Source organism: Kribbella speibonae (assembly GCF_004331375.1).
Lineage (GTDB): Bacteria > Actinomycetota > Actinomycetes > Propionibacteriales > Kribbellaceae > Kribbella > Kribbella sindirgiensis.
Window position 1 is genome coordinate 1 of the sequence record NZ_SJKC01000008.1, and the last position, 57,671, is coordinate 57,671.

At 69.0% G+C, this 57,671-nt stretch carries 48 protein-coding genes; 27 read left to right on the plus strand and 21 right to left on the minus strand.

Features of this window, described 5'->3' with window-relative positions; translation table 11 throughout:
* Nucleotides 1-130: 130 nt before the first annotated feature.
* Entirely contained in the window at nt 131-2,062 is a 1,932-nt protein-coding gene (locus E0H92_RS38970; protein WP_202874060.1) for a GMC family oxidoreductase, read from the minus strand.
* A 66-nt stretch (nt 2,063-2,128) separates the two neighbouring features.
* Here E0H92_RS38970 and E0H92_RS38975 point away from each other — a divergent pair, with 66 nt between their 5' ends.
* A complete protein-coding gene (locus E0H92_RS38975) occupies nt 2,129-3,226 on the plus strand; it encodes an aldo/keto reductase (protein WP_131499857.1) in 1,098 nt (365 codons plus the stop codon).
* On the opposite strand, the gene E0H92_RS38980 is transcribed toward E0H92_RS38975, so the two are convergent.
* On the minus strand, nt 3,213-3,797 hold the full coding sequence (locus E0H92_RS38980) for a TetR/AcrR family transcriptional regulator (RefSeq protein ID WP_131461020.1): 585 nt from the start codon (nt 3,795-3,797) through the stop codon (nt 3,213-3,215). The genes E0H92_RS38975 and E0H92_RS38980 overlap by 14 nt on opposite strands.
* 22 nt (nt 3,798-3,819) lie before the next feature.
* Nucleotides 3,820-4,830: a hypothetical protein gene (locus tag E0H92_RS38985; RefSeq protein WP_131499858.1), complete on the minus strand. Its 1,011-nt coding sequence runs from the start codon at nt 4,828-4,830 to the stop codon at nt 3,820-3,822.
* Nucleotides 4,831-4,893: 63 nt separating this feature from the next.
* Here E0H92_RS38985 and E0H92_RS38990 point away from each other — a divergent pair, with 63 nt between their 5' ends.
* Nucleotides 4,894-5,532 carry a TetR/AcrR family transcriptional regulator gene (locus E0H92_RS38990; RefSeq protein ID WP_165550237.1) on the plus strand — a complete coding sequence of 213 codons (639 nt, stop codon included), beginning with the start codon at nt 4,894-4,896 and terminating at the stop codon, nt 5,530-5,532.
* On the opposite strand, the gene E0H92_RS38995 is transcribed toward E0H92_RS38990, so the two are convergent.
* From E0H92_RS38995 to E0H92_RS39005, 3 genes are all read right to left on the minus strand, one after another.
* Entirely contained in the window at nt 5,481-5,855 is a 375-nt protein-coding gene (locus E0H92_RS38995; protein ID WP_131499860.1) for a DoxX family protein, read from the minus strand. The two genes, E0H92_RS38990 and E0H92_RS38995, sit on opposite strands and share 52 nt — an antisense overlap.
* An 85-nt stretch (nt 5,856-5,940) precedes the next feature.
* Nucleotides 5,941-6,468 (minus strand): chloramphenicol phosphotransferase CPT, encoded by a 528-nt coding sequence (gene cpt / locus E0H92_RS39000; RefSeq protein WP_131499861.1) that lies wholly within the window; start codon nt 6,466-6,468, stop codon nt 5,941-5,943.
* Nucleotides 6,465-7,712, minus strand: a complete 1,248-nt coding sequence (locus E0H92_RS39005; RefSeq protein WP_131499862.1) for an MFS transporter — start codon at nt 7,710-7,712, stop codon at nt 6,465-6,467. Before E0H92_RS39005 ends, cpt begins: the two co-directional genes overlap by 4 nt.
* Before the next feature lie 76 nt (nt 7,713-7,788).
* On the opposite strand from E0H92_RS39005, the gene E0H92_RS39010 reads away from it, so the two are divergent.
* The 4 genes from E0H92_RS39010 to E0H92_RS39025 are packed head-to-tail and all read left to right on the plus strand — an operon-like array spanning nt 7,789 to nt 12,366.
* Nucleotides 7,789-9,762 carry a potassium transporter Kup gene (locus E0H92_RS39010; RefSeq protein WP_131461016.1) on the plus strand — a complete coding sequence of 658 codons (1,974 nt, stop codon included), beginning with the start codon at nt 7,789-7,791 and terminating at the stop codon, nt 9,760-9,762.
* Between the two features lie 3 nt (nt 9,763-9,765).
* The gene (locus E0H92_RS39015; protein WP_131461015.1) at nt 9,766-10,614 is read left to right on the plus strand and encodes a helix-turn-helix domain-containing protein; all 849 of its coding nucleotides are present in this window, start codon (nt 9,766-9,768) and stop codon (nt 10,612-10,614) included.
* Entirely contained in the window at nt 10,595-11,815 is a 1,221-nt protein-coding gene (locus E0H92_RS39020; RefSeq protein WP_131499863.1) for an FAD-binding oxidoreductase, read from the plus strand. The genes E0H92_RS39015 and E0H92_RS39020 overlap by 20 nt, the downstream gene beginning before the upstream one ends.
* Nucleotides 11,812-12,366, plus strand: a complete 555-nt coding sequence (locus tag E0H92_RS39025) for a dihydrofolate reductase family protein (protein WP_131499864.1) — start codon at nt 11,812-11,814, stop codon at nt 12,364-12,366. The genes E0H92_RS39020 and E0H92_RS39025 overlap by 4 nt, the downstream gene beginning before the upstream one ends.
* Before the next feature lies 1 nt (nt 12,367).
* Here the strand turns inward: E0H92_RS39025 and E0H92_RS39030 are convergent, their stop codons facing one another.
* Nucleotides 12,368-12,982 carry a maleylpyruvate isomerase family mycothiol-dependent enzyme gene (locus E0H92_RS39030; RefSeq protein WP_131499865.1) on the minus strand — a complete coding sequence of 205 codons (615 nt, stop codon included), beginning with the start codon at nt 12,980-12,982 and terminating at the stop codon, nt 12,368-12,370.
* An 85-nt stretch (nt 12,983-13,067) separates the two neighbouring features.
* Here E0H92_RS39030 and E0H92_RS39035 point away from each other — a divergent pair, with 85 nt between their 5' ends.
* From E0H92_RS39035 to E0H92_RS39060, 6 genes are all read left to right on the plus strand, one after another.
* A complete protein-coding gene (locus E0H92_RS39035) occupies nt 13,068-14,282 on the plus strand; it encodes a helix-turn-helix domain-containing protein (protein WP_131499866.1) in 1,215 nt (404 codons plus the stop codon).
* 145 nt (nt 14,283-14,427) lie between these two features.
* On the plus strand, nt 14,428-16,308 hold the full coding sequence (locus tag E0H92_RS39040; RefSeq protein ID WP_131499867.1) for a YncE family protein: 1,881 nt from the start codon (nt 14,428-14,430) through the stop codon (nt 16,306-16,308).
* Entirely contained in the window at nt 16,305-18,251 is a 1,947-nt protein-coding gene (locus E0H92_RS39045) for an NHL repeat-containing protein (RefSeq protein WP_131461010.1), read from the plus strand. Before E0H92_RS39040 ends, E0H92_RS39045 begins: the two co-directional genes overlap by 4 nt.
* A 16-nt stretch (nt 18,252-18,267) precedes the next feature.
* On the plus strand, nt 18,268-19,500 hold the full coding sequence (locus tag E0H92_RS39050; protein ID WP_131499868.1) for a DegT/DnrJ/EryC1/StrS family aminotransferase: 1,233 nt from the start codon (nt 18,268-18,270) through the stop codon (nt 19,498-19,500).
* Nucleotides 19,497-20,225 (plus strand): amidohydrolase family protein, encoded by a 729-nt coding sequence (locus E0H92_RS39055; RefSeq protein ID WP_131499869.1) that lies wholly within the window; start codon nt 19,497-19,499, stop codon nt 20,223-20,225. Before E0H92_RS39050 ends, E0H92_RS39055 begins: the two co-directional genes overlap by 4 nt.
* Nucleotides 20,219-20,950 carry an amidohydrolase family protein gene (locus E0H92_RS39060; RefSeq protein ID WP_131499870.1) on the plus strand — a complete coding sequence of 244 codons (732 nt, stop codon included), beginning with the start codon at nt 20,219-20,221 and terminating at the stop codon, nt 20,948-20,950. Before E0H92_RS39055 ends, E0H92_RS39060 begins: the two co-directional genes overlap by 7 nt.
* Before the next feature lie 66 nt (nt 20,951-21,016).
* On the opposite strand, the gene E0H92_RS39065 is transcribed toward E0H92_RS39060, so the two are convergent.
* The 5 genes from E0H92_RS39065 to E0H92_RS39085 form a co-directional block, all read right to left on the minus strand.
* Entirely contained in the window at nt 21,017-21,538 is a 522-nt protein-coding gene (locus E0H92_RS39065; protein ID WP_131499871.1) for a GNAT family N-acetyltransferase, read from the minus strand.
* A gap of 47 nt (nt 21,539-21,585) precedes the next feature.
* Nucleotides 21,586-21,939 carry a hypothetical protein gene (locus E0H92_RS39070; protein ID WP_131461005.1) on the minus strand — a complete coding sequence of 118 codons (354 nt, stop codon included), beginning with the start codon at nt 21,937-21,939 and terminating at the stop codon, nt 21,586-21,588.
* A gap of 70 nt (nt 21,940-22,009) precedes the next feature.
* Entirely contained in the window at nt 22,010-22,798 is a 789-nt protein-coding gene (locus tag E0H92_RS39075; RefSeq protein ID WP_131499872.1) for a CPBP family intramembrane glutamic endopeptidase, read from the minus strand.
* A 23-nt stretch (nt 22,799-22,821) separates the two neighbouring features.
* Nucleotides 22,822-24,138: a DUF1266 domain-containing protein gene (locus E0H92_RS39080; protein ID WP_131499873.1), complete on the minus strand. Its 1,317-nt coding sequence runs from the start codon at nt 24,136-24,138 to the stop codon at nt 22,822-22,824.
* Nucleotides 24,139-24,164: 26 nt separating this feature from the next.
* Complete coding sequence (locus tag E0H92_RS39085; protein ID WP_131499874.1) at nt 24,165-24,743, minus strand: TetR/AcrR family transcriptional regulator; 579 nt, start codon at nt 24,741-24,743, stop codon at nt 24,165-24,167.
* A gap of 46 nt (nt 24,744-24,789) precedes the next feature.
* Here E0H92_RS39085 and E0H92_RS39090 point away from each other — a divergent pair, with 46 nt between their 5' ends.
* Nucleotides 24,790-27,195 (plus strand): glycoside hydrolase family 3 protein, encoded by a 2,406-nt coding sequence (locus tag E0H92_RS39090; RefSeq protein ID WP_131499875.1) that lies wholly within the window; start codon nt 24,790-24,792, stop codon nt 27,193-27,195.
* 18 nt (nt 27,196-27,213) lie between these two features.
* Here the strand turns inward: E0H92_RS39090 and E0H92_RS39095 are convergent, their stop codons facing one another.
* A complete protein-coding gene (locus E0H92_RS39095) occupies nt 27,214-28,185 on the minus strand; it encodes an ArsR/SmtB family transcription factor (RefSeq protein ID WP_131499876.1) in 972 nt (323 codons plus the stop codon).
* A gap of 59 nt (nt 28,186-28,244) precedes the next feature.
* On the opposite strand from E0H92_RS39095, the gene E0H92_RS39100 reads away from it, so the two are divergent.
* From E0H92_RS39100 to E0H92_RS39110, 3 genes are read left to right on the plus strand one after another with little or no spacing between them, the layout of a single operon-like run.
* Nucleotides 28,245-29,471, plus strand: a complete 1,227-nt coding sequence (locus E0H92_RS39100) for an MFS transporter (RefSeq protein WP_165550238.1) — start codon at nt 28,245-28,247, stop codon at nt 29,469-29,471.
* Complete coding sequence (locus E0H92_RS39105) at nt 29,410-30,225, plus strand: ABC transporter ATP-binding protein (protein ID WP_131460998.1); 816 nt, start codon at nt 29,410-29,412, stop codon at nt 30,223-30,225. The genes E0H92_RS39100 and E0H92_RS39105 overlap by 62 nt, the downstream gene beginning before the upstream one ends.
* Nucleotides 30,222-30,878, plus strand: a complete 657-nt coding sequence (locus E0H92_RS39110; RefSeq protein ID WP_131460997.1) for a hypothetical protein — start codon at nt 30,222-30,224, stop codon at nt 30,876-30,878. The genes E0H92_RS39105 and E0H92_RS39110 overlap by 4 nt, the downstream gene beginning before the upstream one ends.
* Here E0H92_RS39110 and E0H92_RS39115 read toward each other — a convergent pair whose 3' ends face one another.
* Both E0H92_RS39115 and E0H92_RS39120 read right to left on the minus strand, forming a co-directional pair.
* Nucleotides 30,879-31,934, minus strand: a complete 1,056-nt coding sequence (locus tag E0H92_RS39115; protein ID WP_131460996.1) for a LacI family DNA-binding transcriptional regulator — start codon at nt 31,932-31,934, stop codon at nt 30,879-30,881.
* Nucleotides 31,935-31,941: 7 nt separating this feature from the next.
* Nucleotides 31,942-34,299 (minus strand): glycoside hydrolase family 3 N-terminal domain-containing protein, encoded by a 2,358-nt coding sequence (locus tag E0H92_RS39120; RefSeq protein ID WP_238173792.1) that lies wholly within the window; start codon nt 34,297-34,299, stop codon nt 31,942-31,944.
* A 267-nt stretch (nt 34,300-34,566) separates the two neighbouring features.
* Here E0H92_RS39120 and E0H92_RS39125 point away from each other — a divergent pair, with 267 nt between their 5' ends.
* From E0H92_RS39125 to E0H92_RS39155, 7 genes are all read left to right on the plus strand, one after another.
* Nucleotides 34,567-35,928 (plus strand): extracellular solute-binding protein, encoded by a 1,362-nt coding sequence (locus tag E0H92_RS39125; protein WP_131460995.1) that lies wholly within the window; start codon nt 34,567-34,569, stop codon nt 35,926-35,928.
* Nucleotides 35,925-36,851 (plus strand): carbohydrate ABC transporter permease, encoded by a 927-nt coding sequence (locus tag E0H92_RS39130; RefSeq protein WP_238152591.1) that lies wholly within the window; start codon nt 35,925-35,927, stop codon nt 36,849-36,851. Before E0H92_RS39125 ends, E0H92_RS39130 begins: the two co-directional genes overlap by 4 nt.
* Nucleotide 36,852: 1 nt before the next feature.
* Nucleotides 36,853-37,755 (plus strand): carbohydrate ABC transporter permease, encoded by a 903-nt coding sequence (locus E0H92_RS39135; RefSeq protein WP_131460994.1) that lies wholly within the window; start codon nt 36,853-36,855, stop codon nt 37,753-37,755.
* Nucleotides 37,756-37,828: 73 nt separating this feature from the next.
* The gene (locus E0H92_RS39140; RefSeq protein WP_131499878.1) at nt 37,829-38,461 is read left to right on the plus strand and encodes a hypothetical protein; all 633 of its coding nucleotides are present in this window, start codon (nt 37,829-37,831) and stop codon (nt 38,459-38,461) included.
* 492 nt (nt 38,462-38,953) lie between these two features.
* A complete protein-coding gene (locus E0H92_RS39145; RefSeq protein ID WP_202874061.1) occupies nt 38,954-41,203 on the plus strand; it encodes a HelD family protein in 2,250 nt (749 codons plus the stop codon).
* 318 nt (nt 41,204-41,521) lie between these two features.
* Nucleotides 41,522-43,936 carry a transglycosylase domain-containing protein gene (locus E0H92_RS39150; RefSeq protein WP_131499879.1) on the plus strand — a complete coding sequence of 805 codons (2,415 nt, stop codon included), beginning with the start codon at nt 41,522-41,524 and terminating at the stop codon, nt 43,934-43,936.
* 77 nt (nt 43,937-44,013) lie between these two features.
* On the plus strand, nt 44,014-45,276 hold the full coding sequence (locus tag E0H92_RS39155) for an aspartate aminotransferase type Ic (protein ID WP_131463329.1): 1,263 nt from the start codon (nt 44,014-44,016) through the stop codon (nt 45,274-45,276).
* Here E0H92_RS39155 and E0H92_RS39160 read toward each other — a convergent pair.
* Complete coding sequence (locus tag E0H92_RS39160) at nt 45,267-45,779, minus strand: PaaI family thioesterase (protein ID WP_131463328.1); 513 nt, start codon at nt 45,777-45,779, stop codon at nt 45,267-45,269. The genes E0H92_RS39155 and E0H92_RS39160 overlap by 10 nt on opposite strands.
* 309 nt (nt 45,780-46,088) lie before the next feature.
* Between E0H92_RS39160 and E0H92_RS39170 the strand changes: the two genes are divergently transcribed.
* A complete protein-coding gene (locus E0H92_RS39170) occupies nt 46,089-46,727 on the plus strand; it encodes an excalibur calcium-binding domain-containing protein (protein ID WP_238173793.1) in 639 nt (212 codons plus the stop codon).
* A gap of 11 nt (nt 46,728-46,738) precedes the next feature.
* On the opposite strand, the gene E0H92_RS39175 is transcribed toward E0H92_RS39170, so the two are convergent.
* Together E0H92_RS39175 and E0H92_RS39180 are read right to left on the minus strand one after the other, a co-directional pair.
* Complete coding sequence (locus E0H92_RS39175) at nt 46,739-48,103, minus strand: hypothetical protein (RefSeq protein WP_131499880.1); 1,365 nt, start codon at nt 48,101-48,103, stop codon at nt 46,739-46,741.
* A 135-nt stretch (nt 48,104-48,238) separates the two neighbouring features.
* Nucleotides 48,239-49,600, minus strand: coding sequence for an NAD-dependent succinate-semialdehyde dehydrogenase (locus E0H92_RS39180; protein WP_131499881.1), 1,362 nt, complete (start codon nt 49,598-49,600; stop codon nt 48,239-48,241).
* A 193-nt stretch (nt 49,601-49,793) separates the two neighbouring features.
* Between E0H92_RS39180 and E0H92_RS39185 the strand changes: the two genes are divergently transcribed.
* Nucleotides 49,794-51,851 (plus strand): M6 family metalloprotease domain-containing protein, encoded by a 2,058-nt coding sequence (locus tag E0H92_RS39185; RefSeq protein ID WP_238173794.1) that lies wholly within the window; start codon nt 49,794-49,796, stop codon nt 51,849-51,851.
* On the opposite strand, the gene E0H92_RS39190 is transcribed toward E0H92_RS39185, so the two are convergent.
* Nucleotides 51,816-52,457: a histone deacetylase gene (locus E0H92_RS39190; protein WP_202874064.1), complete on the minus strand. Its 642-nt coding sequence runs from the start codon at nt 52,455-52,457 to the stop codon at nt 51,816-51,818. The two genes, E0H92_RS39185 and E0H92_RS39190, sit on opposite strands and share 36 nt — an antisense overlap.
* 655 nt (nt 52,458-53,112) lie before the next feature.
* Between E0H92_RS39190 and E0H92_RS39195 the strand changes: the two genes are divergently transcribed.
* Together E0H92_RS39195 and E0H92_RS39200 are read left to right on the plus strand one after the other, a co-directional pair.
* A complete protein-coding gene (locus tag E0H92_RS39195) occupies nt 53,113-53,778 on the plus strand; it encodes a response regulator transcription factor (RefSeq protein WP_131499882.1) in 666 nt (221 codons plus the stop codon).
* Nucleotides 53,779-53,865: 87 nt separating this feature from the next.
* A complete protein-coding gene (locus tag E0H92_RS39200) occupies nt 53,866-54,237 on the plus strand; it encodes a response regulator (RefSeq protein WP_131499883.1) in 372 nt (123 codons plus the stop codon).
* Here the strand turns inward: E0H92_RS39200 and E0H92_RS39205 are convergent.
* On the minus strand, nt 54,221-56,212 hold the full coding sequence (locus E0H92_RS39205) for a histidine kinase (protein WP_131499884.1): 1,992 nt from the start codon (nt 56,210-56,212) through the stop codon (nt 54,221-54,223). The genes E0H92_RS39200 and E0H92_RS39205 overlap by 17 nt on opposite strands.
* 1 nt (nt 56,213) lies before the next feature.
* Nucleotides 56,214-57,503 (minus strand): GAF domain-containing sensor histidine kinase, encoded by a 1,290-nt coding sequence (locus tag E0H92_RS39210; RefSeq protein WP_131499885.1) that lies wholly within the window; start codon nt 57,501-57,503, stop codon nt 56,214-56,216.
* Nucleotides 57,504-57,671: the final 168 nt, after the last annotated feature.

The window sequence follows — 57,671 nt, forward strand, 5'->3', positions numbered from 1 at the left end:
CCGCACCTGCACCACCTAGCAAGCCCCCGAGAGCCCCACCCTGCAACACCCCCGCCCAGCACCAGCCCCAAGCCAAACCCCATTCCGCAACAGGCTCTGTAGCGCGCCAGCGGTCACATAACGCGTCAGCTCAGCCGCGGGTGATGTGGTCCGCGATGCGGAGGGCTCCGGCCAGGACCGTGAGGACGGGGTTGACGCCTCCGTTGGTGACGTGGACGGAGGCGTCGGTGATCCAGACGTTGGTGTGGCCCCACACCTGACCGAAGGGGTTGGTAACCGATCGGGCCGGGTCGTCGCCCATCCGGCAGGTCCCAGCCTGGTGCTGGCCGGTGCTGGCGGATCCCACCGTGCCGATCTGGCCTACGGACGTGCGGATCGCGCCTGCTTCCTCGAGCCAGGCTTTGGCCTTGGCGCTCATGAAGCGGTGGGCCCGGAGGTCCTCGGGATGGATCGATCCGCTCGTCACCACCACCGGATTGCCGAACCGGTCGACGACGGACGGATCGACGCGGACGCGTGAGTCCGCCGACGTGACCTCCTGGATCGGGCCGACCACCCGCAGCATCCGCCGTACCTCGCGCCGCATCGCCCGCACGCTCTCCGCCCCGGCCGCCGGGATCAACCCGGCCCCGGTCAGGTAGTCGTACACCGACGCCGGCGTCGGCACGAACTCGTTCGCGAGCATGCCGCCGCCGACGATCCCGTCGTTCCCGTGCCGGAAGTCGCAGGTCGCGATCGAGACGCCGGGCCCGACGAGATCGACCACCTCGTCCTCGAACAGCCCGACCGCACCGGCGTACACATGCGCCTGCAGATGCCGGCCGACCTGATCCCGGTTGTTGCCGATCCCGTACGGCTCGCCGCCGTGTGCACTGTTCAGCAGCAGCCGCGGTGTCTCCGAGGCACCCGCGGCGACTACTACTTCCTCACAGAAGACCGTCCGTCGCCACCCACCGCCGGCGACCAGCGCGACGCCGACGACCCGGCCAGCTGAGGTGACCAAACGCTCGGCTGTCGTCTCGGTGACCAGCGTGCAGTTCCCGGTCGCGAGCGCGGCGGGCAGTGCGGTGTTGTGCGTACCGCCCTTCGCCTCCACCGGGCAGGCGAACCCGACGCACAGGCCGCACCGCACGCACCCCGAGCGCCCTTGATAGTCGACCGAGTTGATCAGCAGCGGTACGTCGAGCGTTCCCCAACCGAGCCGCTCGGCGGCTCCCGCCAACAGGTCGGCCGGACCGGTCCGCGGCAGCGGCGGCATCGGAAGCGGGATCGACCGCGGTCCGTGCCACGGGTCCACTCCACCGCCACTCACCCCGAATCGTTGTTCCGCCAGCGAGTAGTAGGGCTCCAGTTCGTCGTACGAGATCGGCCAGTCAGCGAGCGCGCTTCCCTCCGGTACGCCGTACGTCGTCGCCATCCGGAAGTCCTGCGGTACGAACCGCCACGCCTGCGCGCCGTACACCCGCGTGCCGCCGCCGACCGTGAACGCGTTGTTCCCCCAGCCACCGTCCGGAGGCAGCACCTCGCTCCGCGCACCGTCCACCACCGACACCCGCGGCCGCCCCGACGGGTCCGGGTCCGTCACCGCCGGCAGACCGGCCACCGACCGTGGATTCCGCAGGTGGTCGCGCGCGAGCGACTCCGTCGACGGGTAGCTGCCCAGCTCGACGACCAGCACCGACCGCCCCGACTCCGCCAGCACCTGAGCCGCCGCACCCCCACCGGCACCCGAGCCGACGACCACTACGTCGTACCGCTCCCGCAGCTCGTCCCGAGGCGTCACGCGCAACTCGGTGTGCACCGGCGCAAACTCCGCACTCCGCCACCCGACCGACGCCCAGCTCGCCGGCTCCGCGTAGTACCCCTGCGCGATCAACCGCACCAGCCAAGCCCGATCCGCATCTCCCGAACCCGCCAGGGCACGCTCGACCCGCCCGGCCCAGTCCGGCCGATCCTCCGTCAGCACCCGCTCGACAAACGCCGTCGCCGCCCATCCCTCCCCCGGCAGCACGTACTCCGCCAACCGCTCCAGCTCACTCCGCTGCTCCTCAGACAAGCGCACACCCAAATCCTTTCACGCCGATACTTTGTACTTGCCGGTCCATTTTTCCCGAGCAACGCTGTCGGCATGGCACTAGACGACTACTACCTACTCGGGCGGTCGGGGCTGCGGGTCAGCCGGCTCGCCCTGGGCACCATGAACTTCGGGCAAGCCGGGTTCCACGCGCCGTACGGCAAGAGCGAGGACGAGGCCCGGGCGATCTTCCGGACCTATGTCGAGGCCGGCGGCAACTTCATCGACACCGCCGACTTCTACACCGCGGGTGAGAGCGAACGGATCCTCGGCCGGCTGATCGCAGAGGCCGGTATCCGGGAGCGAATGGTGATCACCACGAAGGCCACCAACAGCGTCGACTCCGGCGACCCGAACGCGGGCGGCAACAGCCGCAAGCACCTGATCCGCGCGCTGGACGAGTCCCTGCGCCGGCTCGGCACGGACTACGTCGACCTGTTCCTGCTGCACACCTGGGACCGCATCACTCCCGTCGACGAGGTACTGCGAACCCTCGACGACCTGACCCGCGCCGGCAAGATCAGGTACGCCGGACTGTCCGACGTACCCGCCTGGTACGCCGCTCGCGCGCAGACTCTCGCTGACGCGCACTCGCTGACTCCGATGGTCAGCCTGCAACTGCCGTACTCGCTGATCGAGCGGACCATCGAGACCGAGCACGTACCGGTCGCGCAGCAACTCGGCCTGGGCGTCACCGCGTGGAGTCCGCTCGGCGGCGGGTTCCTGACCGGGAAGTACCAGCGGGACGACGCCCGGGAGTTGGCCGGCGAAGGTCGTCTGACCGGTGACGGCGCCACCGGGCGGACCTGGTCCGACCGGGACTGGAACCTGCTGACGACCGTTCGCGACGTGGCCGAAAAGCTCGGCGTGACGATGGCGCAGGTAGCGGTCAACTGGGCCGCCACCCAGCCGGGTGTTGCGTCCGCGATCGTCGGCGCGAGCCGCCCGGAGCAGTTGGAGTCGAGCATCGCGGCGCTCGGTTTCGAGATCCCCGACGAGTTGCGGGCCGCGCTCGACGAGGCGAGCGCCGTACCGCCGTCGTCGGTGTACCGGATGTTCACACCGGAGTACCAGGGCTGGTTGGTCAACCCGGGCGCGAAGGTGGCGGACAAGCCGGCTGGGTACCAGCCGCCGGTGCTCAACTGGCGCTGAGGTAGTCCAGGCACAGGTCGAGCGCGTACTCCAGATGCGTCGAGGTTCCCGACGACATCAGGATCGCGACGCCGCCCTGGATCGCGGCGATCAGCGCGGCCGAGGCGCGGGCGGGATCCACAGCGGCACGGATCTCGCCCGCGGCCTTCATCTCCTCGATGCCGAGCTCGAGCCGGTGCTGCCACTGCGCGAGCAACTGCGCGGTCACGGCCTGCGCGGCGGGGGTGTGCCGGCCGATCTCGGTGATCAGTACGCCGAGCGGGCAGTGCACGCCCTGCCGCCGGTACTTCTCGACGACGGCGTCCCGCCAGTCGTGCCAAGCGTCCCAGCTGGTCAGCTGCCCGAGGTGCGGCTCCTGGTCCTCGAGCACCTGCTCGGCCTCACGCTCGGCGACCGCGAGCAGTAACTGTTCCTTGCCGTCGGGGAAGTAGTGGAAGAGCTGGCTCTTGCCGGTCCGGCTGCGCCGGCCGATGTCGTCCAGCTTCACCGAACTGATCCCGCGCTCGCGGATCTCGGCCGCGGCCGCCGCCACGATCCGGTCCCGGGTCGCCGCACCCTTCGCTGTCAGCACGCTCCCAAATGTACCCGCGGGTTCAGCTCCGCGATTCGTTCAGGCTGCCCAGGGCGGCGAACACCGGCTTCGGCCTCCACTGCCCGTGGTCGTCGACCGCGACCAATCCGTACGACGAGAGGTCGAGGTCGTGCTCCGGGTCGTCCGGCCGGTGCGGCAACGCGAAACCCGCGAAGCTGAACCAGAACGCCGCGGCCAGTTCGATCCGGTCGAACTCCTCGACGAGCTCGAACAGGTACTCCACTTGCTCCTCCTCGTTCCGCTCGAACGCGCCGCTGATCGCCGGCGGGTCGACGCTGCGGTCCACGATCATCCAGCCGGCTCCACCGCGGTCAGCCGCGCCCCGGTACGCACAGCAGCCGAACTCGGTGGCGACGACCGGCTTGCCCCGCTTCTTCCGTCCCGCCAGCTCGCCGGCGAAGGTCGCCGCGTTGGCCGCGTCCCGGTACGCGTCGACGCTGACGATGTCGAACAGGTCCCAGTTCACGTCCTCCCACAGACCCGCGGCGTACGTGATCCGGCCGCCGAAGACACTGCGCGCAGAGGCCGCCATCTGCTGCTGTACGCCGCCCCAACGGGCCAGCCCCGCCTGCAGGTCGGTGAGCTTGGCCGGATCGCTCCAGGTCGCGGGGTCGGCCATCAAGGCCAGCCGCTCCCCCGAGGTCTCGCCGGGGACGAATCCCTTGCAGAACACGGAAAGCTCGCATCCCAGCACCATCACGACCTCACCGCGCCCGGACCGCCGCAGGGCCTCCGCACGACCGGCGCAGTCGGTCAGGAAGGCGATGAACTCGTCAGGCTCCAGGTCCATCGGCACCGGCGAGAACCACAGATCGAGGCCCGCAGCCAGCGCCGCCTCACCCGCCAGCACGAGCCGGTCCGGATCGTTTCCCGACACCCGGACCGCGGGCGCGTGCAACTCCTTCGCAATCACCGTGAGGTCGCGCCGCACCTCCTCGGGCTCGAAGCGCTCACGGGTGCTGCGGCCGTCGTACCGGAGGCCGGTGTCGTAGTTCACCCCGAGAGAAAGCATGACCAGCAGACTAGCAACCAAAGTCATACTCAGTACATCTTTTTATCCAGTATGGTTACCGGCATGCAAGGACGGCGGGAGCGGAAGAAGGCCGAGATCCGGGCGCGGATCTCCGAGATCGCGACCGCGATGTTCCTCGAGCGCGGGTTCGACGCGGTGTCGGTGTCGGAGGTCGCCGAGGCGGCGGACGTGGCCCGGCCGACGGTGTTCGCGCACTTCGCCCGCAAGGAGGACCTGCTGTTCGACCGGTACCCCGAGGCCGAGGCCCTGATGGTGGCCGCGATCGACGAGCGCCCGGCCGGCACGTCCGCGGTCCAGGCACTGTCGAGTCTGCTGGTCGGGCTCGCCGACGAGGGGCATCCGCTGTCCGCGATGCGCGGGCAGTTCCGCCGTTTCTGGGAGGTCGTCGCCGAGTCGCGGGCGCTCCAGTCCCGCGCCCGCGAGCTCCTCGAGCAGATCGAGCAGGCGATCGCGGTCGCGATGGCGCGCACCGACGTACCCGAACCGCAGCTGACCGCCGCGCTCGCCGTCGCCGCCTACCGCACCGTCCATCTGACAGCGGTACGCCGAATCCTCGACGGCGAGGACGACGCGGTCGTGGCCGCGGAGCACCGCGCGCAGACCCTGCACGCCCTCGCCGTCGTCGACGGTCACCTCGCCGGCCTGCGGAACCAGACCACGGCCGCGGCGACCGCCAGGTAGCACAGCGGGATCGCCGGCGACGCCCCGAACAGGAACAGGTTGGTGGCACTCGCGCCGACCATCAGCCCGACGAGACCGAGCGCGGCCAGCCGGCACAGGCGCGGGATCAGCAGACCGATCGCCCCGGCGACCTCGAGCGTCCCGACCACGTACCGCAGCCACTGCCCGGCGCCGATCTCGGCGAACATGTCGACCATCAGCGGGTCGCCGGTCAGCTTCGGCACGGCTGCCAGCAGGAACAGCGCGGCCAGGACCGCCTGCACCACCCACAGCGCCACGGTCCGCGGACGGATGGTCCGGCGGGTCGTCACCGTCGTACTCATGATCTTCTCCTTCGTCGTCGTGTTTCGGTACGACGAAGATCCCGCCGGCCGCCCGCAGTGGGCATCCGTGGGCGCTACGGATCCACTACGGAACGAGGTAGGTGGCGATCTTCCGGGCGCAGTCGACGGATTCCGCGCGCGAGCTGTCCACCTCGACGTCGTACGTGACGCCCTCGTGGACGACGTACGCCTGCTGCTCGGCCATACCGCGGGCGCGGTCGCCGCGGGCGAGTTCGCGGCCCGCGGCGACCTCCGGATCGCAGTGCACGCCGACGAAGAGAGTCTCGAGGTCTCCGGCCGCGTCCAGCCAGCGCTGCTGCGAATCGGCGCCGCCGAGGAACACGTCGTCGACGATCACCCGCCCGCCGGCCCGGCACATCGCCACGATCCCGGCGGTCCAGGCCGCGTCCAGCTCCCGGAACGCGGGCCCGACCGACACCTCGCCGCCGGGCCCGATCTCGATCCCGCCGTCCATCACGGCGGGCAGCGCGTCCACGAAGTCGTCCACACTGAACCCGAGCCAGGCCTCCGGCAGCACCGCCTGCAGACACCGCACGATCCCGGTCTTCCCGGAACTGGACCCACCGTTGATGATGATCAGTCGAGCTGTCACGCCCGCAAGGCTAGGGCCTCGCCTGCCGGGTCCTCGACAGATTTCCGCCGGGCCAGCCCGAGGAACGGCACGGCCAGCAGCTGGATCCCCGCCGCCACCAAGTACGCCGGTCCGTATCCCCAGACGTCGGCGGAGCGACCGAGCGCCGGCTGGATCACCACCCCGCCGGCCGAGCCGAGCAGGCTGTCGCACGACAGGACCGTCGCCCGCTGCGCCGACGGGATGTGACTGTTCAGGTACGCCTGCCGCACCGGCGACATCGCCGCGAACAGCGTGCACCACACCATCAGCAGCACCAGCGCCACCCCGAACGACGTCACCACACCCATCACCGCGATCACCGTCCCGGACGCGACGATCGCTCCGATCAGGATCCCGATCCGGTCGTGGATCAGCCGGGAGACGTACGACGCGGACGCGCCGCCGGCGATCTGCGCACCCGCGACGATCCCGGCCGACAGACCGGCGATCGCGTACGAGCCGGTGTGCCCGTACAGCTGCAGCAGATACGGCTGCGCGGCGTAGAAACCGTAAACGCTGACCCCGGCCGTGAACGGTCCGGCCAGCATCACCCAGCGGACCCGCCGGTTGAGCAGCTCGTGCCGGAGCGACGCCCGGACGATCCCGGCCATCTCACCCCGCACCGACGTCCGCGGCGCAGGGCTGAAGCCGATGTCCCGCATCGATCGCCACGCGACCACGAACGTGGCCGTCAGCAACAACGCGCGAGCGACGTACGGCGTACCCAGGTTCGTCAGCTGGGCCAGCACTCCCCCGCCGATCGAGCCGGCCATCATCGCGATCCCGTTCGCCACCTGCCCCTTCGCGAACGCCGCATCCAGCGACCCGTCGTACCCGGTCGCGTGCAGCCCGTCGACGAGCCAGGCCTCGGTCGCGCCGCTGAAGAACGTGAACCCGAGACCGAGCAGCATCGACACCACCGCCCAGAGCACGAACGGCGCGTGCGTCCGCCACAGCACCAGGTAGAGCAGTGTGGTCCCGATCAGGGTGGCCGTGCCGAGGAGGTACGACGTACGCCGCCCGACCGTGTCCGCGACGACACCGGTCGGCACCTCGAACAGCACCATGCCGGCGGTGAAGAACGCGTTCGCGGCGAAGGTCTTCCCGATGCTCAGTCCGGCGTCGAGCAGGAACAGCGTGTTGATGCCCCAGATCATCGACGACGCGCCCGTCGACACCGCGACCAGGGTGAGATAGGTCCGCAGTACTCGCTCGGCTGTCATACCCGGTACGTCGGAGTCGCCGTGGACGGCTCGACATGCATAGGGCTAGCTCCCCGGGCGGGTATCGTGCCGGGACGTGACGGAACAGAAGGCGGAGACGGACGGGCCGCAAGGCGACCGGCCCACCGCCCACAGCACGGCCCACGACACGGCGCTCCACACCGCGAAGCTCGCGGTGGTGGTCGGCGCGCTCGGGGTCGTTTTCGGTGACATCGGCACCAGCCCGATCTACACCCTGCAGACGGTCTTCAACCCCGAGGACCCGCACCCGGTGCCGCTCAGTGACCACAACGTGTACGGCGTGGTGTCGCTGATCTTCTGGTCGGTGATGATCATCGTCACTGTCACGTACATCCTGCTCACGATGCGCGCGGACAACAACGGCGAGGGCGGCGTGGTGGCGCTGATCACGCTGCTCCGCAAGTGGCGCCGTACGCATCCGAGCCGGAAGGCCGCCGCGCTGCTGGCGACGGTCGGCCTGTTCGGCGCGTCGCTGTTCTTCGGCGACGGCATGATCACGCCGGCGATCTCGGTGCTGTCCGCGGTCGAGGGACTCAAGACCGTGGAGCCGTCGCTGGGCGAGTACGTGGTCCCGATCACCGCGGTGATCATCGTCGGGCTGTTCATGGTCCAGCGCCGCGGGACCGAGTCCATCGGCCGGGCGTTCGGGCCGGTGATGATCCTGTGGTTCGCCGTGATCGGCGCGGCCGGGATCGGCGGCATCCTCGAGCACACCGAGATCCTCAAGGCGCTCTCCCCGACGTACGCGATCAGCTTCCTGGCCGGGCATTTCCACATCGCGTTCTTCGCGCTGGCGGCGGTCGTGCTGTCGATCACCGGCGCCGAGGCGCTGTACGCCGACATGGGGCACTTCGGCCGGAAGGCGATCAGCCGCGGCTGGCTGTTCCTGGTGCTGCCGGCGCTCACGCTCAGCTACATGGGGCAGGGCGCGCTGATCCTGAAGAACCACGAGAACATCAGCAGCCCGTTCTTCCTGCTGGTGCCGGACTGGGGCCGGTTGCCGCTGGTACTGCTCGCGACCGCGGCGACCGTGATCGCGTCCCAGGCCGTGATCACCGGGGCCTACTCGGTGATGGCCCAGGCCGCCCAGCTGGGGTACCTGCCCAGGCTCCGGGTGACGCACACCTCGGCGACCACGATCGGCCAGATCTACGTGCCCTTCGTGAACTGGCTGCTGTTCGTGTCGGTCCTGACGCTGATCTTCGCGTTCCGTAGTTCGGCCGCGCTGGCGTACGCGTACGGCATGACCGTGACCGGGACGATCACCATCACCACGCTGCTGTTCTTCTACGTCGCGCACTACCGCTGGAACGTGCCGCGGTGGCTGATCCTGGCCGGCGCCGTACCGCTGCTGCTGATCGATGGTCTGTTCATCGCGGCCAACCTGACGAAGCTGCTGCACGGCGCGTGGCTGCCGCTGCTGATCGCGCTCACCTCCTTCACGGTGATGACGACCTGGCAGCGCGGCCGGGAGGTCGTCACCCGGGAGCGGGAGCGTGCCGAGGGTTCGCTGCAGGAGTTCATCGACGAGCTGAGCTCCGGCAAGCTGCCGGTCCGTACGGTTCCTGGTACGGCGATCTTCCTCAACCGCGGCGGCTCCAGCGCACCGCTCGCGCTGCGGGCGAACGTCGAGCACAACCAGGTCCGGCACGAGCACGTCGTGATCGTCGCGATCGAGACCGAGCCGGTCCCGCGGGTGCCGGACGACCAGCGGGTCACCGTGAACGACCTCGGGTACGGCAACGACGGGATCACGCACGTCACGATCAGGTTCGGGTACATGGAGTCGCCAAACGTCCCCACTGCCCTCGCGCGGCTCGAACCGGACGAGTCCGAAGGCCGGCTCGACCTCGACAAGGCGTCGTACTTCCTGTCCAAGATCGAGCTCCGCCGGGGCAAGGCCGCCACGATGGCGGGCTGGCGCAAGCAACTGTTCCTCGCCACCTCGCACATCACCGCAGACGCCGCCGAACACTTCGGTCTCCCCCGCGACCGCACGGTCATCATCGGCTCCCATATCGAGTTGTAGACCATGGACCAGACGTACGACGAGAGCGCGCCGGTGCCCGCACTGGCCGGTCTCGTCCGTACGGTCTGGATCCAGCGCACCGGAACGCAGCCCTACCCGCAGCGGGATCTGCCGACGGGCGGGGTCGAACTGCACTGCCCGATCGGCGGCGTACCGCGGCTGATCGGGCCGCTGACCCGGGCGCAGCTGCAGGTGATCCCGCCGCGGACGACGATCGTCGGCGTGCGGTTCATGCCCGGCGCGGGCACCCCGATGCTCGGCATACCGGCGGACGAACTGGTCGATTGCGCCGTGGACCTGTGGGGTCCTGCGGCGGACACGCTCGGGTCCGCGGTCGCTGATGCGGCTGATCCGCAGGCGGCGTTGCTCGCGGTGCAGGGGTACCTGACCACGCGGCCGCTGCGGCCGGATCCGGTGGTGGCGGAGATGGTGCGGCGGTTGATGCCCTGGGAGCCGACCGGGATCGCGCCGCTGGCGGACTCGTTGGCACTGTCGGAGAGCCAGCTGCGGCGGCGGTGCCTGGCCGCGACCGGAGTGGGGCCGAAGACGTTGCAACGGACGCTGCGGTTCCAGGGATATCTCGCGCTGGCGCAGGCCGGGTTCGGGAGCGGGCTGTCGGACCTCGCGGCCGAGACCGGGTACGCCGACCACGCGCATCTGACCCGGGAATGCGTACGGCTGACCGGCGTGACACCGCGCGAACTGCTCGGCGACAAGGCCGACCGCTGCGACTGCGGTCACGACCACTCGGCGTCGTACCGGCCGTTCCTCGCCGAGTGGTACGCCCGTTTCGTTCAAGCGCGACCCGATCGCCGCGTCCTAACGTCGGCCCATGGACCTGATCGGGCCTGACCACCCGCTGTACGACGTACTGCGGAAGCCGGCGCTACCGCAGTACGACGGCATCCGCCCCGCGGCGATCGCACAGTGCTCCTCTACGTCCGACGTGATCGAGGCACTCTCGTACGCCCGCTCCGCCGGTCTCCCCGTCACCCCGCGCGGCGGCGGCCATTGCTTCGCCGGCCGCTCCTCCACCACCGGCCTGATGCTCGACCTGTCCCCACTGTCATCGGTCTCGGTCACCGGGGCGTCGGCGACCATCGGGGCGGGAGCTCGGCTTGCCGTGGTGTACCAGGGGTTGCACGAGTACGGGCTGACGATTCCGGCGGGGTGTGGGCCGACGGTCGGGGTCGCGGGGCTGACGTTGGGCGGCGGACTCGGGCTGCTCGGGCGCAGGTACGGGCTGACCTGCGATCGCCTCGTCGCCGCGACCGTCGTCCTTGCGGACGGCAACGTCCTCGTGTGTGACGCGGACCGGAACCCCGACCTGTTCTGGGCCCTCCGCGGCTCCGGCGGCGGCCAGTTCGGCGTCGTCACATCCCTCACCTTCGCCGCCGTACCGTCACCGACCGCGACCCGCTTCAAACTCACCTGGCCACGCAGTCACGCCGCGGAAGTGATCGCCGCCTGGCAGTCCTGGGCCCCCGACGCCCCGGACGACCTCACCGCCAGCCTGACCGTCACCGCCACCCACGCGCAGGTCTTCGGCGCCACCCTCACCACCTTCGACCCCGGCCCCCTCACCGCCCCCGAGATCGACATCCGCACCGACCTCTCCTGGCCCGCCCTCAAGGCCAGCCTCTCCGAAGGCGATCCGGACCCCCGCATCATCCACAGCAAGTCCGAGTTCTTCCGCACCCCGCTACCGCCGGATGCCATCACCCAACTCCTCGACACCGGCTGCGACCTCAACTTCACCCCGATGGGCGGCGCCTACAACCGCATCCCCGTCGACGCGACAGCCTTCGCGCACCGCACAGAGCGCTTCCTCCTCGAACACGCGGGCCCCGACCGGAACGCCGTACGCCGCTCCTGGTCCATCGCCCACCCCTACGCCTCCGGGGCCGTCTACCCCAACTTCCCGGACCCCGACCTGACCGACTGGCGCACCGCCTACCACGGCCCGAACTACCCACGCCTCCGCGACCTCAAGGCCGAGTACGACCCTGCCGGCGTGTTTCAGTTCCCCCAATCCCTAGGAGGTTCCCGATGATCCGCCTCTACATGTCGATGTCGCTCGACGGTTTCGTGGTCGGCCCCGACGACAGTCCAGAGAACCCGATGGGAGTCGGCGGGTTCCGCCTGTTCAACTGGCTCGACGACCGCAACTCCGACGGACCGAGCGGGCAGGTGGTCCGCGAGTCGCTGGCCACCGGTGCGCTGATCGCGGGTCGCCGTACGTACGAGCACGCCGGCCGCTGGAACGGCGACCATCACGACGGCGTCCCGATGTTCATCCTCACCCACCACGTCGACGACGAACCGCCAGGCAGCGCCGTCTACGTGACCGACGTCGCCGACTGCGCGGCCCAGGCGCTAGCAGCCGCCGGCGATCGTGACGTCATGGTCCACGGCGCCGGCGCGGGCCAGTCGCTCCTCCGCGCCGGTCTCCTCGACGAGCTCGAACTGCATGTCGTCAACGTCCTCCTCGGCCAGGGCCGCCGCCTCTTCGACAACCTCCCGGCCGAGTACATCGAGCTCGAACAAGTCCGCCAGCTCCCCGCCCGCGACGTCACCCACCTCCGCTACCGCGTCGTGAAATGAGTCAGAGCCACGGAGGCAACGCGCTCGCGGGCTTCCCGTCCGCGGAGAAAACCTCGGCGTACGGCCGCCCGGCGAGATAGGCGGCGACCTCCGGCAGCGGCCCCCGCAGCTCCGGTACGTCGCCGCGCTGCGTGCGGATGTCTTCGCACAGCGCCTCGAGGAAGTCGGCCGGGAGATCGGCGAACGTGAGCCCGGCGCCGAAGTCGACGGCGTGGATGAGGACCTCGCGAGACCGCATCCACCGGATCTCGGACGCCGGGATCGGGGCGCCGCGCGAGGTGCGGACCTGCGCCTGCCATTGCTCGTCCGTCAACGTCGCCATCGCCGCCGCGAGCCCGGCCGCGGACTCGTCGAACCAGGCCCGCAGCTCGTCGGCCGGTCGCGCGGTGGCCTGCTCGATATCCGCGTTCCGCGCCTCGGCCGACGGATACATCGGCCGTTCCTCACCGGTCCGGGCCCAGTGCACCAGGTTCCCCAGCGCCTCGGCGTTCAGCGACAGGTGCGCCGCGACATGCCGCCGCGACCAGCCCGGCAGCGACGACGGCGCCTCCAGGTCGCCGAGTGCTCCGCGGCACAGCGCCGTACCTTCGTCGATCCACTCCAGAACGCGCTCCATGAGGCGAACGTAGCCGACCACGGCGCGGGTTCTTGCAGCGGTGCGGTGTTGTGGTGAGACTGACCCCCATGGAGGGGACCCGCGCGTGGTGACGACGATCGGAGTAGTAGGACCGTCGGACCTGGTCACCTCCACCAGCCGGATCATCAAGGGACTGCGCGGCGTCGAGGTCGTCCCGCTGCGGTACCGCCGGGAGACCGACACCCCCAAGGTGATGGCCGACGCGCCGGGCAGCGTCGACGCGTGGCTGTTCACCGGCGTCGTCCCGTACCAGATCGCCGCCGCGCAGGACCTCCTGGACCGTCCGGCGGCGCACGTCGAGTACACCGGCGCGACGCTGATGCGCGCCCTGGTCCAGCTGCTCCGCGAGGGGCACGACGTGACGTCGCTCAGCATCGACGTCCTCGACGAGGCCGACGTCCGGGAGACGTTCGACGAGGTCGGGCTCCCGATGCGCGGGGTCCGCGTTCTGCCGTACCGGCCGGGTCTGAGCCTCGACGAGATCGTCGAGTTCCACCACGAGGCCGGCGCGACCGTCACGATCACCTGTCTGCGGTCGGCGTACGAGAAGCTCCGGACCGAGCAGACCACGCTGCGTCTCGCTCCGTCGGTGCACTCGGTACGGGCCGCGGTCAACAGACTGCTCCTCGTCCACGACGCTTTGCGCAGTGACGATGCGCAGATCGCGCTCGGCCTGGTCGAGATGTCGCCGGACGCAGAGAGCGCTCTCCAGCGCGAAGCAGGCTCACTCGGCGGCAGCGTCATCCGGTACGACGACAAGCGGTGGCTCGTGGTGGCGACCCGCGGACCGCTCGAACAAGCAACCGCGGCGTTCACCGAACTCGGCATGCTGACCCGGCTGAAGGAGCAGTTCGGGCCGGTCCGGATCGGGTTCGGCATCGGCGGGTCCGGAACCGAGACCGAGGCGCTGGCCCGCCGGGCACTCGGCCGGGCGAAGACCGCCGGACGGACGGCGGCCGTCGTGTCGCTGCGCAACGACATCGATCTCGTGCTGGTCGGCGGCGCGCCGCCGCGGGCCCAGCAGCGCTCGAAACTGCAGCTGCTCGCGCAACGCGCCGGGCTCTCGAAGGCGACGCTCGAACGGCTCCAGGAACTGGTCCGCGCCACTCCCGAGGACGGTCTGACCACGCGCTCCGTGGCCGATTACCTCGGCATCCAGCCGCGGACCGCCCGGCGGGTCCTCAATCGCCTCGAGCGCGCCGGCCTCGCGGACGCGACCGGCACCCAGCTCGGCACCGGCAGCGGCCGCCCGCTTGTTGTTTATCGCGTTCATCTCTGATTATTTCCCAGCGGGTTGACGCGCTGACGCACGTCCGGCTAATTTCAGCCATGACCGTAATTCGGTGCGTACTGTCCCGGGAGGCCTTGTGGACAAGCGATTCGCACGGGGATTGATCGCTGCTCTGGTCATCTGCGCAGGTTTGGTGAGCATTTCACCGTCGGCCGGCGCTTCCATTCCGGTCGGGACCGAAACTCCGACCGTCACCAGTCTCGGTCCGGCATCCGCCGTGACCTCGACCAGCGTCGCCGAGCAGGTCGGCGACCGGATCTGGACCATCACCTCCGGCGTCTCACCCGTCCAGGTCGGTGCGTTCGACCCGGTCGGCAAGACCGTCGACCGCAAGTTCTCCCTGCCGACCGGCGCCGGAGCATGGGCGATGACCCATATCGGCACCGACCTGTACATCGGCCTCTACACCCCCGGTGACATCTACAAGGTCGACACGACGACCGGCACCGCGGCCAAGGTCGCGCAGTTCGGCTCGTTCGTCTGGTCGATCGCCGCCACCCCGGACGGCAAGATCGTCGCCGGTACCTATCCGGACGGCGCGGTGCACGAGTACGACCCGGCCACCGGCGCCACGAAGTCGTACGGCGCCGCCATCGCCGGTGAGCAGTACGTCCGCAGCATCGCCGCCGACGCCACCACGATCTACGCCGGCGTCGGTACGAAGGCGCACCTGATCGCCATCGACCGCGCGACCGGCGACCGGCGGGACGTGTTGCCCGCCAAGTACGCCGACCGTACGTTCGTCGCCACGCTCGCGCTCGACGGGACGAAGCTCGCCGCGGGCCTCTCCCCCACCGGCACGATGCTCGTGTTCGATACCACGGACCTGAGCAACCCGGTCGAGGTACAGACGCCCGGCGGCGACCAGTACGTCACCGCGATCACCTTGAGTGGCGCTGACGTCTACCTCGGCACGCGCCCGTCCGGCACGCTCTACCGGTACCGCGACAACGCGCTGACGCGCCTCGGTTCGCCGTACGACGGTGCGTACTTCAACCGGATCTTCGTCGAGGGTTCGACCCTACGGGCCGAGCTGACCAGCCAGGTCGTCGACTTCGACGAGGCGAGCGGGACGTTCAGCGGCACCGACCTGGGTCAGGCCGGGCTGCCACCCGCACCCGAGCAGCCAATGGCGATCGCCGCGACGCCCACGTCCGTGCTGGTCAGCGGCAAGGCGGGCATCCAGGTCCATGACCTCGCGACCGGCGCCAGCACCCGGACCTTCCTGCCCGGCGAGGCCAAGACCATGACGCCGGTCGGCCGGCAGGTGTACCTCGGCGTGTACACGCTGGCCCGTCTCTGGCAGATGAAACCGGACGGCGCCGGCCTGCACGAATTCGGCCGGATCGGCAACGAGCAGACCCGCCCGACCGACGCCGCGTACGACGCCCGCTCACAAACGTGGCTGCTCTCCACCGAGCCCGACTACGGCAAGTACGACGGCACGCTCGTCGAGCAGCACCTGGATACCGGTCAACTCGAGGTGCACCGCGGCGTCGTACCGCACCAGTCGGTCCGTTCGGTGACGACCGCGGACGGAATCGCGTACCTCGGCGGTGCGACCCGGAACAGTCTCGGCACCGACCCGATTTTGCCCGAGGCAACCGTTGTCGCCTTCGACCAGCGCCGCAACAAGGTGTTGTGGGAGACCGCTCCGCTTGCGGGTGCACAGAGCTACAGCGCTGTCGCGCACTACCGTGGCCGGCTGTACGTGACCACCGACGACGGCCGTCTCGCCGTCCTCGACCCGCGCACCGGAAAGCTCGTCGCCGGTACCACGCTCGGCACCAGCCAGAGCCGACTGACCATCGCACGCTCCGGCCTGTACGGGACAGACAGCAAACGCGTCTTCAAGATCACGCCGACCATCACCGGAACCCCGGCCGTGAGCACCGTGGTCGACGGGCTCGCCTCGCAGATCTACGGCTACCCGCTCATCACCACGTCGCACGACGGCGCGGCGCTCTACACGATCAAGGGCCGCGATCTCGTACGGATCAGAGGGCTCCGATGATCATCTCCCGCCGTACCGCCCTCGCCGGCGCCATGGCTACCGGAGCGCTGACTGCTCTCCCCACCACTGCTCACGCGGAGGACGGACCCATCGACGGTTCCACCTTGCCCACCTCAGGTCCCGCGGTCGTGACGGCCGCGGTCGTCGCGATGGCGGTGCTCGACGGCCACGCGTACGTGATCAGCCGCGGCATCGTGCCGCCCCGGCTGACCGAGGTCGACCTGACCACTCGCCGCGTGACGAGGACGATCGAGCTGCCGACCGGCGAAGGCGGCTGGGGCATCACGGTTGCCGCCGGCAAGGTCTACTGCGGTCTCTATCCGACCGCCGACGTCTACTGCTTCGACCCGGCCGACGGATCCGTGGTCCACGTAGGAGCGCTGGCTGGTCCCGGCGGTTTCGTCTGGGACATGACGACGGCACCCGACGGCCAGGTGTTCGCGGTCAGCTACCCGAACGGCGCGGTCTGGCAGATCGATCCCGCGACCAACGCGGCCACACGGCTCGGAGCCCCGGTCGCCGGAGCGCAGTACGGCCGCTATGTCGGGGCCGCAGGCAACTACGTGTACGCCGGGATCTACACGCCGTCGCAGGTGGTCGGGTACGACCGGAGTACCGGGGTATTCCGCGACCTCACGCCCGAGGCGTCCCGTGGACAGAGCTTCGGTCCGTTCGCGGGCGCCGGCGACCGGATCTACGTCGGCAGCAGCCGGGCGTTGCTGAACATGGCGCTCGACGGCAGCGACGTACGGGCTGTGCCGTTGCCCGAGGGCCAATCCAGCGTCGACGCGATCACGGTCGCCGCGAACGGTACGGCGTACCTGACGACCCGGACGTCCGGGACGGTCTGGTCGTGCGGACCGCAAGACACCAGCCTCACCGCGGTCGCGACCCCCGCGCCGTCGGATGAACATCGCCGTCTCGTCATGCTCGACGCGAACACGCTGCTCGGCGCGACCGGGTCCGGCGTGCTGTGGTGGCTCGACGTCGCGACCGGTGAGTTCGAACTGCTCGATCTCGTCGACGCCGGGTTCACCCCCGCGCCGGACAAGCCGCAGTCGATCGTGATCGGCGACCCGCATCTGTACGTCGGCGGGCACTGGGTGGTCACCGAGCACGCGATCGACACCGGCGTGACCCGCCGGCTCCGGGTCGCCGGTGAGGCGAAGACGCTGAACTGGGTCCAGGGCGAGCTGTACTCCGCCCTGTACCCGAGCACCGAGGTGGTCCGGATCAACCCGCGCACCAAAGAGGTGCACAGCTTCGGCAAGATCGGTCACGAGCAGATCCGGCCGTGGCAGGCCGCGTACGACCCGAAGTCGAAGCTGCTCGCGATCGCGTCCGCACCCGGCACCGGGAAGCTGACCGGCGCACTGACCCTGCTCGACGTACGCACCGGTGAACTCGACGTGCACTTCGGCGTGCTCCCCGATCAAGGCCTGCTGTCGGTCTCGATCGTCGACGGCATCGCGTACGTCGGCGGGGACGTGGTGGGCGGCGGTGGCGTTCCGCCGACCCGAACCTCGGCCTCGATCGCGGCATTCGACCTGTGCCGCCGCGAACTGCTCTGGACCGCCGAGCCGCTGGCCGGGGAGCGCTCCATCCAGAGCGTCGCCGTTCACGACGGCATCCTGTACGGCGTCCTGAAGCGCACCAGCGGCGGCTGGTTCACGTACGACCTGCGCACGCGCGCTGTGGTCCGCGGCGCGAACAAGCTGTCCGGGTACGGTCAGATCCACGTTGACCGGACCGGCGTCTACTGTGAAACGAACTTCGGCGGGAACCTGTACCAGCTGGGACCGGGCCTCAGCAGTGCGAAGCTGCTCGTGAACAAGCTCGGCGACGGGTGGTACACCGTGCCGCAGCTGACCCCGGTGCGTGGCGCCCGGCACAGCGTCTGGGGTCTGGCCGACCGCGATCTCGTCCAACTGCCGTTGCCCTAAGCAAAGGAATTGTGTGATGGAGAACAGTCAGCTCGCCCGTCACGGCGGTACGCCGGTCCGCACGGAGCCGCTGCCGTCAGTGATGAACGCCAGCGGCCGGCGCTTCGGCGACGACGAGGTCAAGGCGGTCGAGCGGGTGCTGCGCAGCGGCATGCTCTCGGCCACCTGGGGAACGGAGGTTCCCGCGCTCGAGCTGGAGTTCGCGTCGCTGCTCGGCGCCGGGCACGCGGTCGCGTGCAGTTCGGGAACCGCGGCGCTGCACCTGGCCGTCTCCGCCGTGAACCCGGATCCCGGCGACGAGATCATCACCACGCCGATCAGCGACATGGGCACCGTGTTCCCGATCCTGATGCAGAACGCCGTACCGGTGTTCGCGGACGTCGACCCGATCACCGGAAACCTGACGCCCGAGACCGTGGCCGCCGCGATCACGCCGCGCACGAAGGCCGTGATCGTCGTACACCTGTTCGGCAAGCCGGCCGCCGTCCGGGAGTTGCGCGCGCTCTGCGACCAGCACGGGATCCTGCTGATCGAGGACTGCGCGCAGGCGTACCTCGCGCCGGTCGGCGACACGTACGTCGGCCGGATCGGCCACATCGGGTGCTTCAGCCTGCAACAGACCAAGCACATCAGCGCCGGCGACGGCGGTCTCGCGGTCACCGACGACGCGCAACGCGCCCGCCGGATGCGGTTGTTCGCGGACAAGGGCTGGCCGCGGGACACCGACGAGCGGACCTACCTGTTCCTCGCGCTCAACTACCGCATGACCGAACTCGTCGCCTCCGTCACCCGCGCCCAGCTCAACAAGCTCCGCAGCGTCGTGCTGGATCGCCGTACGGCGGCCGCGCGCCTGTCCTCCGCGATCGCCGACCTGGCCGGGGTGACGGCACCGCCGGACGGCGGTGACCACGTGTACTGGCAGTACCCGCTGATCATCTCCGAGGAGGCCGGCGACATGCGGGAGTGGGCCGCAGCGCTGACCGCCGAAGGCATCCCGGCGAACGGCGGGTACCTGACCAGCCCGCTGTACGCCGCACCTGCCGTCCGCGAGCGGATCACGTACGGCCAGTCCGGGTTCCCGCTGCAGGACGTCTCGTACCCGGTCGGGCTGTGCCCGAACGCCGAGGAACTCATCAACTCCCGGCTGCTCGTCCTCGCCTGGAACGAGAACTACACCGAGTCCGACGTCGACGACATCGCCACCGCGATCCGCAAGGTCCACCAAGCCCTGTCCCGGAAGGCATCATGACCGATTCTCCCCTGCTGCTCGACTGCGACATCCTGGTCGGGCACGACGTGACGACGGGTCGCTGGGGCCGGCCCGAGAACATCGCGAAGGTGTTCGCGGAGAGCGGGATCTCGGGCGGCGTCGTGTCCGGGCTGCGGGCGGTGCACTTCGACGTACCCTCCGGGAACGACGAGGCGCGACAGGTTGCCGATGGCAACGGCTGGACGACGTGCCCGGTGCTCGACCTGCGCGATCCGCTCGGCGCGGAGAAGGAACTGGAGCGGCAGCTGGCCGGCGACACGCCGCCGCGGGCCGTCCGGCTGGCGCCGACCTTACAGAGTGTCGAACCGACGTACCCGGCCTTCGGTCATGTCGTGCAGCTGCTCGTCGACGCCGGGCTGACGATCTTCACCGAGGGCGACGTCCGCAAGGTCGGCCCGGCACTGCGCGGGCTCGGCGCGCGGGTGGTGTTCCTCGACACGCACTTCTACTACCTCGGTGACTTCGTGCTGCTGGCCCGGTCCGAGCCCGGGTTCCACACCTCCACCCGGATGCTCACCGGACCGGACGCGCTGGAGATCGTGGCCGCGGAGGTCGGCGCCGAGCGGCTCGTGCTCGGGTGCCGGACGCCGTTCCACGAGACCCGCTCGGTGATCCGCCGGCTGCTCTCGTCGAAGCTCAGCGCGGACGAGATCGCCCAGGCCGGAAGCCGCAGCCTCACGACCCTGCTGGAGCCCGCATGCTGATCGACGTACACGCCCACTGGGGACCGTGGTTCTTCTCGATGGACGTCGCGAGCATCGACACCAACATCGACGGACTCGACCGGTTCGGCATCGACCTCCAACTGGTCTCCGCGATCGAGGCCATCGTGTACGACGCTCCGCTCGGCAACCGCTCGCTCGCGGAGCAGCTCCCGGCCGATCCGCGGCTGCGCGGGATGATCGTCGTCGACCCGCGCCGCCTCGACGAGGCCCGCACGGATCTCGACGAGTTCCTCGCCGGGGACGGGCGGACGCGGTGGGTCGGCGCGAAGATCCACACCGAGTACAGCCGGACGCCGATGACGTCGCCCGCGATGCAGGCGGCGATCGAGCTCACCACGGAGTACGGGCTGCCCACCCTCGTGCACACCTGGGGCGACACCGTCGTCGATCTCGCCGACGTCGCCGCCCGGGTCCCGGGGGCGCGGGTGCTCGCCGGTCACATGGGCGCGAACGGCTGGCCCCGGGTCCCCGAGGCGGCGGACCGCTGCGACCGGATCTGGTTCGAGCCGTGCTGGTCCGCGCCCGAGGCCAACCGGATCCGCTGGATCCTGGACCGGATCGGCCCCGACCGGATGATGTTCGGCACCGACGCCACGCTGATCGACCCGTCGATCGCCCAAGGCGCCCTCGAAGCCGCCGACCTAACCCCCGAGGAACACGAGGCAGTCACCCACCGCAACGCCCGAGAACTCTTCGCCCTCTGACCTTGGCGCTTACGTCCGAAGAAGTGGGGGCCCGGCCCCTCAATTCTTCGGACGCAAGCGCCAGGCTCAGGGCGTGACGAAGACGATGATGTCGGTTTCGGGGCCTCGGACCTCGGGTTCCTGCCAGCCGAGGTGGCGGTAGAACGCGACCGCGTCGTGGTTCTGGTTCCAGGCGAGGAGCCAGGCTCGCTTGTGCTCTTGGGCAGCCGTTTCGAGGAGGCGGCGGGCCAGGCCGGTGCCGCGGGCGTGTGCGAGGACGCCGAGCTCGTCGACCTCGTACGCGCCGATCAGCAGCTCCTCGACCTGCTCGCTGCCGATCCGGTCGAGGACGCTCCCGTACGCCCGGTCGGTCCGGAACGGCGCCGGCGTCGTCCACCCGGTCAGGAACCCGGCGATCCGCCCGTCCTCCGACCGCTCGGTCCACGCCTGGAACCCGTCCCGTTCGACGTCCGTCTCGAGCCGTTTCCGGAACGCGATCCGGGTCTCCTCGGCATCGCGGTGCTCGAACGGCGGTGCCGTGAACACCTCGACGTACGCCGTGGTCAGTTCGTCCGCGATCTCCAGAAGGTCCCGCCCATACGTGTGCACCGCTCCAACCTACCGATGGAGCGGTGCGTGCGGCTGATGCCGCAGCCTCAGTTGGTCGAAGCGGCCGCCGGCTGGAGATCCGACGAAGCGCTCTCCGAGTCCTCCGGAGCCCCGGCAGAAGACCTGGCCCCGGCACCGGGCGCTCCCGGCGTCGCCGCGATCGTCTCCAGTTCGGCGCGGAACTGCGGCAGCATCCAGCGCAGCGGCTGGTCCAGAACACGTGCGATGGCCGCCTCGTCGACCTTCAGGAGGCCGCCGATCCGGGCGAGCGCGTCCGGCTCGTCCGTGGCGGCGTACAGCAGGTGGACGACCTCGTGCCGGTGCGCGAACACGGCGAGTGCCGCGGCCGCGAGACCGGCGTCGATCTCCGGCGGATTCGTGATTTCCCCGTTGACTGTCACGTCATCCTCAACCCGTCCGGAGGCCGATCGGTTACGTGTCAGTCTTTACAGTTGCCCAAATTCTCGCTTTCTAGCTCGGCAGCCAGGACACCTTGCCGAGCAGGTACGTCGCCCCGATCAGGGCGGCCGTGTCGATCAGGGTGTGCGCGACGACGAGCGGCATGATCCGGCCCCACCGCCGGTACAGGTAGCCGAAGATCACGCCCATGATCACGTTTCCCGCGAACCCGCCGAGCCCCTGGTAGAGGTGGTACGAGCCGCGCAGCAACGAACTGGTCGCGATCGACCGGCGGACCGACCAGCCGAGCTGATCGAGCCGGTGGTTCAGGTACCCGAGCACGATGACTTCCTCGAGTACGGCGTTCTGCACCGAGACCGCGATCAGGATCGGGATCCGCCACCAGTCGTCGGGCAGCTGTGACGGGTCGACGGTCAGGTTCACACCGGTCGCGTGTGCACCGATGTAGAACAGCAGCCCCGCTCCCCCGACGGCGGCCGCGATCGCCGTACCGCGCCCGAGGTCGCGGAACCTGTCGCGCAGGTCGAACCCGATCGTCCGGAACGACTCCTTGCCCCGCGCGAGCAGATGACCGACCAGCGCGACCGGCACCAGAGCGGTGACCACCGCGAAGATCTGCCACGCCAGGTCCAGCCACGGCCGGCCCGGCGCGCGCGACCCGACGATCACCGCGGTCTGCCCGCTGATCGGCTTCGACGACGTCAGCACCCCCGTGAACGAGATGATCGCCGCCACCCCGGACGCCCCGAGCGACAGCGCCAGCACGAGCCAGATCTCCTTGGTCAGCACACGCCGATCCACCCCTGCCGCGATCTCAGGCAGGTCAGCAGACTTCGTCATGGTTCAACTATCCCGCAAGCGGCCTAGCGGAACGGCACGGTGACCCAAGGGCTGTGCTCGACGCTGAGGAGAAGCTCGTGGTTCTCGCGCGCCTCGGTGTACCACTTGCGGGAGTTGTCATCGTCGAACTGGATGCAGCGGCCGAGGATGTAGCCGACGCCGAACTCGGCCCATGACGTGTAGTGCCGTTGGGCCTGCTGGCTGAGGACGCGGAGCGCATCGAACATCTCGGTCTGGGCGCAGAAGCGCGTACCCCGGCCCCAGCGGGCCATCATGGAGGCGCGCCCCAGATCCCACGCGGCCGTCGAGCGTACGTAGCCGCCGTCCGGGAGCAGGCCGTCTTCGCGGAAGCGCTCCTCGAAGCGGAGGATCCGGGTGATCAGCTCGCCGCGCGCCACAACGAACTCGTCGAGCTCGGGATCCGCACCCGGTTGAGCGGGAGCGCCGGTCTGCGCGACGTACTGGCGCAGCGCCGACTCGTCGTACTGGCGCCACTCGACCGCGTCGACCGGCCCGCCGAAGTGGTCGACCAGCCCGTTACGCGTTCGCAGTACGTGGTCCCACTCCGACGAGTGGACGTCGCGGTTGAGCAGCCGGCCCTCGATCTCCAGCCAGTCCTGGCGGATCTTGACGCCCCACCATTCCTCGATCAGTGCGAGTTCCGCGCTGTAGCCGTTGCCGTGGTACTCCGTGGTGTTCCAGGCGTGGCCGTTCGTGACGCAGAGCTGCGCCCCGCAGGCCAGGCCGTGCAGGAGTACGCCGGGCTCGGTGGCGTTGCTCTGCCGGGTGATGACGCGGCCGGAGAAGTAGCCCGGCGCCCAGTACGCGTCGTGCATTTCGAGAATCAGCTGCTTCATCTTGTCCCCGAGTTGCAGCACGTTCTGACACGGCGTCTGCGGGTTGACCAGCAGTACGTCGACGTCGCCGAGCAGCCGCAGCAGGCCGCGCAGGTTGGTGAACTCGTAGACCACCTTCGGGTGCGGGCGAGGCAGCACGTCCAAGGTGTAGACCGACATCGCCCGGAGTCCGTCGCCCAACTCGGCGATGATCGGCCGTCGCTTCTCCGGATCCGGGTGGGCATGCGTGATCGCCACCGGGTGGTAGACACCGGCGGTCGCGAGAATCGACAGGTACGCGGAGACATCCGGGTCGTCCTTGTCCCGGTAGAGCAGCCGCTCGACCGGAGTCGGGGGCACCCAGGGTCCGTCCGTCGGCTCGGCGATCCTCGGGAGCACCTCGTCATGGTCGTCCGCCTCGCCGACGGCATACCCGGAATCGACCAGGTCATTGACGACATCGAAGTCGTCGAAGGGGCCCGGGCCGTCGTCGCTCGTGGTCATACCGGAAACCTAGGCGGTGGAGCAGGTCACGCCTCGGTGCCGGCCAGGAGGTCGAGCAGGTGGCTGAAGAGGGCGGCGGTGTCGGCTTGGAGTTCGTACTGCGACTGGACCTGGAGGCCGTCGGAGAGGGCGATCAGTAGGGTCGCGATCGTTTCCGGGTCGGCTGCCGCGGTCAGGGTCCCGGCGGTCTGGCGGGCGCGGACCGCGTCGGCGAGCGCCTCCCGGATCGCGGCGTACCGCTCCACGAAGTACTCGTGGGAGCCGTGCTCCGGATCGCCGGCCTCGGCGGAGAACGTCGAGTACAGCTGCACGAGACCCGGCACCGACCCGTTGTGGCGGATGATCGCGGTCAGGTTGTCGATCGGGTCACCGGCCTCGAACCGGGCCCTGTCCGCCTCGTCACGAGCCCGCAGCACCGCCTCGAACAGCTGCTCCTTCGAGCCGAAGTAGTGCAGCATCCCGGCCTCGCTGAGCCCGGCCGCGGCGGCGAGTTCGCGCGTCGACGTCTTCCGGTACCCGTGCCGCGCGATCACCTCCAGCGCGGCCCGCAGGATCTCGGCGCGCTTGGCGACACCCTTCGCATAAGGACCCCGGGAACTAGCCATGGCCAAAACCTAGCATCACTTGGTTTTCACGGTTACGCTTTTCGCCATGAACTTCGACGACCTGCTCGGCCGCCTCTCCCTGGAGGAGAAGGTCCGGATCCTGACCGGCCAGGACTTCTGGTCCACCCACCCGCTGCCCGCGATCGGGCTGCGTTCGATGGTGCTGTCCGACGGCCCGAGCGGCGTCCGCGGCGCGGTCTGGGACGAGCGCGACCCGTCCCTGAACCTCCCGTCGGCAACGGCGCTCTCGTCGTCCTGGGACGTCGGCATCGCCCACCGGTACGGCGTGGTGTCGGCGCTCGAGGCGCGCCGCAAGAACGTCGACGTGGTGCTCGGCCCGACGATCAACCTGCACCGTTCCCCGCTCGGCGGCCGGCACTTCGAGGCGTTCAGCGAGGACCCGGTGCTGACCGCGGACCTGGCCGCGGCGTACGTCGCCGGCGTACAGGAGCTCGGCGTCGGCGCCACCCCGAAGCACTACGTGGCGAACGACTTCGAGACCGACCGCTTCACCGCGAACGTCGAGGTCGACGAGCGCACGCTGCGCGAGGTGTACCTGCTGGCCTTCGAGAAGGCGGTCACCGAGTCGAAGGCGTGGCTGGTGATGAGCGCGTACAACTCGATCAACGGCGCGACCGCCTCGGAGAACGACCTGCTCGAGACCCCGCTCAACACCGACTGGGGTTTCGACGGCGTGGTCGTCAGCGACTGGACCGCCGTCCGCAGCGTGGAGAGCGCCAAGCACTCGCAGGACCTGGCGATGCCCGGCCCGGTCGGCGCTTGGGGTGACGCGCTCGTCGAGGCGGTTCGGTCCGGTGAGGTCAAGGAAGACGCGATCGACCGCAAGGTACGCCGCATTCTGGCGCTCGCCGCCCGTGTCGGCGCGCTCGAAGGCACTGAGAAGCCCTCCGACCCACCGCAGGTCGATGGCGTGGCCTTCGCACGAACGGCGGCAACCGAGGGCACCGTTCTGCTCGCCAACCAGAGCGCGCTGCCCTGGGATTCCAGCGCGCTCACGAAGGTCGCGATCATCGGCCACAACGCGCGCGACGCGCGGACCCAGGGCGGCGGTAGCGCGACCGTCATCCCGGAGAAGGTCGTCTCACCGCTCGACGGGCTGCGCGCGGCGCTCCCGAACACAGAGATCACGTACTCGATCGGCGCGGTCGTCCAGGAAGGCGTCGCCGAGCTCCCGGCCGGCACGATGACGAACCCGCAGTCCGGTCAGCCGGGCGCCCGCGTCCGGTTCCTGGGCGCGGACGGTTCCGAACTGTTCGCCGAGGACCGGTTCTCCAGCGCGCTGGTGTACCTCGGCGGCGACGCGCCGATCGGCGAGTCAGCGGTCTTCGAGTTCCGCACCACCTGGACGCCGAGCGAGTCCGGCGCGATTCAGCTTGGTTTCGCGTCGGTCGGCCACGGCAGGATCTTTGCCGACGGCAAGCTCCTCCGCGAGGACACCGCGGTCCCGGTCGGCAACGACCTGGGCGCCGCGCTGCTCTCGCCGCCGTCGATCTCCGCGCCGCTCGAGGTCACGGCCGGAACGCCGGTCGACGTCCGCGTCGAGCTCGACCTGCCCAAGGTCGAGGGCGGCCTGAGCAACGCGCTCAGCATCACGGTCGGTGTCGAGCCGGGTAACGACGACCCGCAGGCCCTGATCGACGAGGCCGTCGCCGCGGCCCGGGAAGCCGACGTGGCGCTGGTCGTTGTCGGCACCAACTCGAAGGTCGAGTCCGAGGGGTACGACCGGACCTCGCTCGCGCTCCCGGGCCGGCAGGACGACCTGGTCCGCGCGGTCGCGGCCGCGAACCCGCGAACGGTCGTAGTCGTCAACGCCGGCTCCCCGGTGCTTCTCCCCTGGCGGGACGACGTCGCCGCGGTGCTCGCGACGTACTTCGGCGGTCAGGAGTACGGCGACGCGCTCGCCGACGTTCTCCTCGGCCGTACCGAGCCGGGCGGCCGCCTCCCGACCACGTGGCCGCGTGTGCAGGAGGACGTGCCGGTCATCAACGTGACCCCGGAGAACGGCGTCGTGCGGTACGACGAAGGCATCCACATGGGGTACCGCGCCTGGCTCAAGGCGGGCACCGAGCCGGCGTACGAGTTCGGTCACGGTCTCGGGTACACCACCTGGGAGCTGTCCGACCTGCGCGCGAACGACCCCTCGTCCGTCGCGCTGACCGTGCGCAACAGCGGCGACCGGGCCGGCAAGCACGTCGTCCAGGTGTACGTCGAGCGTCCCGGCAGCGCCATCGACCGCCCGGTGCGCTGGCTGGCCGGGTTCGGTGTCGCCCGCCTCGACGCAGGTCAGGCGCGCGAGATCACGATCGGCCTGCACGAGCACACCTTCGAGCACTGGGCGGATGGATGGACCACCGAACCCGGCGCCTTCACGATCCGAGCCGGCTCGTCGGTTTCGGACCTACCGCTCTCCACGGAGCTCCAGGTCCGTTAGCTGCCCGGCTGCACGAGCTCAACGGGGCTCGGGGCGGTTCGACGCCGGTCGCCGTACGACACGGCGGCCGGTGTCGGACTGCCAGTACAGAACCGAACGGCCGGAACGGCGGCGTTCGAGCAGTCCGGCGTCGGTCAGGACGCGCAGGTGGTCCGAGACGGTGGCGAGCGACAGACCGGTGGTTGCCACGAGCAACGTCGTACTCACCGGCTCGGCGGCCTCGGCCAGAATGCGGGCGCGGTTGCGGCCGAGCAGCTGCACCAACGGTTCGTCCGGCGTTGCTGTGGTCGCGAAGATCCCGGTCACGGGGTAGGTCAGGGCGAAGCGATCCGGGAGCCGCCAGCTGACATTCACGCGTTGTGTGTGCGCCGCGAGGAACATCAGATCGCGCCCGCGGACGTCGGTCGGCGGGTAGTCCCAGCGGTTCACCTTGATCCGTCCGTCGCCGAGCCACCGCACATCGGGCCCGAGCCCTCGCAGTACGCCGGACCACCCCTGCTCGCTGAGACGCGACGTCCGGGACACGATGTCGGCCTGCAATACCCGCAAGCGCCGCGGCCAGTCCGGCTCGACCGTCGTCCGCCACACCCACCGCAGCAGTTCTGCCGCAGCCTCGGCCAGCCCGGACGTCTCGCGGACGATCGCCGGCAACGGCGTCTGTACGACGCTCAGGTCCGCGCGGATGTGGTCGTCGTCCAAGGACGTCAGGTACGCGAGCTCGGCCTCGATCGTGAGATCGGGCGCGAGCGGCGGAACGGTCAGGAAGTCCGCGGCCCAGCTGTAACTGAAGGCGCTGTCGAGCAGCGCTGTCCAGAGCGGATCAGCCGCCAACGCGGCTTCGAACGAGGCCACGTGCGTGTCCTTCCACGGCCGGAACCATGGCTCGACCGGCCGGAGCAACAGCTTCAGGGCCGCCACGGTCTCGGTGAGTTGCGACGTACCGAACCGTGCGTTCGCGAGGGTGTCGGCATCGACCAGGAACTCGGACAACGTTTCGCCTCCACCCGAAACTGTAGGCGACGCCGAGCCCGCGGTCGATGCTTCCGAGCATGAGCACGTACCGGGCGATCTTCGCCAACCCCGAGTTCCGGAACCTGTGGATCAGCAGCGCGCTGGGCAACGCGTCCTCGACGATGACCAGCCTGACGCTGGCGATCCTGGTCGACGCCGCGACCGGATCCGCGCTGCTCGCCGCGACCATCATGTTCGGACCGTCGCTGGCGCAGGTTCTCGGCGTCTCCACCCTGATGTCCGCCGCGGATACGGCCCGTCCCCGCCGGGTGCTCACGCTGCTCGCGGCGCTGTCGGCGGTCGCGGTCGGCGTCCAGGCTGCAGCCGACCTCTCCGCGGGTCTCCGACTCGTCCTGGCGCTGGCGGTCGCGTACGGGCTCTCGATCGGCGCCGGCGTTCGCTGGGGACTGCTCGGCGAGGTCGTGCAGTCGGACCAGTTCGTGCTCGGCCGATCGGCGATGAACCTGTCGGTCGGCGCGATGCAGATCGCCGGCTTCGGTGTCGCGGGTGTGCTCCTGCAGGCGGTGAGCCCGTCGACCGTGCTCTGGATCGCGACCGGATTCGCGGCACTCGCCATCCCGGTCATCCGCTTCGGCCTCCGCGACCGAGCACCGCGCCGGGTCGCGCGGACCGGCCTCGCCGAAACGTGGCGCGGCAACCGCACGCTGCTCGCGCAACGCCGTACGCGCCCGCTGCTCCTCGCACTCACCCTCCCGAACGGCCTGATCGTCGGCTGCGAGGCACTGTTCGTCCCGTACGCCGGTTCGCGCGCCGGCTGGCTGCTCGCGGCCGGTGCCGCCGGGATGATGACCGGCGATCTCGTGGTCGGCCGCTACCTCACCCAGCAGCGCCGCCGTACCGTGGCCCGCTGGCTGCGGTTCCTGCTCGCCGTACCGTTCCTGGGTTTCGCGTTCGATCTCCCCCTGGCGGTGCTCTGCGTACTGGTCGCGGTCGGCAGCAGCGGGTACGCCGCGTCGCTCGCGCAGCAGGAGATCCTCGTCGACCTCACCGCCCCCGAACTGCGCGGCCAGGTCCTCGGGCTGGAGTCCGCGCTCCGGATGACGACCTTCGGCGTGACCGCGATCCTCGCCGGCGCGATGGCCGACCTGACGGCCGCCGCTCCCACGATGACTGCCTTCGCCGCCGCGTCACTGCTGGTGTCCGTCGCCCTGAGTCGACCGCTTGCCCGGATAGGCTCGCCGCATGGAAGTGGTCCGGCTGCGGAAGGTCTCCAAACGGTACGGGCGGCGGGAGATCCTGGCTGACGTCGACCTGCACCTGAACGCCGGTGAGCTGCTGGCTCTCGTCGGCGCGAACGGCTCCGGCAAGTCGACCGTGCTGCGCTTGATGGTCGGCCTGTCGCGACCGTCAGCGGGAACGGTGCAGCGCAACGCCGCCGTGGTGAGCTACGTGCCCGATGTGTTCACGTCGCACGATCGCCTGTCGGCGTCGGCGTACCTGCGGCATATGGGGCGGATCCGTGGACTCAGTACGAGAACGGCGCGGGACCGCTCTCTCGAGTTGCTCGACCGCCTCGCGCTCTCGGGCGGCGCGGACACCCCGATGCGGAAACTGTCGAAAGGCAACGCACAGAAGGTCGCGCTCGCCCAGGCACTCCTCGATCCCCCGCAGCTGCTCGTCCTCGACGAGCCCTGGGCGGGCCTCGACGCGACCGCCCACTCGACCCTCCGCGAGCTCCTGACGGAGACCGCGGAGCAAGGCGCCGCGGTCGCCTTCACCGAACACTCCGCCGAGGTCGTCCGCTCCACCGCGACCCGCGTCTGCGAACTCGACCGCGGCAAACTCACCTCACCGCGCCAACAGACCGCCCTCACCGAGCTCCACCTGCTCCCCGGCGCAGACCTGGACTGGGACCACCACGCCGACGTCCTGGAGGTACGGCGTGCCGAGGCCGGCGTGATCGTGCTGCTGCCGACCGGGACTCACGACGCCGCCCTGCTGACTGCCCTGAACCACGGCTGGTCGGTCGTCAGCGTGCGGCAGGTGAAACCCGAGTGAGCGCTCTGTACCGGTACCTGCTGACCAGCGTCCTGCTCTCCCAGCGGTACCTTCCGCCGACGCTGATCTTCCTCGCCGCGATGGCCGTCGGTACGACGTCCGACAACGGGCCGCTGCAGTCGTCGTACTCGTTCTGCGTGCTGGCGATGCTCGTCTGCACGACTTGGCTCACCGTCAGCATCGTCAACCACGAGGACCCGACCCAGCGGAAGATCACGCTAGTGATGATCGGCAGCTCCCTGCGCGTCCTGACGATGACGGTCGCCGTGGTCGTCACCTGGTGCGTACCGCTGCTGCTGATCGGTCTGGTCTACCCGATCGTCACCGGCAAGCACGTCGTCACCGCCGGCGACCTCGCCGTCGGTGCGGCCGCGCAACTCGGCGCGGCGATGATCGGCATCGCGATCGGCCTGCTCTGCTCACGTCTGGTGATCCCGCGGATCGGCGTCGCTATGCTCACCGCGGCCGCCGCGATCCTCGCCGTACTCCTGCTCCGGTGGATCTCTCCGATCCGCCCGATCATGACCGTCCTGTCCGACGAGAAGACGGCCGGCGCGAACGCCGTACCGCTCACGCTCCTCGCCCTGCTCTCCGCAGTCCTGCTGGCGGCCGCCGTCTTCGCGACGAATCTCCTGGCCGACCGCAAGGAATGATCAAGAAGCGGCGACTGACGACAACCCGTGCGGGGCGGCCGAGCCGCGGATGATCAACGTCGTGGCCAGCTCGACGTGATGCGAAGCGACCGGCTCCCCCGCGGCGAGCTGCAACGCGGTGCGTACGGCGACCGCACCCATCTCGCGCAGCGGCTGCCGGACCGTGGTGAGCGGCGGCGAAGCGAGCCGGGCGACCTCGGTGTCGTCGAAGCCGACCACGCTGAGGTCCTCCGGTACCCGCAGGCCGCGCGCCCGCGCCGCCTCCAGGATCCCGAGCGCGACCTCGTCGCTGCCCGCGAAGATCGCGGTCGGCCGCTCCCGCAGGTCGAGCAGCTTGGTCCCTCCGGCCAGCCCGTCCTCGTACAGGAAGTCGCTCATCCAGACGTACTCGGCCGGGACATCGGCGCCGACCGACTCCATCGCGCTGCGGTAGCCGCTCAGCCGGGCCTGGTTGCAGCCGGACGTCGGCGGACCCCCGACGTACCCGATCCGGCGGTGGCCGAGGGACAACAGGTGCTGCGCCGCGGCCATCCCGCCGGCGAAGTTCGTCGAGCCCACGCTGATCACGTCGGGCTCCGGGGTGTTCGCGGGGTCGATGACCACCAGCGGCAACCTGGCCCGGGCCAGCGCCGCGAGGTCGGCGGCGGACAGCTCGCTCGTGACGCCGATCGCAGCCCGGCGGCCGGTGGCGGTCAACTGCCGGATCCAGCCCGCCGCCCGGCCCGGGGTCCCGCCGTTCGCGGTCGGCGGATGCTTCGGGTGCGAGGTCAGCACGACATCGACACCGGCCGCCTGACCGGCCTCGATCACGCCCTGGATCACCTCGACCGAGTAGGCGTTGACGACGCCCTGGTAGAACAGCTCGATCGTGTCCCGGTGCACCGTGTCCGGGCGGCGTCCGACGTACCCGTGCTTCTCGAGGACGTCCTGGACGCGGGCGCGGGTGGACGGCGAGACGTCGCTACGCCCGTTCAGCACCTTGGAGACCGTGGCGACCGAGACGCCGGCCGATCCGGCCACGGTCGCCAGGGTCACGCGACCCTTCACCGGCGACATCTCATCATCACCCTCCTCCGCCAACCTCGCTGACCGTCACCGGAGTCGTCAGGACCCGGTCGTGTCCGACCACCCTCACATCCCCGATGATCCGCAGCATGGCACGACACGGCAGGTCCAGCGACGACGTGCCCACCATCACCTCGACGTCCCCGGGCTCGACGATCCGGCGCAGGTCGGCCGCCGTGTACGCCGTGCGATCGGCGTGTACCCGGAAGGTGACGTCGGCCGCCTGACCGGGTTCGAGCGACACCCGCGCGAACCCGGTCAGCAGCGTCAACGGCCGCGCGACCTGGGCGACGACGTCGCGCAGGTACAGCTGCACGACCTCGTCGCCGCCCCGGTCGCCCGTGTTCGCCACCCGCACCGTGGCGGTGAACTCGCCGTCGGTGCCGATCTCCGGCACGCTCAACCGGAGATCGGCGATCGTGAAGTCCGTGTACGAGGCGCCGTACCCGAACGGATACAGCGGCCGGGTCTCGAGCCCGCTGATCCCCGCGCTCTCGACACTCCCGAGCGCGGGCTGCAGGTACGTACCGGGCTGCCCACCCACATGCCGCGGGATCTGCACCGGCAGCTTCCCGCTGGGCACGATCCGCCCAGTCAGTACGCCGGCGATCGCCGCCGCGCCTTCCTGTCCAGGGATGAACGCCTGCACCAGCCCTGAGAGGCGCCCCGCATACTCGCCGAGCGCGTACGGCCGTCCGGATACCACCACCAGAACAACCGGCTTCCCGGTCTCCAGCAGCGCGTCGACCAGCTCCCCCTGCACTCCGGGCAGCCGCAGATCCTCCGCGTCACACCCTTCACCAGAGGTCCCGTGCCCGAACAACCCAGACAGGTCACCGACGAAAGCCACACAGACATCGGAGTCCGCGGCCAACGCCACCGCCTCGGCGAACCCGGAGCGGTCGTCCCCGGTGACACCGCACCCCTTGGCGTACGAAACCTCCGCCAACTCGTTGCGCAAGGCATCCAATGGCGAGCCGATCTGAACACCCAGCCCACGCTCGGGATACCGCGGGAGCACGTGGTTCGGGAAGGCGTAACACCCCATCAGCGTCCGCGGGTCGTCGGCGCACGGACCGACCACGGCGACCCTGGCGTCCTTGCTCAGTGGGAGAACGGGGCCGGCGTCGAGGAGCACCACCGACTTCTCGGCCAGCTCGCGTGCGATCGCCCGGTTCTCCGCCGAATCCAGATCCACGCCACTGGTTTTCACCGACCCCTCAGGCGTCCAGCCCTCGTCGAGCAGGCCCAGCTCGGCCTTCTGAAGCAGCACGCGACGGGCCGCACGGTCGATCAGATCCTCGGAGAGCTCGCCCGCCTTCACCTTGTCCAGCAGGCCCGCGAACCCGATCGTGTCCGGCAGTTCCACATCGGTCCCGACCGTCAACGCGAGCGCACCGGCATCCGCGTCGTTCGCAACCACCCGGTGCATCGACGCCAGGAACGGCACCGCCCAGTAGTCCGAAACGACCGTCCCCTCGAATCCCCAGTCGTCGCGCAGCACGTCGGTGAACAGCCACGGATCCGCACTCGCGGGCAGCCCGTCGAGGTCGGCGTACGAGCTCATCACCGACCCGGCGCCGGCCGTCGCGATCGCGGTCTCGAACGTCGGCAGGATGATGTCCAGCAGCTCGCGACGCCCCATCGACACCGGCCCGTGGTTGCGTCCGGCGCGCGACGCGGAGTACCCGGCGAAGTGCTTCAGCGTCGCGACGACGCCCGCGCTCTGCAGACCGCGCACGTACGCCGACCCCAGAATCCCTACCAGATAAGGGTCTTCGCCCATCGTCTCCTCGACGCGGCCCCAGCGATAGTCACGGACCACGTCGAGCACCGGCGACAGTCCCTGATGCACACCGACCGCCGCCATGTCGCGGCCGATCGCCGCCGCCATCCGCTCGATCAGCGCCGGATCGAACGTCGCACCCCACGCGATCGAGGCCGGATAGACCGTCGCGCCGTACGTCGTGAACCCGGTCAGGCACTCCTCGTGGACCAGCGCCGGCACACCGAGCCGCGACTCCTTCAGCACCACCTCGTGCTGCCGGATCACCTCGGCGACGCCCTGCTCGACCGTCTGCGGGTAACTGCCCCACACCCGGGTGAGATGACCGAGGCCGTCGCGACTCGCGTCCTCCAGGGACAGCGCACCGCCGACCGAGAACACGTCCTCCATCGGCGCCACGTTGATCGTCTCGTCGTCGGGCAGTGCGGTGTCGGCCATGTCGTTGCCGGCCCAGCGGCTCCCGAGCTGGGCGATCTTCTCCTCCAGGGTCATCGCCGCCAGCAGCAGCCCGGCGCGCTCCGCAGCGGGCAGCGCGGGGTCGCGCCAGGGCCGGTCAGTCGAGATGGACAAGAAAATCTCCCTTGATGAACGTTCCAAACGGTGAGGAATTATCGAAAAATTTTCGAAGCTCTCCGTCAGCCCGGCCAATCGGCCAGCGGTCGGTCAATCCCCTGTAGCAGCAGGCGATTACGTGACCTCACTGTGACCCCAAAGTGGGGTTAGTTCAAGTCTTGACAGCACCATTCACGAAATCTATGTTTCGAAAACAAGTCATATCGGCAGGTGCTTCCGCAACCTGTGGGGGCAGCACGGAGTACGGAGATCACTGTGGATCCCATGACGACATCCCGGCGTACCTTTCTAGGTTTCGTCGGTGGCGGTGCCCTGGCGGCCGGCCTGGCCGCCTGCGGAAGTTCCGGCCCGTCGAGCACGCCCGGTTCGACCACCGGAGCCAGCGGCGCGGGCGGCGCCGGCAGCGGGGCGACGTACTGGTTCCTCACCGGACAGCCGCAGCAGGGCATCCGCGAGGCGCAGGTCAAGCGGTTCAACGACGCGAACCCGGACACCAAACTCAAGACCACCGAGTTCCAGAACGACGCGTTCAAGGCCAAGATCAAGACCGCCATCGGCGCCGGCCAGGGCCCGACCCTGATCTGGGGCTGGGGCGGCGGCGGCCTGAAGGCGTACGTCGAAGCCGGCCAGGTCGAGGACCTCACCGACTGGCTGAACAAGGACCAGGCCGACCTGAAGAACTCGATCTTCCCGTCCGCCTTCACGGCGGCGACCGTCAACGGCAAGATCTACGCGGTGCCGGGCGAGACCGTGACGCCGATCGTGCTGTTCTACGACAAGCGCGCGTTCGAGAAGATCGGCGCCGAGCCGCCGAAGTCCTGGCAGGACATCATGTCCCTGGTGCCGAAGTTCAACGAGAAGGGCATCGCGCCGTTCTCGCTCGGCGGGCAGTCGCGCTGGACCAACATGATGTGGCTGGAGTTCCTGTTCGACCGGATCGGCGGCGCCGAGGTCTTCCAGAACATCTTCGACGGCAAGAAGGACGGCTGGTCCGACCCGTCCGCGCTGAAGGCGCTCGAGGAGATGCAGAACCTGATCAAGGCGAACGGGTTCATCAAGGGCTTCTCCTCGATCACCGCCGACTCCAACGCCGACCAGGCACTGCTCTACACCGGCAAGGCCGCGATGATGCTGCACGGCGCCTGGACCTACGGCAACATGAAGGCGTCTGGTGGCGACTTCGTGACCGGCGGGCACCTCGGCTACATGAACTTCCCGCCGTACGACGGCGGTAAGGGCGACCCGAGCGACACGGTCGGCAACCCGGGTCAGTACATGTCGATCTCGTCCAAGGCGACCGACGGCGAGAAGGAGACCGCGAAGAAGTTCATCGCGAACAACACGCTCGACGACGCCACGGTGGACGCCTGGGTGAAGTCCGGCAACATCCCGGTAGTGAAGAGCGCCAAGGACAAGCTCTCGTCGATCACCGACAAGAACGACTCCGAGTGGCTGAACTTCGTCTACGACACCGCCGCGAACGCGAAGAACTTCGCGCAGTCCTGGGACCAGGCGCTCAGCCCGACCCAGGCCGAGACGCTGCTCGACAACATCGCCAAGCTCTTCCAGCTCTCGATCTCCCCGCAGCAGTTCGCCACCAACATGAACGCGGTGATCGGCCAGTGACAGTCGCTCCGCCCGTACCGCCGGGCAGTCTGCGTAACAAGCCCACGTCCGGCGTCGGGCGGAGCGGTCCGGTTGCCTGGATGGTGCTGCCCGCGCTCGTCCTCTTCACCGTGTTCGGGGTCGTCCCGCTGGTCGGAGTACTCGTGCTGAGCTTCACCCAGTGGGACGGCCTCGGCGCGATCCACGCCGCCGGCCTGTCGAACTGGAAGTCGGTGCTGACCGACTCCCAGTTGCCGCGCAGCATCCTGGTGACCTTCGAGATCATGATCCTGTCGTGGCTGGTGCAGACGCCGATGAGTCTGCTGCTCGGCACGTTCCTGGCCGGGCGGCAGCGGTACCGCGCGTTCCTCGCCGTGCTCTACTTCATCCCGCTGCTGCTCAGCTCGGCCGCGATCGCGATCACCTACAAGGCCCTGCTCGACCCGAACTTCGGGCTCGGCCCGGGCCTGCACCTCGGCTTCCTCACCCAGGACTGGCTCGGCCGGAGCAACCTCGCGGTCGGCGTGGTGATCTTCATCGTGTCCTGGCAGTTCATCCCGTTCCACTCGCTGATCTACCAAGGCGGCGTCCGCGCGATCCCGACCACGATGTACGAGGCCGCCTCGATCGACGGCGCCGGCCGGATCCGGCAGTTCTTCAGCATCACCGTGCCGCAGCTGAAGTACACGATCATCACGTCGTCGACGCTGATGGTGGTCGGATCGCTGACCTTCTTCGACCTGATCTTCGTCCTCACCGCGGGCGGTCCCGGCGACGCCACGCGCGTACTCGCTCTCGACATGTACAAGCGGGGCTTCATGTCCAACCAGATGGGTCCGGCCAGCGTGATCGCCGCCCTCATCGTGCTCCTCGGCCTGGCCCTCGCACTGCTGCTGCGCCGCCTGGGCGGCAGTACGACCGCAAGCCAGCAGGAAGGTGCGTGACATGGCCTCCGATCTGACCACGGCCACCAGCAGCAGCGGTACGGCGACGCGCCCGGCGCGCAACCCTTCGTTTCGCGGCCGCAAACTGCTGCAGCTGAACTGGTTCGGCGGACTGGCCGGCTGGATCTGGCTGGCGATCGTGCTCGTCCCGCTCTACTGGATCGTCGTCACCAGCTTCAAGGACCAGAGCGCGTACTTCACGCAGAACCCGTTCGCGCTGCCGTCCGCGCCGACGACGAACAACTACAAGCTGGTCATCGAGTCCGACTTCCCGCGGTACTTCGTGAACAGCGTGATCGTCACCATCGGCACGATCCTGCCCGCGGTGGCGATCGCGTTCATGGCGTCGTACGCGATCATCCGCGGCGCCGGCAGCAAGTTCCTTGCCGGGGTCAACGGTCTGTTCCTGATGGGCCTGGCGATCCCGCTGCAGGCCACCATCATCCCGGTCTACCTGCTGATCATCCGGATGCATCTGTACGACAGCCTGCTGGCGCTGATCCTGCCGTCGGTCGCGTTCGCGATCCCGCTGTCGGTGCTCGTGCTGTCGAACTTCATCCGCGACGTACCGAAGGAGCTCTTCGAGTCGATGCGGGTCGACGGCGCGACCGAGTGGGGCATGATGACCAAACTCGCCCTGCCGTTGACTCGTCCGGCTCTCGTCACGGTCAGCATCTACAACGGCCTAGGCGTCTGGAACGGCTTCCTGCTCCCACTCATCCTCACCCAAAGCCCCGACAAACGAACTCTCCCCCTAGCCCTCTGGACCTTCCAAGGCCAGTACAGCGTCAACGTCCCCGCAGTCCTCGCTTCCGTAGTCCTGACCACCCTCCCCATCGTCATCCTCTACGCCGTAAGCCGCCGCCAACTCCTCAGCGGCCTAACCGCCGGCTTCAGCCGCTGACCCACCTGAATCCAGGCAGTACTCGTGGCCTTACAGACTGCTAGCCTCGTGGGCCTGCCTGGACAGTGGGGTGATGAGGAAGTTGGCGGACGAGACTGCTCGCGGCGGAGGCTGGTTCGACAGGCACCAGAAGGGCGCGTGGATCGCTGCCGGGGCGACGATCGTCGCAGCTTTCATCGCGGCACTGGTGCCTGTTCTCGGCTCATCTGGCGACGACAAGAACGACGGTGCCGTGACGACGCCTTCGGCTTCCGGCAGCACCTCCGGATCGGCACCGGCAACACCACCCAGCCAGACCCCGTCGTCGGCGCCGTCCCCGAGTGCGAGCCCTGCCGGAGGCCCGCTCTGGCAGGGGAAGATGCTGCTCGACACCGAGGCGCGGGATCTGGACGCCGCGCCACCCGAACGCGTCGGCTATTCCGACACGGGTGACGTGTACATGCTGCTCAACAACGAGATGAGCGGCTGGAACGAGACCCTGATCGCGCAGTGGACGGAGCCCGGCGGCCTGCCAGGACCTGAGGACTGCTCGAACGTTGTCGACACCCTGGGCAGCCGAAGCAAGGTGCAGCTCACGAAGAAGACTGTCCTGTGCGTGCGCACCAGCGAACGGAACATCGCGCGACTCAAGGTCGCCACCCTCGACGAAGGCGGCGCCCTGAACTCCCGCGCCACCTTCGACACAGTCGTCTGGCCGGCAAACTGACATCCAACGCCCGAACCTGCACGATGGCCCCACCGCCGACCAAGCACAGCTGCGGCGGCTAGTGCGGGGAAACAAAGTGGCACGGAGCGACCACTTCTATCCCCACCACGACAGCTCACCACCCACCTGCACCCCGCCGGCGCCTGCACCGAGCTGGCATCAGGGACGAGCCTGGAGGTGGGGAAGCCTGCTGGTTGTTGCAGGTGGGTAGGAGTCCCCAGCCTGAAACCAGACCGGGCGACGACCGGACAGGCCGCCACCCGCGACAGGATCTGGGTGGCGCGGACAAGAAATACAAGGTCCCAGCCCCAACGCCAAGGGTTTTCCGATCCTGTGCGCTGCCTGCCTGGTCGCGCTGAATCTCTTGCGGTGAAATGCCCCGGAAAGGTACCGTGGGGTGTTTGTGCCGTAAAACAAAAAAGAAGCCCTCTCCGGGCTTCTGGGTTCAGATTATCAAAATCTCCGGGTTTGTGCAAGGGATCGGGGGCAGGGGTGCTGGAGCAGGAGATCGCCGCAGAACAAGGCGAAGTGACGGTCATGTACGAACGGCTCGACGTGCTGCGCGAAAAGGCACGCGGCGAACTGGGACGGGTGCAGGCCGAGGAAACCACCGGAACGGATCAGGCCTGGTCGGAGCGGGAGTCGTTCACGGATCTGTTCTCCGGGCGTTTCTCGCAATTGTCGTCGGTGGAACGCGGATTGTGTTTCGGGCGGATCGACGAGACCGCGGGCGAACGGTTCCACATCGGCCGGATCGGGTTGTTCGACGACGACTACAACCCGCTGCTGATCGACTGGCGGACGCCGGTCGCGCAGGTGTTCTACCGGGCCACCGCCGCCCAGCCGCTCGGCGTCAAGCGCCGCCGGCACATCCGGCTGCACGGCCGCACCGTGGTCGGGGTCGACGACGACCTCCTGGACGCCGCCGCGATCGACGACGGCGAACGCAGCACGCTGATCGGCGAGGCGGCGCTGCTCTCCTCGCTCAGTGCGAGCCGCACCGGCCGGATGAACGAGATCGTCGCGACGATCCAGTCCGAGCAGGACGAGATCATCCGGTCCGGCCTGCCCGGAGTGCTCGTGGTGCAGGGCGGTCCGGGTACCGGAAAGACAGTCGTCGCGCTGCACAGAGCGGCGTACCTGCTCTACACGCATCGCGAGCAACTCGGGCGGAGCGGCGTACTGGTCGTAGGACCCAACAGCACATTCCTGCGCTACATCGACCAGGTGCTCCCCTCGCTCGGCGAGACCGACGTCGTGCTCGCGACGATCAGCGAGATGTTCCCCGGCGTCGCGGCGACCGCGCCGGAGCCGGCCGAGGCTGCGCGGATCAAGGGCAACCTGGCGATGGCCGACGTGATCGCGCAGTCGATCGCCGGATTCCGGGTCGTCCCGGCCGAGCCGATCCGGCTGAAGGTCAACCAGGACGAGCTCGTGCTGCGGCCGAGCGCGATCCGCAAAGCCCAGCAGGGCGCGCTCGCGGCACAGCCCCTGCACAACCGGGCTCGGCCGCTGTTCGTCCGGCGCATCCTCAAGACCCTCACCAACCAGGTCGTCGACCGAATCGGGCGGCAGTACGTCGGCGACGCGGACATCGAGGACATCCAGCAGGAACTGTTCGACGACGACCGCGTCCTCGAGCTCCTCGACCGGTTGTGGCCCGAGCTCACACCGCCGCTCCTCGTCTCGGTGCTGTTCTCCTCGGACGACCGGCTCGCCGCCGCCGCGCCGCATCTCAGCCCGGCCGAGCGTTCCGCCGTACTGCGTCCACTCACCGCGGACTGGGCTCCGTCAGACGTCGCACTGCTCGACGAAGCGGCCGAACTGCTCGGTGAGACCGCGGACGTCGTCGTCGGCCGCAAGCGCCAGGCGGCCGCGGACGCTGCTGCCGAGGAGGCTGGCCGGGAGTACGCGCGCGGCATCGTCGACATCGAGCTGACCGCTGAACGGATCACGATCGAGCCGTGGGAGATCGAGCAGTTCAAGGATCTGATCGCCCAGCGCACGCGCGTGTTCAACCGCCCGGCGAGCAGCGCGGAGGGCGCCGCCTACGACCGCGACTGGGTGTTCGGCCACGTCATCGTCGACGAGGCCCAGGAGTTGTCCGCGATGGACTGGCGGATGCTGATGCGCCGCTGCCCGCGCCGGTCGATGACGATCGTCGGCGACATCGCGCAGACAGGTTCGGCCGCCGGCGTACGATCCTGGGCCGAACTCCTCGACCGGTACGCCGCCCGCCGCTGGCGCACCGCCGAACTGACCGTCAACTACCGCACCCCGACCGAGATCATGACGGTCGCCGCCAACGTCCTCGCCGCCATCGACCCGACCTTGAAACCACCCACCTCGGTCCGCGAGACCAGCGTCGAACCGTTCATCGACCCGGTCCCGGAAGGCTGCCTGACAGACGCCCTCCGGGAGGCGATCAAGTTCGAGCAGCACGCGATCGGCGACGGCCGCCTGGCTGTGATCGTCCCCGCCTCCCGGTACGACGAGTTCGCCGCCGTACTCCCAGAAGTTGCCCACAGCCACGACCCGTCCGTCCTCGACGGCACCGTCGCCCTCCTCGACGTCCCCCAGTCCAAAGGCCTCGAATTCGACGCAGTAGTCATCGCCGACCCCACCACGATCACCACCGAATCCCCCCGAGGCCTCTCCGACCTCTACGTAGCCATCACCCGAGCCACCAAACGCCTCACCATCCTCGGCAACCTCCCAGAAGTACTCACCCAGCCAAGGTGATGGACGCGCTGCGGTAGGTGTAGACGAGGGTTGTCACGGTGAGGGGGGTCCTGGCCGGAGGTTGACTTCATTGTCCGGATCATCCGCGGTGCGGTCCGCGAACCGGTACTCGTTCGTGCCCAGGCGGATCGCCCGCCAGGTCTTCGGCCGGCGGCACCCCCGCCGGCACCATGCCCGCGTGTGGGGTCCTGGTTGGGGGTGGGATGATCGTCGGGTAGTGAGGATTTGGTTACTGACGGTGAGATCGTTGGGCTAATGTGTAAATTCCGTAACGAGGAGACTCCCGGAAAGCACTCTCCTCACGTAATCTGCCCAACCATGCACAGAGGCGAGCGGCGGGCCAAGCGGCCCAATGTCGTGTGGTCAGTGTTCGTGTTCCTCGTGGTCAGCGCGCTCGCCGGCGCACTGACCGCCGGTCTGGCCCTCCCCTTTGCCGGGCTGGCCGGGGTGACCACGGCCAAGGCCCACGACACCGTGCAGTTCCTGCCCCAGGACCTGCAGACAGCGCCGCTGGCGCAGAAGTCGATCATCCAGGCCGCGGACGGCAAGACCATCGCGACGCTGTACCAGCAGAACCGGACCCCGGTCACGCTGAAGGCGATCAGCCCGGTGATGCTGAAGGCGATCGTCGCGATCGAGGACGACCGGTTCTACGAGCACGGCGCACTGGACTTCAAGGGCACGCTGCGCGCGCTGCTGCGCAACCAGTCGTCCGGCGGGGTCTCCCAGGGCGGCTCGAGCATCACCCAGCAGTACGTGAAGCTGAGCCTGATCAACAAGGCCCGCACGCCGGAAGAGGTCAAGGACGCCACGGCCGAGACCTACGAGCGGAAGATCGCCGAGCTGCGCTACGCGATCGCGGTCGAGAAGGAGACCCCGAAGGCCGAGATCCTGAACCGCTACCTGAACCTGGCCTTCTTCGGTGACCGTTCGTACGGCGTCGAGGCCGCCGCGATGCACTACTTCGGCGTGCACGCCGCCAAGCTGAACCTGCCGCAGGCCGCGATGCTGGCCGGCCTGGTGAAGAACCCGACCGGGTATGACCCGATCGACAGCCCGGTGCGCGCCAAGGCCCGGCGCGACGTCGTCCTGCGCCGGATGAACGAGCTGAACATCATCACCGCCAAGCAGGCCCGGGACGCGATCAAGACGCCGGTGATCGACCCCAAGAAGGTCCGCGTCATCCCGAGCGGCTGCGCGAACTCGACGTACCCGTTCTTCTGCGAGTACGTCGTCTCCAAGCTCAAGGCGAACAACGCGTTCGGCAAGACGCCGGAGGAGCGCGAGAACTACATCGAGACCGCCGGCCTGGTGATCAAGACCTCGCTCGACCGCAAGATGCAGGCCGCGGCCGACATCGCCGTCGCCAAGCACTCGAAGGCGAACGACCAGGTGGTCGCCGCGATCACCCTGGTGGAGCCCGGCACCGGCCTGGTGAAGGCGATGGCGCAGAACCGCAAGTACGGCGGGAAGAAGGGGCAGACGGCGTACAACTACAACGTCGAGAAGTCCTACGCCGGTGGGTTCGGCGGGTTCCAGAACGGTTCGACGATGAAGGCGTTCACGATCGCCGCCGCGATCGGCAAGGGCGTGCCGACGACGTACCGGATCCGCTCGCCGCAGACGATCAGCCTGGGCGGACAGAACTTCAGTACCTGCAACGGACCGATCTCGGTGCCGTCGTACGACCCGAAGAACTCGACGCACACCGTCCTCGATCCGTCGATGGTCCAGGCGGCCAAGGCCTCGACCAACACCTACTTCCTGCAGCTGTCGCAGCAGATCGGTCTGTGCCCGATCACGACCATCGCGTCCAAGCTCGGCATGTACAACGCGCAGACCATGAAGCCGCTGGAACAGGTCGTCTCGTTCACGCTCGGTTCGGCCGGTCTGATCACCCCGTTGATGCTGTCCAACGCGTATGCGACGTTCGCCGCCCGCGGCATGTACTGCAACCCGCAGATCGTCACGTCGATCGCCTCGCTGAAGACCGGCAAGTCGATCCCGACGCCCGGCCCGAACTGCCACCGGGTGCTGTCGCCGAGTGTCGCGGACGGCGTCAACTACGTGCTGCAGCAGGTGATGGCCAAGGACGGTACCGGCGGGAAGCTGAAGTTCGGCAAGAGCGACTTGGCCGGCAAGACCGGTACCACCAACGAGAACCAGGCGGTCTGGTTCGCCGGCTACTCGTCGAGGCTCGCCGCGGCTTCCGTGGTCGCCGACGCCGATCCGAAGCTCGAGAACATGATCGGCCAGGTCTTCAACGGCAAGAAGCTCAAGGACGCCTCGGGTTCCGGCACCGCCGGACCGATCTGGGAGGCCGCGCTGCAGGGTGCGTTGCAGGGGCTGCCGACCACCAAGTTCGTGAAGCCGGACGACATCATCATCCGCGGCAAGGTGAAGGACCTGCCGTACCTGAAGGGCATGACGCCCGCCGACGCGGCCGCGAAGCTGCTGTCGATGGGCTTCAAGGTCCAGATGAGTCACGGCCCGCAGGTCGACTCGGACGCGCCGGCCGGGACAGTCGCCTGGACGAACCCGCGGCAGGAGGACGGCGCACCCGACGGCGCGATGGTGCTGCTGTACATCTCCAACGGCAGCAAGGCCCAGCCGCCGACGCCACCGGTCATCCCGCCGACCCCACCAGTGACGCCACCGACCATCAAGCCGCCGCCAGGGATCCCGACCTGTATGCCGTGGGACCCTCGCTACCCCAAGTGCAGACGCGGCTGACCCGCCCTGTTTCGGCGCTCCGTCGGGTCATCACTAGGCTGGGGGTCAATACCTAGTACTTGGGAAAGGACTCCCCCGTGAGTGTCGATGAGCTGACTGGTCAGGTTGAGCGTGCGCGTCTGGATTACGAGGCGCTGGTGGCCAAGGGGCTCAAGCTGGATCTGACGCGGGGGAAGCCGTCGCCCAAGCAGCTGGACGCGGCGAACGGCGTGCTGGGGCTGAGCGGGGACCCGGTGGGCGCGGACGGCACGGACCTGCGGAACTACGGCGGCCTCAACGGGCTGCCGGAGGTGCGGGCGATCTTCGCCGAGGACCTTCAGGTGCCGGTGGAGCAGCTGCTCGCGGCCGGGAACTCAAGCCTCGAGCTGATGCACGACGCGATCGTGTACGCGCTGCTCGGCAAGGTGCCGGGCGCCGAGCGGCGCTGGGCCGACGTGGAGGGGCTGGCGTTCCTCTGCCCGGTCCCGGGGTACGACCGGCACTTCGGGATCTGCGAGCGGTACGGGATCAGGATGATCCCGGTGCCGATGACCGCCGAGGGCCCGGACATGGACGTCGTCGAGCGGCTGGTCGCGGAGGACGCCGCGATCAAGGGCATCTGGTGCGTGCCGAAGTACAGCAACCCGGACGGCACCGTGTACTCCGACGAGACCGTACGACGGCTCGCCGCGATGCAGACCGCCGCGCCGGACTTCCGGATCTTCTGGGACAACGCGTACGCCGTACACCACCTGACCGACTCCCCCGCGCAGCTCGCCGACATCCTCGCGCTGTGCGCCGAGAACGGGAACCCGGACCGCGCGTTCGTGTTCGGGTCGAGCTCGAAGATCACCTTCGCCGGCGCCGGCGTCGCGTTCTTCGGGTCCTCGCCGGCGAACATCGAGTGGTGGCTCAGCCACACGGTCAAGCGAAGCATCGGGCCGGACAAGATCAACCAGCTGCGGCACGTGCAGTTCCTCCGCGACGCCGAGGGTCTGCGGGCGCACATGCGGACGTTGGCCGCCCTGATCCGGCCGAAGTTCGACGCGGTCGACAAAATCCTCACCGCCGAGCTCGGCGGCACCGGCCTCGCGTCCTGGACGGCACCGGCCGGCGGGTACTTCGTCAGCCTGCAGGTTCCCGAGGGCTGCGCCCGCGAGGTCGTCGCCAAGGCGAAGGCGGCCGGCATCGCGATCACACCGGCCGGCGCCACGCACCCGTACGGCGACGACCCGACCGACCAGGTCATCCGGATCGCCCCGACGTACCCGGAGCTGCCCGAGGTCGAGGCGGCGATCACCGGCCTGGCCACCTGCGTCCGGCTGGTCGCTTCGGAGAAGCTGCTCGCCGATCAGGCGTGAGGTAGTTCGAAGATCAGGCAGGTCGACGTCGCGTGGGCGAGGAGTTTGCCGCGTTCGTCGTACAGGTGGGACTCCGCGACCGCCGTACGACGTCCGCGGCTGATGATCCCGCCCTCGCACCGCAGCAGGCCCGACTCGATCGTGACCGGCTTGATGAAACGGGTCATCAGGTCGAGTGACGTGTAGCCGACGCCGGCCGGCAGCGTCGAGTGGACGGTGCAGCCGGCGGCGGTGTCGAGCAGGGTCGCGATGACGCCGCCGTGCACGGAGCCGAGCGGGTTGTAGTGGAACTCGGCCGCGGGCATCAGCACCGTGACCTTGCCCTCCTCGGCCTCGAACCCGGTCGCCCCGACCAGTTGCAGGATCGGCGGCGCCGGGATCAGCCCGTCCCGCATCGCCTGCAGCATCTCCAGCCCGGTCGAGCCGCCGACCTGCGCCGCGGTCTCGGCCGGGTCGGTCCAGGTGAAGGTCCGGCTCCGCGCCGCCTGCTGAGTCTCCGTCATGGACTGAGCCTCACACCACCTACCTGGGTCTGTCAACGAGACTTAGAGGGCGTCTGAGGACTCTGTGCCGTCGCGAGGAGGTGCTCGGTGCGGTAGCTCGGCGTGCGGGGGCGAAGGTCTCGATGCGGAGCATCGTGGCCTTTGCACCCGTGCGGCGAGGTGCCGTGCCGAGTGCCCCGCAGTAGGCGCAGGGTCCTCAGACGCCCTCTAAGCACTCAATGGCTGGCAAACGTATGAAATACAAGGGATTCAGCGGGTGGGGGTTTCTCTTCGCGGCCGGGTGGCTAGGGTGCTGCTGGGAGGATGGAAGTGAGGCAGTTCAATACGCCGCCGGAGTGGCCCGACCCGCCGACTCCGGACTGGCGACCACCGCGACGGTGGCAGCCGCCGAAGTCGTGGCCGGCCGCGCCGGCGGGATGGAGATTCTGGGTCGACAAGCACGGACGAACGGTGCGCGGACCGATCGGGAGGTACGGCGGACCACGTCCGCTGGCGGCCGCGGCGATCATCGCGGTCCCCGTGACGCTGATGGTGCTCGTGCTGCTGAGCCCGTTCGGTGGCGGCAGCGAATCCACGAGTACGGCGCCGGTGTTCCGGCCGAGTGCGCCCGTGACGACACCGGCGCCACAGGCCCCGACCCGTCGCACCGAGCAGCCCGTACGGATCACGGCCCGAACGCCGACGCCGACACCGTCGGAGTCCAGGACACCGTCGCCGTCCGAGGCGACCACACCGACTCCGACACCCACGCCCGTACCAACACCGGCACCGACGACCACCGCCGTACCAACGCCGACGTCCGCGCCGACGACCACCACGGTCGTGTTCCGGAGCTGTGCGGAGGCTCGTGCGGCGGGCAAGGCGCCGCTACATCGCGGCGATCCGGGCTACTCGGCGGCGCTGGACCGCAACGGCGACGGCGTGGCCTGCGACCGCGGCAACTCCTGACGCCCCTGCGTTCAGGGGCGCACGACGAGGGGGCGGAACGCCGCCTGGACCTGGGCGTCGCTCGGGGTCACGCTCTCTTCCCCCGTGTAGATGTTGTTGAGGCGGTACGGGCAGGCCTCGCCCGACATCGTCACGACGGTGTTCAGCACCAGGCGCCCCGTGCGCAGCTCGTACACCTTCGCCGGGACCGTGACCTTGCGGAATGTCACGTAGCTGACCTCTCCCCCGTACGGGTTCGACTCCGGTACGTACGGGCAGGTCTGGACCGCGGCGCCCATTCCCGCCGCCTCGGTGCACACGATGATGGTCGCGCGGTACGGGTCGTCGATCGACCACGCGGCCGGCAGCTGGTCGGCGTACTGCGAGCCGTCGCCGAGGAAGATCGCCGGATTGAAGCCGCGGTGGTACGGCTTCGCGCCGCTGTACTTCGCCGGACTCTCGCAGTACGACCCGCCCTGCACCAGGCTCCGGACGGCGTCCAGCTCGATCGCCAGCGTGGCCTTCACGACCCCGGCCCGCGCCTTCGCGGCCTGCTTGGCCTTCGGGTACGTCGTGACGAGCCGCTGGTACGTCGTCCGCGCGGTCGCCCAGTTCTCGCGGGACGCGTACCCGTCGGCGCAGGCCAGCAGGGCGTTCGGCTCGATCCGGGGTACGACGGCATTCGCGCGATCGAGCAGGTTCCGGGACAGCTTGCGGGTCCGCAACCAGGCGGTCATCGTGATCTGCCCGCACGGTTCCATCGCCTGCAGGTCCTTGACGAACCGATCCATGACGGCACCCGCGGTCGCCTGCTGCCGCGGGTCGGACGCGATCGGGCCGAGGACGGCGTACGCCTGCTTCAAGGACTCCACGTCGGTCAGTCCCGCGGCCGCGGTGAGCTGCCCCTTCGCCGTGTCGATCCGGCCGCAGGTCTCCACGTCGCTGTCACCGCGGTCCATGTCCTGCCCGGCGACCAGACGGTCACCGAACCAGACCTTGTCCTGCGCTTGCACGACCTTTGTGCAGTCGCCGGCTCGCCGCGCCGCGGTCACCTCGTCGGCGACCTCGCCGGCGTCGCGCTTGAGCACCACGGCCGACGTCACTACCGCGAGTGTCACGATCGCGGCGACGATCCGTTTCGGAATGCTGGCCTTCCGCACCGGTGGCCGGGTCGCGAGGTACAGACCGTGCAGCACCTGCAACAGTCCCCACCCCAGCAGGCCGAACTGGTACGCCAGGTCCTTGCGCTGGTACATGAGGACGAGGAATGCCGCCGTACCGGCGAGGCCGAGCAGCCCGAAGATCCAGCGGCGGATCAGGAAGTAGCCGAGGCCGAGCAGCGAAGCGTTGCCCAGGGCAACGGCCAACGGGTCGTGCGGCCAGAGCCGCTTCGGCACCGGTCCGGGGTACGGCGTGCCCTGCGGTGGAGGGGGCGATTGCTGGTAGGTCATCTGGATCGCTCTCAGTCACGAATGGTCATCACCCACTGTGACGTCGTCCACCTCCACGCACGGCGCACTGGCCGGTTCCTGTCACCCCAGCCGGATGGACTTCTTGTTCATGAACTCCTCGATGCCGGCCGGGCCGAGTTCGCGGCCGAGGCCGGAGCGTTTGATGCCGCCGAACGGGAGGTCGGCCTGGGAGCCGCCGGCGCGGTTCAGGTAGACCATGCCGGCGTCGATCCGGTCGGCGACGCGGCGGTTGCGGTCGGGGTCGGTGCCCCATACCGACGCGCCGAGGCCGAACGGCGTGTCGTTCGCGAGCGCGACCGCGTGGTCCTCGTCCGTTGCCTTGAAGACGATCACGACGGGTCCGAAGATCTCTTCGTAGTACGCGTCCATCTCCGGCGTGACATCGGTGAGGACGGTGGCTTCGAGGTAGGCGCCGGGCGTGATCCGGTGCCCGCCCGCGCGCAGCGTCGCGCCCTGGTCGACCGCCTTCGCGACCTGGGCGGCGACCTCGTCGGCGGCAGCCGCCGAGGCGAGCGGCGGGAGCTTCGTCGCGGGATCGGCCGGGTCGCCGGGCACGTAGTACTCCGTGACGCGTTTCGTCAGCCGGTCGACGTACTCGTCGTACAGGCCGGCCAAGACGATCATCCGCTTCGGGGCGTTGCAGGACTGGCCGCAGTTCCGCATCCGCGCGGTCGCGGTGGCGTTGACGGTCTCGTCCAGGTCGTCGGTGTCGAGGATGATCAGCGGGTCGGAGCCGCCGAGTTCGAGCACGGTCTTCTTCAGGTTCTTCCCGGCCTCGGCCGCGACCGAGATCCCGGCCTGCTCACTGCCGGTCAGCGAGACGCCGGCGATCCGCGGGTCGGCGAGGATCGCGGGGATCTGCCGGCTGGACGCGTACGTGTTCACGTAGACGTCGTCCGGTACGCCGGCCGCGTGCAGGATCTCCTCGATCGCGCGCGCCGACCGCGGGCAGATCGAGGCGTGCTTGAGCAGGATCGTGTTCCCGAGCACCAGGTTCGGCGCGACGAACCGGGCGACCTGGTAGCACGGGAAGTTCCACGGCATGATCCCGAGCAGCGCCCCGATCGGCCCTTTGGTGATGACGGCCTTCCCGTCCTTCAGGTCGATCGGCTCGTCCGCGAGCAACGCCGTACCGTGCTCCGCGTAGTACCGGAAGATGTCGACCACGATCCCGACCTCGCCGCGGCCCTCGTTGACCCGCTTGCCCATCTCGAGCGTCATGATCGCGGCCAACTCGTCGGCCCGCTCCGCGAACAACTCCGCCGCCCGCGCCACCACTGCGGCCCGCTCCCCCACCGAGCGCCCCCGCCACCCCGGATAGGCCCCGGCCACCCGCCCGATCGCCGCCCGCACCTCCTCCTCCGTCGAGTTGGCCACTTCCTCCACCAACACCCCACGCGCCGGATCGGTGACTGAGTACATGGGCTACCTCCATCCAGGACCAGAAGAAGTCAGCATACGGTATACAGTCTCCTTGCTGATGTGAAGGTCCGGGGAGCACGCCGTGACCGGTTGTGTCACGGGTGTTCTGGGGGCATGCTCATGGCTGGTCCCGTTGTCCCGCCTCTTGATCGGATGCCCGCCCGTGTCTGAGCAACGGAAGTTTCGTCGTGTTGTGCGGCTGGTCGCTGTGCTGGCCGTTGTTTCGGTGCCGTCGATGGCGCTCGCCGCGCCGGGTGCTCCCCCGGACCCCGCGAACGCCTGGCAGTACCCGCACTGGCCGCAGAAGCAGCCCTGGCAGGAGTCGGGGCCGGACGCCCGCGTCGCGAAGACCCTGTCGAGCGGGTTGCCGGGCCCGATCGACCCGCAGAACTGGGAGAACCCGGACCACATGACGTGGGACGACTATGTCAAACCGCCGGGCACGAATTGGGCTGATCCGAACGTCAAGGGGTCCGAGCGAACCTTCAAGGGCGCGCTCGTGCTGCTCGACTACCCGAACCAGGACTTCGTGGTCACCAAGCCCAAGGGCTCGACCGTGTTCGGCAACCCGAGCGCGGCCGCGAACGGCGTACCGCGTGAGCAGGTCGCGAACTTCTACCACGACTTCCTCAACAAGCCCGAGCCGCTGAACCACGGTCACACGCTGCACGAGTACTGGATGGAGGACTCCGGCGGCCGGTACGGCGTCGACCTCACCGCGTTCGGGCCGTACCGGATGCCGGGCAAGTCGCACGAGTACGCGATGGAGTTCCAGGGTGGCACCGCCTGCCCGGCCGGCGACAACTGCAACCGCGACATCCGCACCGACGGCCGCGCCGCATGGGTCGCCGACCAGGGTCCGGAAGTACCGGCCGGGTACGATTTCGTGTTCTTCCTCAGCGCCGGGCAGGACGAGTCGTCCACCTGGCAGGAGTTCGGGATGATGAAGTTCCCGACCAAGGAGGACGTCACCGACGACTTCGGTCCGCCGGACCCGGCGCTGCCGAACTGGTCGAACACCCGGTACGTCGACTGGACGTCATGGGCGGCCGGCGCGTCGATCTGGCCGAACGCCGGCGGCGGCTCGTCGACCCAGGCCGAGAGCTCCGGGATGGCGGTGTTCGCGCACGAGTTCAGCCACATCCTCGGTATCGGCGACAACTACAACAACCCGTACGGCGTCCCGCCCAGGCGCGCCTACACGGGCATCTGGGAGATGCTCAGCCGGGGCAGCTTCAACGGCCCGGGCGGCCCGCACAGCCGCTGGATGATTCCCGCGACCGGCGGCGCGTCGATGGGCGCGCAGCACATGCTCCGGAACAAGATCAAGCTCGAGATGGTCGACGAGCAGAACGTCCTGCGGCTGTCCCGCGAGGCGCTCGCGACATCAGGTGTGGTGATCGCCCAGGTGACGGCGCGGAGCGTGAACCCGGGCGCCAGCGATCTGTCCGGCGTGAACATCGAACTCGGCGGCGCCGGTGACCTCGACGCGCCGTGCGACGCGACGAAGGATCCGCTCTGCGACGGCCGCGGGTACCAGAACTACACGGTCGAGGTCGTGGACCGGATGGGCACCGACTCGTTCACCCCCGACGCCGGCGTCCTGCTCGCGAAGACCAAGAACCAGGACCGCGCGCCGTTCGAGTGGGTGATCGACGCGAACCCGCAGGACATCAACCTGACCGACTACGTGCTGCCCGACGGCACGAAGGTCCCGATCACGATCGGCGACTACCGGCAGCTGTCCGACGCGCTGTTCCACGCCGGCACGAACTCCGGCAGCGAGTACGAGTACACCGACACCGCGAACCGCCTGCACTTCTACATCACGAACGTGCACCGCAACGCTCAACGTGAGCTCTCGTACACGGTCGCCGTACGTTCTCTCGACGGCGCCGGTGCGCAGAAGCGCGGCGTACGGCTGCTGCCCACGGTCGCGAAGCCGGACCGCGGCGGCGTCCAGACGTGCAACTTCAAACTCACCAACACCGGCAAGGCCGGTACGACGTCCGGCCCGGAGGACATCACGCAGTACGTGAAGGGCGACGTCTACCGCCTGTCCGCGAAGTCCAACGGCTGGCCGATCTCCCTGCCCAACGCCCTCGCCACCGCGAACGCGGGCCAGCAGGTCACCGTCCCCGTCCACACCAAGGCCGGCACCGGCCCTCTCGCCAAGATCACCCTCACCGCCACCTCCGAAAGCGACCCCACCAAGTCAGCCACCGCGACCTGCATTGCCGTTAAGGGCTGACAGCAGCGCGCCGGGTGTCCAACCGAGTTGGACACCCGGCGCCGCGTGCAGGTAGTCGACCACCTGCGCCAGGTCCCAGCCGTGCGCCTCGATCAAACCGGTCGCGATCCAGTGCAGGTACGACGCGGTAGGCGCGACCGGAGCGAGGTCGGCGACTGTGCCGTGAGTGACGGTGAACATCGGCAGGCCGTCCAGTTCCCCCAGTCGTACGACGGTCTCGTACCGGCCCGCGCCGAGTGAGTGGAGCTCGGCGACCTCGGGGAGGAGAGCAGCCAGCTCCCTCGCGTAGGCACCGCCCGGCTCGCGCCACATCTCCTGGGCTGCCACATCGGCCAACTGGTCCAAAGTGACCAGATAGGCGCGGCCGGCGAGCTGCGTGGGTGCGGCTGCGTTGTAGAACGCCGAGCCACCGCCCCACACCTTCGACGCACCCGCGAACACCAGCCCGCCCGGCACTGTGACTGCCGCGGTCCGCTGAGGTGAGGTCCGATCGCGGCACCCCGGATAGACGCGAGCGCCGCCGCGCGGGCGGCCACCGTCCAGGTAGCAGCTGAACCGTTCGAGGGCGAGGTTGGACCCGTAGGCGACGTACCAGACACGTTCCACGGAACCTCTCTCAACTCCTCCGGGCTTCTGATTGCTATGGGCAACAACAAGCTGAGCGCCGCCTTGTAACACTACATGCTCACCCTCGCGCGTGGACACGGAATCGCACCCTGTGGATAACTCTGATTGCCGGATTCCCTTGAAAACAAGGGCATCTGCAAGAGGTGCCACCGCGACCTGCACGCCGGCCACTGGAACATCCAGATCACCAACGGCGTCGTCGACGTCGCCCGCCCTATCTGGGCCACCCAAACCCGGTCCCCCGCGGCAGATACCGCCCACCAACAACCACGCCCGACCCAACCAGACCCGACGCGGCACCCACGCGCGCCTGGCCCAGAGACACCGATCCACCCTGGATCACCCCCGAGGAGACCGCACACCTCAACCCCTGGGGCGACGCGCTGGAAAGCGGTCGCGCCCTCGACCCTTGGGGTGCCCGGAGCCCGGAGTGCAAAGACAACGGCAGCACCGTTGAGGACGGCTCGGAGAGCCCAACTGACCCGTGGGGTGAGGTCCGAAATCCACGCAGCGACAACACAGCGGCGTAGCGGTCGGCTCCGGAAGTCCTTCGGAGGTGGAGGCGGCTTCCCGGTAGTGACTTTGGGGATGCGGGCTGTGGTTGTGAGTGTGTGGTGCTGCTTAGAGTGGGGAGATGGTATTGCGGGTTGTGTTCGCGGATGACAACTTTCTGGTACGTGAGGGAATATCTGCCCTTCTCACCGAAGCCGGCGAGATCGACCTGATCGAGACGGTTGTCGACCCGGCAAGTCTGCTGAGAGCCGTTGCCGAACACCGGCCCGATGCAGTTCTGACCGACATCCGGATGCCTCCGACGTTCACGACCGAAGGGATCGACGCGGCCAAGCGGATCCGGGCCGAGCATCCGTCCACCGGAGTCGTCGTCCTGTCGCAGTACGTCGAGGAGGACTACGCCTTCGACCTGTTGTCGGACGGTGTCGCGGGACTCGGGTACCTGTTGAAAGAGCGAGTCTCCCAGCTCGACGACCTGGTCCGGGCCCTGTACGACGTGGCGCGGGGCGGCTCCGTGCTCGACCCCACGGTCGTCGAGGGACTACTCGCACGGAAGGTCAACGACGCACAGTCGCCGCTCCTCCGGCTCACCGGGCGCGAGCGAGAAGTGCTCCAGGAGATGGCGGCCGGCCGCAGTAACACGGCCACCTCGAAGGCGCTGTTCATGAGTGAGCGCGCGGTTGAGAAACACGTCAGCGCGGTCTTCCAGAAGCTTGGTCTGGCGGACGAGTCCGACGTGAACCGCCGCGTGATGGCCGTACTGGCGTTTCTCGAGGCCACCAGGTAGTGGGGACAACCCCACCACAGCCGAGCGGTCAACCCCATGCCGCGCCATCACCTCGTTGCGTCACGCTGACCGCAAGGAGGTACGCCCGTGGTCGCTGTACGTGTTCTGGTGGTCGACGATCAGGAGCCCTTTCGCCGGGCCATAGCAGCCGTTGTCTCGGAGACCGACGGCTTCGTCGTCGTCGCGGTGAGCTCGTCGGGTGAGGAGTCCGTGCAGGCCGTCGCCCGGCTCCGCCCGGATCTGGTGCTGATGGATGTCCGTCTATCGGGAATCGACGGCATCGAGGCCAGTCGGCGGATCACCCACGCCGAGGAGCCGCCCGTCGTCGTACTCCTGTCGACCTCGGCCGCCGCCGACCTCGATATCTCCGGCTGTGGGGCGGCCACCTATCTCGCCAAGGCCGCTTTCAGCCCCGAGCAACTCGTCGCCACCTGGACAGCGGCTAGACCGGGATGCTGACCGACAGCAGCAACGGATCATCGAGGTTCGGCGTTCCACCGACCGCCTCGATCCGATCGACGATGGACTGTACGTCGATAGCGCCGCGAGCAACTCCACGCACCCGGACCACCAGGTCCTCCCCGACCACCGCCAGGTCGATCCGGGCCGTGACAGATCCGGTCCGCAGCGCCTCGACACAGCAGAAATAGGCCGCCGCTTCGACCCCGGCCGGGAACCGCCGATCCGCCGACGGCTCGACCTGCAGGACGGCGACCGTACCGTTCCTGGCCAGGTGTGAACGGAGCGCGCGGGACAGACCGGACCGCGCCAGTTGGGTAGGAAAGACTCCATGGGTCAGCTCACGCAAGGACTCGAGCGCGGTATTCGTCGACGTCACGAGCCGCTCGAGCTCGACCGCCGCGGCGGCGTTCGATCCGGTTACCCGGAGGGTGTTCAGACGCTCCGGTATCGGCGCGAGATGGGACAGTACGTCGCGAGCGATCGCGGACTCCAGCAGCCGTCGGGTGGCATCGTCGGCCGCGACCAGCCGTCTGCGTGACTCCGCAAGTGCACCGGTGGTGGCATCCAGAGCAGCCACGTGTGCGGCCAGCTCCGACTCCATCGCAGCGTTGCGGAAGGCCAGCGCGGTTTGGTCGGCCAGATCGCGGAGCAGTTGTTCGTCCGCGGCCCGCAGCCGGTGCCCCTTCGGCATGGTGACGCCGATGCTGCCGAGGGTCTCATCACCATGCCGGACCGGCACTTCCCACTCCGGTGGGCCATCGGACCGGCCGGGCCAGGACCTGGAGATCCAGTCCGTGCCCGGCACCTGCAGGACAGCGCGCGAGGATCGTGCGGACACCGCACGCCCGGCTGCTTCCGCGACCGCGGACAACAACGACACCGGCGAAGGGGTCTCGGCCAGGCGACGGCTGAAGTCGGACAGCGCCTCGTACGGCAGCGCCCGTACCCCGTACGCGAGCCGATTGGCCAACCGGACCACCGAGCGACGGAGCGGCTGGAACGCCAGCGCGACCAGCGCGGTGGCCAGCAGGGACACCCAGAATCCACTGGTTCGCAGGTTCACCAGGCCCGCCACAGCCAGCACCAGACCGGTGTACCCGGTCCCGGCAAAGATGGTGCCCAAGGCAAGTACTACGGTCCGGTTGATGATCAGGTCGAGCTCGAACAGCCGATACCGCAGTACGGCGATCGCGAGCAGCAAGGGCAGGCACGGATAGGAGATGTACAGCGGGAGAGTCGCGAGCCAGGTCTGATGACCATCGTTGATCGTTTGGACGACGATCAGGTAGACGAAGCTCAGCGCGATCAGCGCCGCCGACACGGCGATCAACCGCACCTGCTGCCGCTGCTCCCCCTGGCTACGGCGCAACCGCAGGACCGTGGACACCATCGCGGCGACCAGGCCACCGGCGATGAAGGGCAAGCCGATCAGGGACAGCAGCTTGCCGAGCTGGCCGAGGTTGTGGTCGTCAATGTCGCACCTGGTCGGCGACAAGGTGAGCAGCATCCCGGCGTACGTGCCGTAGCCCACCAGGACGACGACCACTGCGGCGCGCCATCGACGGGACAGCAAGTGTCCGTCCGGCGCAACGAGGAACACGACGGCCAACGCGGCGAGTGAGAGCTGTCCGCCCAGCAGGGAGGCGATCCAGCCGGCGATCCCGCCCAGGCTCCGCGACCCAGGCCCGTCGGCGGTCACCACCCACACGCTGTACGCCTCCGCCAGCAACGAGATCGACGAGGTGCAGCCGATCAGGCACAGCAGCCAGCCGACCGGATGCCGCGCCCACCGGGCCACGATCAGTGCGCCCATCGCCGCGCAGCCGATGACCGCGATGCTGACGAACGGTACGCCGTGCACGGCGACGGCTTCCTCGGACAGCAACGGACGGTACAACGAGGTCACCCAGAGATCTGCCCCAGCGAACAGCACGGTGAGCGCTGCCAACACCCAGACCACGCGCGCGTGCATCTCAACCCCCCGGCCGGCGCACACCTGGCAGCCTCGCGGCGATCAGCGTGCCGTGCGAGGGCGTGGTCGCTATCGTCAGGGTTCCACCGGCAGACTCGACCCGATCACGCATGTTGACCAGGCCCGCGCCGGCCCGCACCGCCTCGAGCACGAACCCGGAACCGTCGTCCTGGACGGTCACCTCCAAGACTCCGCGACCGCCCGTGAGGCCGAGGTGAGCGGTCTTCGCCGACGAGTGCTTGGCCGCGTTCTGCAACGCTTCCAGAGCACAGAAGTACGCCGCGGCCTCGATGCCGGCCGGGTAGCGGCCGAGGTCGGCAACGAGGAACTCGACCGGGAGCGGGCTGCGCGCGATCGCCGTACGGAGTGCCGCTTCCAATCCCTCGTCGACGAGCACGCTCGGGTAGATCCCGCGGGAGAGGTCGGTGATCGTCTCGATGGTCACGGTCGCCGCCTGACGCTGCGCCCGAACGAGCCGATCCGCCCGTTCGGGTGACCGGCCGGCCAGGGTACGGGCGAGACTCAGGTTGACCGCGAGGGCGACCAAATGCTGTTGCGCGCCGTCGTGGATGTCGCGCTCCAGCCGTTGCCGCTCGGCGTCCTGGGCATCGACGACGCGTTGCCGGGAGGTCCGCAGTTCGGCCGCCAGCCTGGACAACTCCGCGATCCGGTGCACGAGTTCGGCCCGGAGCCGGACGCCCCGGAGGACAAGCCCGGCCTGGTCCGCCAGGCCTGCGAACAACCGCTCCTCGACCGGAGTGAGCGGAACGTTCTCGTGTTCCTGAACGGCCAGGACGCCGAGCAGTTCCCCGGCCTGTCGCACCGCGAGCTCACGTCGGCCTCCCCCGTCACCGGCTACGGGCGATCCGTCTCCGCGTGGCCAGGTTGCGGCGAGCCTCAACTGACCGTCGACCATCAGCCACACCTGCGCCGACCGCGCACCGGTGCCGTCGGCGAGGATCTCGGCCATCCGCGCCGGCAGGTCGTCCCGGCCTTCGGTCACCGCCGGCGAGAACCGCTTCAAGATCTCGTACGGCGATTGCCGGCCGCCGTGCACCACCCGCGACATCACGACCTCGAGTCGTGACTGCACGCGCCCGAACGCGAGCGCTACCACAGCGGTGGCCAGCACCGAGAGGCCCGCGTGCGGCGAGGACGTGCGACCGATGAGGAGGCCGCCACCGAGGACGATGACGACGTACACCAGCACCACGAACACCACGAGCCCGCCCAGCACCAACAGGCCGACGAAGCGTTCACGGCCCGTCAGCCATCGCCCCCTGACCCTCACCTCTGCAGTCTGCGCCTCCGCCTGCCCTGATGGGAGTACCCGAACCCTTCGGGGTGGGTTACCCGCACGATCGTCCGCTCCACAGCGGCGGCCAGCCCCCGGACGCCGTGCGCTCAACGCGATGTGAACGGACAGCCGGAACGCCTTTGCTGGTACCACGGCCGCTCG

What these genes read in the sequence shown, in the direction of transcription:
- E0H92_RS39105 (WP_131460998.1), top strand. Translation starts at nt 29,410, where the DNA reads ATGGAAGTGGTCCGGCTGCGGAAGGTCTCCAAACGGTACGGGCGGCGG.
- E0H92_RS39100 (WP_165550238.1), top strand. Translation starts at nt 28,245, where the DNA reads ATGAGCACGTACCGGGCGATCTTCGCCAACCCCGAGTTCCGGAACCTG.
- E0H92_RS39150 (WP_131499879.1), top strand. Translation starts at nt 41,522, where the DNA reads ATGCACAGAGGCGAGCGGCGGGCCAAGCGGCCCAATGTCGTGTGGTCA.
- E0H92_RS39075 (WP_131499872.1), bottom strand. Translation starts at nt 22,798, where the DNA reads ATGACGAAGTCTGCTGACCTGCCTGAGATCGCGGCAGGGGTGGATCGG.
- E0H92_RS38995 (WP_131499860.1), bottom strand. Translation starts at nt 5,855, where the DNA reads ATGAGTACGACGGTGACGACCCGCCGGACCATCCGTCCGCGGACCGTG.
- E0H92_RS39015 (WP_131461015.1), top strand. Translation starts at nt 9,766, where the DNA reads ATGGACCAGACGTACGACGAGAGCGCGCCGGTGCCCGCACTGGCCGGT.
- E0H92_RS39195 (WP_131499882.1), top strand. Translation starts at nt 53,113, where the DNA reads ATGGTATTGCGGGTTGTGTTCGCGGATGACAACTTTCTGGTACGTGAG.
- E0H92_RS39030 (WP_131499865.1), bottom strand. Translation starts at nt 12,982, where the DNA reads ATGGAGCGCGTTCTGGAGTGGATCGACGAAGGTACGGCGCTGTGCCGC.
- E0H92_RS38975 (WP_131499857.1), top strand. Translation starts at nt 2,129, where the DNA reads ATGGCACTAGACGACTACTACCTACTCGGGCGGTCGGGGCTGCGGGTC.
- E0H92_RS39140 (WP_131499878.1), top strand. Translation starts at nt 37,829, where the DNA reads ATGAGGAAGTTGGCGGACGAGACTGCTCGCGGCGGAGGCTGGTTCGAC.
- E0H92_RS39025 (WP_131499864.1), top strand. Translation starts at nt 11,812, where the DNA reads ATGATCCGCCTCTACATGTCGATGTCGCTCGACGGTTTCGTGGTCGGC.
- E0H92_RS39180 (WP_131499881.1), bottom strand. Translation starts at nt 49,600, where the DNA reads ATGTACTCAGTCACCGATCCGGCGCGTGGGGTGTTGGTGGAGGAAGTG.
- E0H92_RS39060 (WP_131499870.1), top strand. Translation starts at nt 20,219, where the DNA reads ATGCTGATCGACGTACACGCCCACTGGGGACCGTGGTTCTTCTCGATG.
- E0H92_RS39005 (WP_131499862.1), bottom strand. Translation starts at nt 7,712, where the DNA reads ATGACAGCCGAGCGAGTACTGCGGACCTATCTCACCCTGGTCGCGGTG.
- E0H92_RS39115 (WP_131460996.1), bottom strand. Translation starts at nt 31,934, where the DNA reads ATGTCGCCGGTGAAGGGTCGCGTGACCCTGGCGACCGTGGCCGGATCG.
- E0H92_RS39050 (WP_131499868.1), top strand. Translation starts at nt 18,268, where the DNA reads ATGGAGAACAGTCAGCTCGCCCGTCACGGCGGTACGCCGGTCCGCACG.
- E0H92_RS39085 (WP_131499874.1), bottom strand. Translation starts at nt 24,743, where the DNA reads ATGGCTAGTTCCCGGGGTCCTTATGCGAAGGGTGTCGCCAAGCGCGCC.
- E0H92_RS38985 (WP_131499858.1), bottom strand. Translation starts at nt 4,830, where the DNA reads ATGCTTTCTCTCGGGGTGAACTACGACACCGGCCTCCGGTACGACGGC.
- E0H92_RS39090 (WP_131499875.1), top strand. Translation starts at nt 24,790, where the DNA reads ATGAACTTCGACGACCTGCTCGGCCGCCTCTCCCTGGAGGAGAAGGTC.
- E0H92_RS39135 (WP_131460994.1), top strand. Translation starts at nt 36,853, where the DNA reads ATGGCCTCCGATCTGACCACGGCCACCAGCAGCAGCGGTACGGCGACG.
- E0H92_RS39205 (WP_131499884.1), bottom strand. Translation starts at nt 56,212, where the DNA reads ATGCACGCGCGCGTGGTCTGGGTGTTGGCAGCGCTCACCGTGCTGTTC.
- E0H92_RS39020 (WP_131499863.1), top strand. Translation starts at nt 10,595, where the DNA reads ATGGACCTGATCGGGCCTGACCACCCGCTGTACGACGTACTGCGGAAG.
- E0H92_RS39055 (WP_131499869.1), top strand. Translation starts at nt 19,497, where the DNA reads ATGACCGATTCTCCCCTGCTGCTCGACTGCGACATCCTGGTCGGGCAC.
- E0H92_RS39080 (WP_131499873.1), bottom strand. Translation starts at nt 24,138, where the DNA reads ATGACCACGAGCGACGACGGCCCGGGCCCCTTCGACGACTTCGATGTC.
- E0H92_RS38990 (WP_165550237.1), top strand. Translation starts at nt 4,894, where the DNA reads ATGCAAGGACGGCGGGAGCGGAAGAAGGCCGAGATCCGGGCGCGGATC.
- E0H92_RS39160 (WP_131463328.1), bottom strand. Translation starts at nt 45,779, where the DNA reads ATGACGGAGACTCAGCAGGCGGCGCGGAGCCGGACCTTCACCTGGACC.
- E0H92_RS39045 (WP_131461010.1), top strand. Translation starts at nt 16,305, where the DNA reads ATGATCATCTCCCGCCGTACCGCCCTCGCCGGCGCCATGGCTACCGGA.
- E0H92_RS39125 (WP_131460995.1), top strand. Translation starts at nt 34,567, where the DNA reads ATGACGACATCCCGGCGTACCTTTCTAGGTTTCGTCGGTGGCGGTGCC.